Here is a 57,671-nt window from a genome sequence, read left to right as displayed (position 1 = left end):
TCATTACAATATACTGAGTAGGCTCCTGGATCTGCCTTTAGACGTTGAGTTGTCAAAGTCGCCAGCAAATTATCTTTGGCGATAGAATCAGAATCATTGAATAAGAAAGAGTTTGATAAATTCGAACCCCCAAGACCTGATGAATGATTCAGCAGCATTCGTACGGTGATTTGCTTATAACGTGAATCTTCCATCGTAAAATTATTCAGATACGATACGACAGGTGCATCCAATTCTACCTTTCCTTGATCAACGAGCTTCATAATAGAAGCGGTCGTATACATTTTACTCGTCGAGCCAATTCCATACATCGTTGTAGTGCTTGGTGCTGTCTTGCTCTCCACATGGCTGTATCCAGCTGTGCCGCTCATAACGATATTATCGCCATCGATAAGAGCATATTGGAGACTTGTCGTTCCTATCTTTTCCGTTAAGAATGCTGCCTTCTCTGCCGCGACCTTCTGAGTGTTCACATATGTTTGCGTTTTGCTGCTATCCGCTGCTAATGCATTCGTAGGAAGATAAACTACTAAAAGTAAAGATACCATCAACAGGGATATTATTTTCTTCTTCATACATTCCCTCCCGCTATGAATTTTCCATTCCTTTAAAGGGTAAATTATCCATATGAGAATGTAAAGGACGTTTATATCATTATCTAATCCATTAATTCTACTTTGTCTCCGATTCTGATTTCCCCTGTCTTAACTACAGAAGCGTACACTCCGAAGTGTAGTTCAAACTCTTGGTTTAGTTTTTTCAATAATTTAGGGTCTCTTTCCTGACTATCCGGGTCCATCGTGATAACCATACATCTCTCACAAAAACTATCTACCTGTAGCTGAACATCTCCTATGGAGAGCTGCCGCCCGATCCAATCCCCTTCGAAAAGAGATTCATCGCGTAGAGCTATAACAAAGTTCCCACGAAACCGGCGCTGATCTAAGGTATGTCCCCACGCAGCCTCTAGCTTCTTCAAACTAGCATCCGTAATGAGTAAAATACTGGCGCCATCCACCGATAACAATTGCGGGTGCTCTGGCTGTGGATGTGAAGCTTTTATACTAGACATGGTAATTCGCGTTTTAGTTTGGCTTTGGATTTCTTCCAATAAATGCTCATCCCACCCAAAGGTTCGTCCATCCGAAGACCTTACATGAATTTCTCCATTGATAAATTGCGCTTGGTAGGTCAGCATTTTAGGATTATTTCTAGCCGTAAAATACCGCCACCAGCCCTCTTTTGACTCATCATAAAAGGCACAGAAGCGATCCCCTAACATTCCATACGGTTCTATTACACAGGTTTCCAATCGTTCACCTGCAAATGACTTGACTGGATAGCGATTAATTTCTCTGATTTCACCAACGATTGATTGCACGGCACAACACCTCCACTTTCTAAAAATACAACATATCCTTTAATTCTAACTGAAATCGTTTGACTCTTGCACCCTTATTTTCACAACAACACATAGCTATTTCGAACGATTCTCGATCATATAAAAATTTATATATTTTATTTGATTATATGTTTTATACTATGACTATTACATATAGTGGAAAGAATATGAGAGGTGAATAGCAGTGCGGTCCAATGAATTCCAAAGTTTTGATTTTGCTTTTACACATGCTGTAATTGGAATGGCTCTAGTTTCGTTAGATGGAACGTTCCTAAAATGGAATTCAGCCCTAAGTACCCTATTGGGATATGATCATAACGAGTTAATAACACCTTCACCATCCGTCCGAACCCTTCTAAGTCAGATCCATGAAATTGCTGAGCTTGGAAGGTCTCTTTCCTCTATGAACATCCATCCGCATCGATTCCAACAGGACTACTACCTACCAACCGGACAGCTGTTATCAATAGAGATCTCCATATCTATCGTTTCGGATGCTAATGGTGCATCCCTATATTATTTTACTCAATTTGAGAACAAGACCTTGATCAGGCAAATAGAAAATCAGCTGCAAGAAGCGGAAAGCAGTCTACTAGAAAAAGATAAATCATTCCTGCAACTCCTTGAGGGATTACCTCTGACCGTTGTTATTACAGTAAAAGGGATTATTCAGTATGTGAATTCAGCGGGCTTACAGTTAATCCATGCGGAGAGCCTGAATCAATTGGTGGGTACATCCACTACTAATATTGTAGACCTTTCCAATCATGCTATCCTCCAAGAACGAAGGGAAAGATATTACAGTGGTGACACGATTGGCTCTGTTTGCTACTTAATTAATTGCTTAAATGGTCAGCAGAAATTTGTGGATGGATTCACATTACCGATTATCTTCAATGGAAACAAGGCATTTATCGGAATATTTAAAGATGTCTCTCAGCAAATGCTGGAAGAAGAACGGCTAATCCAATCCGAGAAATTATCTACCGCAGGGCAATTAGCAGCTGGAATCGCTCATGAAATCAGAAATCCGCTTACCGCCATTAACGGCTTTATGAAGCTGCTTCGCTCTTCCGAGCGCATGAATGATAAATATTTTTTCATTATTGAGTCAGAATTGAAACGCATCGAATTTATCGTCAACGAGCTGCTGGTCTTATCCAAGCCACAAACGACGCATGTCAGTAAACCAGTGGATTTATTATCTTTACTAGAACAAGTCACCACACTAATGAATGGACAAGCTGCACTGAAAAACCTTCAGATCCTCCCTGTCTGTACAGATCACTCCATATGGGTCCATGGTGAGGCTTATCAGCTGAAACAGGTATTTATTAATTTACTTAAAAATGCGATGGAAGCAATGAATAGTGGAGGAAACATATATATTCATGTGCTTACAAATGAAAGCGAAGCCCGAATCAGCGTGCAAGATGAAGGTTGCGGGATGACAGAGGAACAGATTAAAGCACTTGGTAAACCATTTTATACGACAAAAGAAACAGGAACAGGCCTTGGATTTATGATCACGCAGAATATTGTACATAATCATGGCGGAGCGATCACTATAGAAAGTGTTCCTGAGCAAGGCACTACATTTACGGTAACCATTCCAAAAATTTTAGAGCCAGAGGAAGCTGTCATATAACATAAGAAGTTCCGGAATCGCAACATCGTGCAAGAATGCACCTGATTTTCACATTATAATGCTTATACATAACTGGAAAAGAAGGTGCAGCAGTGACTCGTGAAGTTCGGACCATCGTCTTCGATAGCGACTTGAATTTTGAGGCGTATCGCTTTGAAGGGATCATGCAGAAATTCCCTAACCATTTTCATGACTATTACGTTATAGGTTTTATTGAACAAGGCAAAAGACTTATGATTTGTAACAATGAAGAACATATCCTTAACAGCGGAGATGTTATCATCTTTAATCCGCAGGATACCCACACCTGTGAACCGATGGACGGAAACTCCTTTGATTACCGCGCCTTCAATATTCAGCCTGAGATAATGCGTAAGTATGTGCTTGAAATTACCGGCATGGACTACTTGCCTCGGTTCACACATAATGCGCTTTACCAAAGTGAACTGGCAACCTCATTACACGATCTACATCAAATGATATTAGAGGATCAAACTGATTTTCAAAAAGAAGAATTGTTTCTGTTTCTCCTGGAGCAGCTTCTGAGGGAATATTCCGATGCAGAGCCCTTCTATTCTTCACAAGACCTTACCTCTGAAATCAAAACCATTTGCGAATACATAGAGACTCATTATGCGCAGAATATTACCCTCAATCAATTAAGTGAATTGACAAGCTTAAGCAAATATCATTTTCTGCGTTTATTTACCAGACAAAAAGGGATATCTCCTTATCGATACTTGGAAACCATTCGGATTAATCAGGCCAAGCGACTTTTAGAACAAGGAGTACTCCCCATAGAAGTGGCCTCACTAACCGGATTCAGCGATCAGAGCCATTTCACAAATTTTTTCAAAAAATTGATTGGCTTAACCCCTAAGCAATATATGCGTATATTTATTCAGCTGCCGGGACAAACGCGATCAACGGATCGCATGATATGATGGATCAACGCAAGACCCATACGGGACATCTGCTGGCACTAATTACAATTATCATCTGGGGAACGACCTTTATCTCTTCAAAAATACTATTAACGGATTTTACGCCTGTTGAAATTCTGTTCTTCCGCTTTCTTTTGGGTTACTTTGTATTGTTACTGATCTATTCACGTCCAGTGCGAACGAAATCCATTAAGCAAGAATTACTATTTATTTCAGCAGGATTATGTGGAATTACTTTATATTTTCTTCTAGAGAACATTGCCCTAGTCTACACCCTTGCTTCCAATGTAGGCGTGATTGTCTCAATTGCTCCATTCTTCACAGCTGTGATTGCTCACTTCTTTTTGGAGGAAGAGAAATTTCATCGTCAGTTTATATTAGGATTTGTAATTGCGCTGTCTGGAATTATTTTAATCGGGCTAAATGGAAGTTTTCTTCTAAAACTGAACCCGATCGGAGACCTATTGGCTTTCATAGCCCCTATGGTTTGGGCCATTTACTCTGTATTAATGCGAAAAATAAGCGATTTACAGGCTCATACGATTGGGGCTACCCGTAAAGTATTTTTTTATGGAATCTTATTTATGCTGCCAGCTTTATTTATCTTTGATTTTCATTTGGATCTAAGTAGATTCAAAGAAATCCAAAATATTACTAACATCCTCTTTTTAGGACTGGGAGCCTCTGCTTTATGTTTTGTCACCTGGAATCGGGCTGTAGGAATCTTAGGAGCCGTAAAAACAAGTGTGTACATATATATTGTGCCTGTAGTTACGGTGGCAGCCTCTGCCCTTATCCTGAATGAAAAGATCACCTGGGCAACTTTGCTGGGAACCTTCTTGACGCTAACCGGCTCATATATTTCTGAACGCAAACCGAAATAATCATTCATCTCCTAGGATTAAAATACGAAGCTATTCCAATATATGGTGTGGATCTAAAAACCAATTAGGGACAATTTCCCTAATTCATCCTAAACGCGAAAAAAGGGGCGTACCGGAGTAGCTTAATGCTACTTCGGTACGCCCCTTTCATTATGGACGCTGGTAAACGCTGCTGATCAAAACAGCGAAACAGGAATGAACTTTCTTCCACCCTTGACTAGGGTGGATTCTAACATATCCCCTTTGACACCTCCGAAATAGAGCTGCCAGTACACACCAAAGCGAACGCTAACGTCATTCTTCACTAGCTCCGGTGGTGTTACAATCAGCCACTGAAATTTTAGAGCCTTAGAAATTTCAAATACGGGATCAAGCACGTTATTAGAAACCATTTCTCCAAAAGGATTGTCATATAAAAAGACCGTCCACCCTTTGTTCTCACGATTTACACGTTTATGCGTCATGATCATCATGGCTACCAGCAGCTGTACAGATTGGCGTTGTCCACCACTGCCGACAGCCTCATCCAGTGCACCCCGATTGATGATCTCCCAGTCGGAATAATGATAATCTTCCGGAGCGGCGTAGAGGAAGTAATTTTCCGTTACTGGTTTATATACCTGAAGAATCGGGAAGCGATTCTGAAGCGCCGCATAGACGATTCGTCCGTCATTTATAACCTCTTTGATTACCAGCGCTGGTACTTGTTCAATCTTTGGATATTTTGAGAGTAGTTCATTGATACACCGATTGAAATAGTCGCTCACCATCGGCTCTACCTCATCACTTGATCTCGGTATACTGATATTCTTATAATTCAGGCGTACCAGCGGGAAAGCATAATTATTCTCGTTATGAATAATCATCCGACGTTCCATTCGCTTCATAATATCAATGATTTGTACTACACGATAAGAAGCCCGGGCGACCCACATCTTGCGGGACAGATCCATATCCTCCTTATCACTTTGAATGCTCTCAATCTGATCGCGTGAGCTACGTAACATCGAATCTAGGACTTGCTGAGCAATAGCGAAGTTATCCCAATGAACCGTATTTAAACGATCTAGAATCTTGGTCTCCAGTTCAGAATTCCGTTCGTTTTTGGCAAGTTTTCCGGTTAATGAATTTTTCTCTTCCTTCACCTTTCTGGAGACCTCGTCCCGTCTAACTCGGCTATCCTTAATACGAAGAAGCCAGTCAGCAACCAGTGACTCACAGCCTTCTCTTACGCTCAGCATTAATTCTTCTGGCACAGTCCGTAGATTGACCCGATCCTCAATATGTGCATTCATGATCTTGATTTGATTGGATAACGTCTGAATAAGCGTATCCATTCGTTCCAAAGATCGTTTACACTGGTTAAGCATGAGCTCATTCTCTTGGAAACGCTCTTGAATGTCCGCCTCTTTTTGCTCGAGTAGCTCATTCCAAATTTCCACGGCACGCTCATGTTTCTCTTTGATTCCTTTTTCTACCTTACGCAATTCCTTCTGCAAATTCTCCAATTCGGTTTGGCAGCGGATGAAAGAGTCGTGAACCATCTGATAGTCTTCTTCCAGTGAAGCAGTTTCCGACTTTTGACGGTTTCTTGCAGCCATAATGGATTCAGTAGATTCAGCAGGCTCTGTTACCTTCCGCCAATTCTCATCCACTTGATTCAGGCTGGCTTCAAGCTCCGTTAGATTCTCGCTCGCCGCTTTAATCTGGGCGGCTCTTGTTCGAATTTCAAGCTCATTCTCCGTCAGAGATTGCTGCAGACTTTCAACCGTACTGAGCTGCTGCAACAGAAGGTTCTGCTCTACAGGATCTATTGGTGTGGGGTCCATATCATCCGAAAGCTGATGATATGTCGGAAATACAATTTCAGGGAACCAATGTTGCAGTCTAGGAAACAGAGCATACTTGGCATCTCCCATCCATTTCTCACGCTCTCCGCCAAGGCTTACCATTTGCGCTTCAAGATGCTCAAGTTGCTGGTCCTTACTCGCAAGCTCTTTGCTCACTAGACTCTTACGATCTGTATACTTTTTCTTCTCCTTTTGATCCTGCTCATGTTTCTTCGAACGTTCAATCCAACCTTGCAACGCTGCTGCTCTCTGCTCATGCTCTGCACTAAGCGCTTTATTCTCGATAAGTTCCCGACCGATCCGAGCAAGCGTGCTCTCGTTCTCATTAATCTCGTTGCTCAGACTGATAATGCTCTGCTGAAGTTCACTTTGCAGTTTCATAAGAGTATTGCGTTTGGCTGTAATCGTCACAGTGTTCTCTGTTTGATATAACCGCTCATATTCCTGACGCACAGATTTCAACTTCGATAAATAAGCCTCCGCGTCCTGAAGCACTTGTTCTTGCTCCTTAAGCTTCGCCTGAATACCGCTCTTAAAGTTTAAGAACCGATCTGGCTCCAGTACCATTTGTGGGCCTTGGTTAGCTAGAAGCTTAAAAGATACTGGATCTGAAGCTACCATCTCTTCACGGATAAAGATTGGCACCGCTGATTTCAGCAGCGTGTCCTTCAGCAAATCCGGTTTGATTTTATCAGCTTCGCGCCGGGTAACAATCAGACTATAAGGAAGGAGTGGATAGCGCTCTAGTTCTTCCTCACGTTCAAGGTATGGACGATCATTTAAATAGGAACTGCCCGGTGTGGATTGAATCTTGAGCGAATCGAGTGTATCCTTGACCGCGAGAATATCTGAATTCGGCAGCCAGTAGGATTGGTTCTGAAGTTCCACGTCCATAAGCTGATTGTAGTACTCTCGTCTGGAACGTTTTGTCTGTTGCTCCACTTCATCCATTTTTCGGATAAATCGTAGTTGAATCGTATCCTGCTCTTCAAAAAGGCCAGTAGCTCCCAAACGATTATGTTCATCAAACATTTCCAGTAGAACAACAATCTGTGACCATAATTGTGATTCTTTATAGGTCTGCGAATCAAGCAGTGCCCCAAGCTCGTCTGCCTCTCGTTCATAAGAGCGATGCTTCTCGCTGAGTTCTGCGTGATTCTTATGCAGTGCCAGCTTTCGGTTCTCTGCCTCTTTATGCTGTTCCTCTAGCACTTCCATATCCAGAATTATCGTTTTGGCAGCTGAAATCGCACGTTGAAGCGCTGCCACCGGAGCATGTGCAGCGTCCTGACCATGCTGAGCTGCGAATGTTCCGAGTTCTTCTGTATATTGACGGATAGATAGCGTCAATTCATTAATTTGGATATCCAGGCCTGCTAACTCCAACAGAAAGCTCTCCCGCTCCTTGCGCAGACCCTTTTCTTCAGTCGCCAGTGCCCGCTCAGCGTTTCCAAATCCTCTGATCGTTTGTTGCCAGAGGCTTGACACCACATCCCATTGTTTACGAAGCTTTTCTTTAGCCGTCTGAATGACCTCTTGACGTTCTTTCATCTCCAGAGATCCTTCGATTGCTTGAATTTCTTTCTGCCATTGCTCAATTTGTCGTGTGTGGAGCATACGTTTAGCTACGAAATGAGCCACTTCAAGCTTTTTCTCCTGAGCCTTGGAATCGTCCAGCCGTCCACGTGCACGTCTCTGATCATCACTAAGCTTTTTGAACTCATCTTGTTTCAGTTCCATTTCTTCCTTGCTGCGCAAATACTTTAGATTGTCCGTCTCAAATCGCAATTGCTTCGCATCCTGATAACGCCCCGCCAGTTCATTACCAACCTTACTTCGCTCTTCTTCCGCATTTCTCTGTTCTTCATGAATAACCGTAAAGATCTGACGCCCACGAAGTTCCGTTTCTTGAACAACACTCTCTGCCTCTACTCCTAGCTTCACCAGCTCGTATAAAGGTGCAGCCATGCCAAGAAACTCTGTATAGACCTGTTCCCGCTGTTCAAGCATCGGTAGACGCTGAGCTACTGTCGCCGTGTCAATAAACATCCGCTGCAGCGTATTGTCTTCTTCTTTGGGTCCCTCATTTAGACTGGAACCTATCTCAGGGATAATTAGCTTTTCGAATAAGTTATGGTTGGTAAAGGCATCATTCTTTTTAAAATAACCTTTAATACCGCCCTCTTCCCCATTGATCCGCCGCATATTGCGCCACTCGGCGATATGGATATCCCGGGTAGCCAGGAAATCATAATATCTTTTTAAATCCGAGCTATGGCTACCAAAAGGTACAATTTCCCCTCGCCGATCTCGTATAAATTGCTGGATCGTTTCAAAACTCGTAGGTTCAGCAGTTTCTTCATCGAAGAGTGGCAACGTCGAAAGGGTGAGTTCAGATGCATCGCCATAATCAGTAAGTGCGTATAGAAGGTAATCCACTTTAATATCCTGCTGATCCAGTGAGTTATGTGCCGTCATAGCAATACCAGTCGTCATATATTCATTACGCTCATTGTTGTCCAGATGCCATTCGATAGCTACATGAAAGGTGTAAGGTTTAAGTTGTTTTTTATGATTATGAAAAAATGCTTCCACCTGGTTCTCACTATCTTTTCCCCATGGCGTTTTGGGCATTAATAACTGAAATATGGATTGCAGCAGTACGCCCTTCCCGCCACCATTCATAAGCGTAATAAGCGTATTGCTTGGCCCCTCTTCGTTACAGAGATCCAGAATCATATCATCATATTTCTTGAGCATTTTCTCGTATTTAAGTCCTGTAATCCGTATGCGTTCAATCCGCGGCATTAATAGCACCGTCTTTCTCAGCTAAAGTTCGTCCGATGAGTTTCTTCAATTCCTGATACCGGTCAACATCATGATATAAATACCGCATTCTCTCATAAAGCTCTTCCCGTGGGAATATCCGCTTCTCTGACTCCGAGATGAACACGAGCTTCTCCTCTTCGAGGAGCTTCATGCCTTCATGAATCAGCCCAATTCGTGAGCCTGCGCCTCTTGTCAGAAGATCGCTCTCTTCCTGACTCTTAGTTTGCATATAGAGGTTAGTCCACACCTTCGACATCGCTTGGATATCCAAGCGCCACTGCTGACTAAACCGACCTTCATCATCCATCTGCATCCATGCTTGGAAAAGTGAAGACACCTGATCTGATATCTGTATATAGGACATACTGTCCTGCCCGGACTTAAAGTGAGTCTCGTCCTGATCCATCTCGGCCAGAAACACAAGGATGATGATATTAATGATATGTAAATGAGTTTTACGCTCAATTCGTGAGTATTTATTCTTCAACTGGGTAAAGTTGGTGGCGAACACTGACCCGAGTGGATTGACCAACAAATGGAGACGGTGTCCCGAATTCATCACTCGGCAGCCTGCCTCCTTGGCAACATATTGAAGCGCATCATATGTTCCTGCATCCTGCAGGCATTCCGCTGCCGCAGGATCATCGAGAGGGATTACTTTTTTACGAAGTAATTCAAAAAATAGCCGTGAAGCTTGCTGTACCTGTTCTAATGTATAACTCATGCTAGTAACCTCTCACCTCTCCACGATCGTAATAGTATATGGGCTCATGTCTAGACCAGACCAGCGTACCCTTAGGGCTGATTCTTGCGCAATGCTCGTCCGCAATAGCTTGCCGCGCAGGCTCTCCAATTGAGGATCATCCGCAAGTACATAACGGATTAGCAACTGGCATTCATCGGATCCGTTGCTGTTCTCAGGAGCCTGCTCTTGCACAGTAATCTCTGAATGAAAAAACTGCACCCACAGATCGACAGCATCTGGTGTGCGTGCCCATCTTGTTAATTCCTCCTCGGTAAAAGCTTCTGCAGTAAACGTAAAGCTTCCCCGCTCGGCTAGCGCACTGAACACAGGCTTCCACAGTTCAACGACTTCCGCCCATGGAATACCTTTAGGAATATATTGAGCATTCTCAGCATAGAGCTCATCTTCAAGTTCATCTATTACTATATCCGGGATAAAACCAACCTCTTGCTCCTCCCAAGCCCAAGGAAGTGGATAGACAAAATCCTGATTCGGAGCAAACAATCCGCCGAGCAGCAGTTCAAAGCTGTCACCGCTTGGCAGCCCCTCTTCTTTAACCCATTCCTCCCATACATGCGTACGGAAATTAAAGCCTGCGGCTCCCCAGAATAGTTCAGGAAAGTTCAATCTTAAGTTGGTCTCCACCTCGAAAATATTCAAGACTATCTCAGCCAGCTCATCGTGTACACGCCTTGAGAGCTCGACTCGTTCAGAAAGAATGCGGATCTCATTAAAGTCGATCACATCTTTCTCGTCATTGGCTAGCCGAGCCAGAGAACGATGAATATTATCAAAATGCTTGCGTTCCTCATCGAATTGCTGATGAATTTCTTCAAGTCGCTGATGCCGGGCCACTCCGAATTCACTAAAAATATGCTTCGGGTTACGGCGCAATGCATTCCGGTATTCCTGCTGCTCATGAGTCATCTTTCGAACCCGGGAGATAAGCTCATTCACATCCTGAAGCGCCCGAGTTACACGTCCATGCTTAATATGCATCTGAATCTCGAGCAGCTTGATGCTTATCTGGAACTCTTCGATAATCTCATGACTCATAAAAATAAGCTCCATGGCATATTCGGAGAGACGATAGATTGTTCTGCCGCTCTCTTCCCAGCTACTGCGGGTCGCATCCTCATCCACCATGAAATACTTATATTTCTGCACAGACATTTGCCGAGCCGCATCATCATAATAATAGGATTCAAAGTCCCCACCATTTCCGCTCCAGAGCAGGCCGTCTACTAAACGTTCTACGGATTCGGTAGTCCCGAGATTCGCAATATTGAACCGTTCCAATGCAGTCCAAGCCAACGCTATTATATCTTCCTTGGATCTTCTCTCATTGGATTCTAGCTCCAAATAATAGACTTGCAACAAGATGCTTAAAGACACCATTTCTTTGTATGGTTGGATTTCGCCAAGGTTCATCCCAGCCCCCAGATTCCATAGGGGATTCAATCGTTTATTTCGTTCGCCAAAATCCGACCAATTCATCTTTCTGCCATCCTCACCATCACTTCATAATTTAAAATTTCCTGCGGAACCCTTAGGTCCTCCTCCAGTAATCGTTCCGTAAATGCATTCAGTTCCATGTTTCTAGAGAGCTCTTGCAATACGTTGTGCAGATGATCCGGGTTACAGATCTGTGGAAGCTTATATGTATATGGCTCCTCTGTCAGCTTCATCATCTGTTCATAAATTGGAATCGCCAGTTGGAGATTTAAATCCGGATAACTGACTTTCAATTTACCGTAAATATCCCAACCTGCCTTGTCCATATCTCCTACATATAATAGGGTGGTTTGAAGTGGATCAATATTCAATTCCTCTAGAAAGAGCAAGCTACTATCAATCTTCCAGCCTTCACCATAAATCAGCATGTCCGGAGATAAACCACAAATCATCATATCACTAAACATTAATCGTTTGGCTGAGTGGAAAAATGATTTATTCTCAACAATAAGAATATTTCGTACGGTTACTGCTGGCTTGACGTAATAAATAAACGGTTCCCTCGCATATACACATTTCAGGCTTTCTAGTGTTAGTTTCACTCTAGTAAGAAATTGTTTTCCTTCAGGATCAGAGAGCCATTTCTCTTGACCAAACAATTCCAGTGACCTTTCTTCTATAGTAATCATCTCGCGATCCTTCACCGTACGCAAAAAATTAGAAACCCGTTCTATCCGGCTCCAAAGCTCTTGCGTCTGAGTTTCAGGACGAATCAAGTAATAATGAAGATCTAGCAAATCTTGTACCCTTAACACAGCTGAAGGATCCCACCTCGCTTGAGCCGAGGCACTCTTAGATAACCAATAAGATGTAGGTATAGAGGGTTGTTTATAGCTCATCGGACTAGATTTTATCGGTTCTAGGTAACCCTCAGCCACAAGCTCGGTTATAGCGACCGCTAGAACACGAAACCCTCCGCCTAACAATTCATATTCTGCCGTTGTTTCATAAGCAGTTCTAATGATTTCTTTTTCCAGCTTATCAAGTTCTACTTTACTTCTCCCTGTACGGACAGCGCCAAACTTTTTCTCTAACGCATTCATAAGAATCGATCTCAAACGATCACCCTCACCAAATAAAAATAAAACCCGTATACATCCGTATAGGGTTCTGAAGTACGCGAATATATGTTTCTATTATATCAATTCATCGAAGGTTATGCTATTTATTGTTAAACAAAATAATAGATTCTATCCACGCATTTCTACTCTGCAGGATCTGGAGTACATGCCATGCAATACTGCTCTAATGTACTGTTGGGTAAGGGGATAACCTTAACCGTGCGGAATTGATAATGCTCATAGATGGGAAGATTACTTAGCGTCTGTGTCTCTAACGTGCATAGTGCATTCTTCTCACAGCATTCGGCAAGCAGCGGCTTCAAGATCTTCGATACATAGCCTTGTCCACGGTAACGTTCTTGCACTACAAGCATATCCAAATGCATATACTTCTGATCTCCAAACATCGATAACCATAAGGAGCTCATACTGCGCAAAGTGGCTAACCCTCGAATAAATCCTCGCACACCAATGATACGGCAAATCGGTAAACACTTGAGAATCGCCAGCCCAATTTGTTTCATATAGTTGACGTTCGAAATCAATGTCCCGCTCTGACGCTCCGAATGGAACACCAAGGCGACAGCTTCATAATTTGTTGACGTCGTTAGTAAATCCGAATAAGGATACAACATCTCAATATAACGATGAAAAAAAATGTTTAATACGCGGAGTCTGGTTGTTTCATCAGGCAAAATATGCTTATACAGTGGATCATCCTTTGCGAAGGCTTCTGCCAGAACGCTGGCGGCTTTCGGAATGTCCTGCCGATGAATTTTAATTAATGAACTACAAATAGTTCCACCTCATTTAGTTTACTTTCGCGATAGGCTCGGTTAGTGAACAAGCCATTCAAGAATATTATAACTGGTTCAGTCAAGCCCTCATTTAAGGCAATGAACTTCGATATGGCACGATGGTTCTATTGTCATTTCTTCATTGAATGAGATATGATTAAAAAGATTACAAAAATACTGGGAGGAAAAATGGAAGATATTATACTGTGGCTTAAATACTTGTTTCTAGGGTTTGTTCAAGGGGCAACTGAGCCAATCCCCGTTTCCTCGAGCGGCCATTTAATCATCGCGCAGAAATTGCTGGGCTTAAAACAGAATGGGCTATCCTTTGAAATCCTGACAAATACGGCTTCTCTAATTGCGATTTGCTTTATTTTCCGCAAAGATATCGGAAGATTGATCACTGGATTCGTTCAATTTATTCTGACCCGCAAAGAGGAATATAAGTCAGATTTTATGTTCTCTTTGTACATTATCATTGGCACCATGCCTGCGGTTATCGTAGCCTTGTTCTTTAAGGACCAAATTGAGGAGATCTTCTCGTCAGTACACACCGTGTCCATCGCCTTGCTGGTAACCGGGGTTGCTTTATGGTTAATTCGTAATCTTCGCGGTCGTAAACAAGATGGGGATTTAAAAACGAAGGATGCAGTCATAGTCGGACTAGCCCAAGCTGTAGCTCTTATTCCTGGGATAAGTCGCTCAGGCGCAACGGTCATCTCTTCCATTGCTGTGGGAATGAAGCAAGAAACTGCTTTACGCTTTTCTTTTATGCTGTATATTCCAATCAGTCTGGGCGGACTTGTTATGGGGGCATCTGATATTGCCAGTGACCCGAACCGAGCGCAACTAGCAATTCCATACTTAATTGCATTTATCACTACACTAATCGTTACGTATTTTTCTATGCGCTGGTTTATGGGGATTATGGCTAAAGGTAATTTGAAGTACTTCTCTTACTACTGCTTCTTGGCTGGGATACTACTCCTTATCTTCATGTAAGTACATGATTTCAAACAAAAACCCTCATGACAATCTCTGGGATTACAGAGAGCATGAGGGTTTTTCATCCTATTTTAAGAGGGATATTACTTCACCACTCGACCGAATCTTGCCGATTCTAGGGAAAATCGTTTTACACACATAGTCATGCTCTTCTTTCGTAGAAGCAGTCATTGCATCTTCCACAAAAACTTGGTTGTAACCAAGCTGATAAGCTTCTCTAGCTGTCGTATCCACACCTATGGATGTAGAAATACCACACAAGACAATTGTATCTATACCACGACGCCGTAGCTGTAAATCAAGATCCGTTCCGAAGAATGCCCCCCACTGACGTTTAGATATCACATGTGCGTTTTTGAAGTCAGATAATTCAGGTACCAAGGTATCCCAACCTTCTGGAATGGCTCCTGCATTCATCTTCAGATCTGTTTGAGGTCTTAACATATCCTGTCCATCTAACGAGGATACTCTTACAAGTACTACAAACGCCCCCTTTTCCGTGAAGGCTTGAACTAAACTGCTGCCCTTCTGAACCACCTGCTCACCTGTATGTGGAGCCTTATTAGGCATGTTAACAATTCCATTTTGCAAGTCGATTACAACCAGCGCCGTTTTCTTTGCATCAATACATTCAGTTTCTGATCTCTTTAAGTCTTCCATTGTCTTCTCTCCCATTTAATCTTAGTTTTTTATACACTTTAAAATAAACCCAGCCTGCATTTATCAATAGCAAAACACTCGTAATAAAGAATACATCTCGGATCCCAAACCAGGCTGCCACTTGCCCACCTAGAACCGAACCCGCAAATGTGCCAAGATAACCTGCCGACATGTTAAATCCAAACACTCTTCCTGTAAGCGCATCTGGTGTTATTTTCTTAACGAGGATATTCACAGAAGGTATTAACCCACCTGCCGCTAATCCTAGTAGAAAACGCAGACCCATTAACTGCCAAGGATTCTGAACAAACGCTTGTGGGATAAACAGAAGTCCTGCCGCTATAAGCGCAACTAGTATAACTTTTTGAGCACCTATTCGGTCAGACAACTTGCCAAGCCTTGGAGCAGCAATGATGTTAGCCAGCCCTGAAGCTGAGAAGGTCATCCCTGCAAGCAGAGCCACATGACTAGCACTCTTGGAGAGCTGAGTAACATATACCGTAATAATTGGTTCTACAGAGTATAAAGCAACAGTTAGAATAAAGAAGGTTACAAACAAGGTTAGCGTTAGGCTCTTCTCTGGAACACTGCTCCAGACCTCCTTGATACTTAGCGTCTTTTTATCTTCACGATGAAAAGATTCCTTCACGAACAAAGCGGTAGTAATGAAGGCAACCAGCATCAGTCCACCCGTAACAAAAAATGAACTTTGTAAACCCATGCTTTCTGCAATGAAACCACCAATCGTTGGGCCAAGCAAGGCTCCAGCAATACTGGCTGTTGAAAGAGTTCCTAAAGCATATCCTGCATGTTCCTTATCCGTCTGAGTCGCGATTAATGTAGTACAAGCTGTACTATAACCCGTTATTGTGCCCTGTAATAATCTTAGTGCAATTAATACATACACATTAGGCGCAAAACCCATACAGCTGATCACAATCGCCATCCCAAGACTTGCCCGCAAAAGCATTGGTTTCCGTCCGAACCTGTCTGCCGCCAGTCCCCAAATGGGTGAAAATATGGCTGAAACGATAAAGGTAATCCCAAAAGCAATGCCAGAAAACTGAGCAACGGAATCGGCATTATCCACGCCAAGATGCTTAATGTAAAGTGGCAATACTGGCGCAATCTGGCTCATACCTACACCCGTTACAAACATACCAAACCAGCAAACGATCAAATTCCTTTTCCACATGGACATAAAAAAAGCCTTCTTTCTGCTAACAATAACAACCTCATATTAACAGTCAGATTGGCTCTATACCATGCATTATTCTAAACTCCATGGACATTTTTGCTCTGAAATTCCGAAGGGCTGATGCCTGTCATTCTTTTGAAAATTCTGCTGAAATAAAATTCATCCGTAAATCCAAGGGTTTGCGCAACCGCTTTGATTTTTATGTCCCCTTCAAGAATCAGCTCTTTCGCTTTATCAATTTTCATTTTATTAAAAAACTCAATGATCGAATAACCTGTAATCTCTTTGAATGCTCTCGATAAATAAGCAGGTGAAAGCTGTACCAAATCTGACAATTCGCTCAAGCTAACTTTCTCATTGATCTTTTGATGCATATAATTAATAATTTTTTCCACCTTTAATGAAGTGGAGTAATTTTGACTTTGTTTTTGTGTATTTTGAGCAATTGCAATGATAAGCTGCTGTAACAAAGTCTTCGCTACAAATTCATACCCTGGCAGCTTAGTATTCCAGCTCTGAATCATTTGTCCGAAGATATCTTCCACTTGATAATAATCCTTCAACTCGGATACAGCTTGCAAATGGAGTGAATCCACATCACCACTAATTCCCCAGTTCTCCTCGTTCATGCTCACCTTCGCATAGTTGAAATGAACGGACAGAAAGCATAAGGGATCTTCAGCATCTATCTCTATTGAATGCTTAACATCTGGAGAAATATAGAATAACATACCAGCTTTAAACGAATGTCGTTTTCGCTCCATCATAAAGCTGCCCTTCCCTCCAGTCACTAAGAGAAGTTCATGATGCTGAAGGGTTCTAACGAGCTTGCTCCAATTTCTCTTGGGGTCGTTGAAGTATCTGTAATTACAATATAGTATGTGGAAAAATAGATTATTTATATTCATAAAATCCTCCAGCAAGCTCAGTTCTGCGACATAACCCAACCCATTATTCAACGGATAAAAAAACACTAACAAGAGAGTTAGTGTCCTTTATTCGTTATTGTATTCTTTAATTCTGAAAATCGCAAAAATAGTTTAATCCGGATTAGGGTCTCTGTATGAATAGTTGTGTCCAATAATGTTGATATTGACTAGTCGCAGTTCCCCCTACATAACCAACCCCAATATCCGTAAAGCGAGGATCCAAAATATTAGCCCTATGACCAGTACTATTCATCCACGTTCTCATTACTGCTTCAGGTGTTGCTTGGCCCGCCGCGATATTTTCTGCATAAGCACGCCACTCCACTCCAAATCGATCTAGCATTTGAGAGGGGGTACCATAAGTTGGAGAGGTATGACTAAAATAGTTATTATCCCTCATATCTCTTGATTTCAAAACCGCAAGATCAGTTAGCCGCGTATTTAGAGTTAAGGCAGCGATTCCTCTACTCGTACGTTCTTCGTTGACTAATCTAAAAACTTGCAATTCAAATGCGTTAGCTTGTCTAATATGAATCCTTGACTTCCCTACTCTTTTCGTTCCGGAACTACGTTTCGTTTTTATTCCTTTACTCAAAGAACTTTTGACTCTTCTTATTGAAGATATTCTTTGCTTCATGATTTTCCCTCCTACACTGTATTTACAACAATATATTGTGGAAGAGGTCTTCACGCTTGTACCAAAGTCTATAATTCTACTATAAATTTTGTTAATCCTATGTACTTGATTTCTCTTTGCCTTGACATGTATGTGTTACTTTATGTTAATATAAACAAATCATAAACGTTGATATATCATCTATTTTTCTAATTAGGAGAGATCATATGGATTCCAAAGACCCGCTAGGGTTAGTTATTCGAGATTTACACTTAGAATTAGCCAATTATTTAACAAAATTGCTTGCACCCGTTCGGCTTGCGCCTGAACAACATTTACTTATGGCTTTGTTGCTTGAGAAAGAAGGTCTATCTCAGAACGAGATTGCTAATAAACTTGGGAAGGATAAAGCCAGTGTTGCCCGAATGATCGCTAGCTTAGAGAACAAGGGATACATTCATAAAGTACCAAGTACGCAAGACCGTCGTTCGGTAAATGTTTTTGTCACAGACGAAGGCAGGAAATTAGAGACTGTAATCAATGAGGTGACGATCAAATTAAACGAAATTATAGCGACAGGATTCTCTCCTGCGGAGTACTCAGCGCTAACAACTTTGTTAACTCGTGTGCAGAATAATGTAAGAGAGGCATAAATGTATATCCTCTGCCCTATAGTTGACATATCATCTATTCTTCAAAAATAATACGAATCCATTTCTGAAAAGAGGTTTATCCCTATCATGGAATCAACAGCAGCTGTTCAAGTTAAACGTCCCGCCCTAATGGCCTTCTCCCTTATGCTAGGAGCATTCGTCGGACTATTTAGTGAAACTGCCTTAAATATGGCTTTTACCAACTTAATGGATGAATTTTCAATCAACGCCTCAACGGTTCAATGGCTAACCACAGGATATTTACTTGTATTAGGTATCCTCGTTCCGATATCCGCCCTATTAATGCAATGGTTTACCACTAGACAATTATTCACAGCATCCTTGTTATTATCTATCATTGGTACTTTAATTGCTGCCCTCTCCCCCAATTTCACCTCCTTATTAATTGCGCGTTTAGTGCAAGCCTTGGGAACTGGTTTATTGCTGCCCCTAATGACGAACATTATTCTAATAATTTTCCCTGCACATAAACGTGGAACTGTCATGGGGATGATGGGACTTGTTATTATGTGCGCACCGGCCATCGGGCCAACTTTGTCTGGTTTGATCGTGGATCATTTGGGCTGGGAGTTTATCTTTTGGACAAGTTTACCTTTATTATTATTTACATTTGGATTCGGATTAACATTTATCAAAAATGTAGCCAAAATCTCTAAACCTAAAATAGATATTTTATCCATTCTACTTTCTACTTTCGGATTTGGTGGCATCGTATTTGGATTTAGCAACATCGCTGATCATGCTTTAAGTGAAATCATTGTCTATCTGCCTCTTATCGTTGGTGTCATCAGCTTAATTCTGTTTGTATTAAGACAGTTTAAGTTGGAAACGCCGATGCTAAATTTACGAGTGTTTAAATATCCTATGTTTACAATAGGTCTGATAATGGTCTTTTTAGGAATGATGATCATTTTATCCTCTGCCATTTTATTACCGTTATATTTAAAAGGAGGTTTATTGTTATCAGCTACAGCTGCAGGAATTCTACTCCTTCCAGGGAGTGTGATTAACGGAGCTATGGCTCCAGTTACGGGTAGAATATTTGATAAATTCGGTCCAAAATTATTGCTGCCGCTTGGATTCTCCATCGCAACCATTGCAGGTTTTCTATTTACATGCAATTCTACTGAAACCAGTAACCTGACCTTTATTTTAATACACTGCGCTATGTTTATCGGATTAGCTATGGTCATTATGCCCGCTCAAACCAATGGCTTAAATCAGTTACCCGTGAAATACTATCCGGATGGGGCTGCTGTTATGAACACACTTCAACAAATCGCAGGTGCTCTTGGTACAACGTTCGCCGTTACACTAATGTCTAGCGGACAAACACGATTCGCGAATACACATCCAACTGCTGCACAGCCTGAAATTTTAACCGCAGGAATTACACATGCATACTTATTTATCGCAGCAATTGCAGTTATCGGATTACTTTTATCGTTATTTGTGAAGCGTATTAGAGTTTATTAATTTTAATCAAAAAAAGACAGTGGACACGAGCTGTCCGCTGTCTAAATTTTAATCCATATATTTTTCATAAAATACTAAAGTTAATTTATTGTTTATTCGCTTTGTTTCTTCTGTTCTTTTATATCCTACCTTTTCATATAAATAGCAGTTCCTCTGCTCTTGCTCAATACTATCCAGCTCCCATTTTTTCGCGTCATTATATCTCTGTTCAATGATTGCAAAAACCTGCTGGGCGATCCCCATCCCCTGGTATTCTGGCATAATAAATATAGGGCTGACACGGTAAGTATTGTTTTCCTTTTTAACGATTCGGACACCGCCCACAACAATATCAGAATTCTTAATCATAAAATAATCTGTAAAAGACTGATTAATTCGATCTATCATTTTTTCTACGGACTCATTGGCAGGGCTGGTTTCATAATCCTTATATTTCTCCAGTAATGGCATAAAGGCTTTGACTTGCATTTGATGAATAAATTCCGCATCACTTACGTCTGCTTTACATAAAGAAATCCCCATAAAGATGTACCTCCATTAAAATATATTACTATTAACAAGGTTTATGGTTTGTTATTAGGTATGATATAGAGTGATCCGTCTTCCTTGTATTCAGCATAAGCAATGTCCTCAACGCATTGATAGCCATGCTCCCTGATCCATTCCTGGATCTGTATCTTATTCATCGGTCTGCCACGCATCGAATCTTCCAGCAGCCTACCTTTATCAATAACTGTAATGGAAAAAGAGGAAGACTGCTCCGATTGCTCCTCTTCAGACTTGCGCATAATCGACAGTGAGCCATTCGTTTCGAGCAGAGCATACTTCACTTCACTTAGAGAAAAAATATTTTGCTGCCGCAGCATAAACAGCAGTTGGGTAAACTCAATATCGTATTTCTCCATCAAATCCTGATTCACTTTGCCATCGTCAATAAGCAACACCGTCCGGCCTTCCGCCATGTTCCCGAACTTCACAAAATGGGTCGTTGCCTTTTCAAACAAATAAGACAAAGCGGTCCAGATGAAAAGCGCAAACAGCAGATGCCAGATCTTCACCTCATTATCATATATCGTATTCCCTACAATCTCACTTAAAATCAATGATGACAGGAAATCGAGAGGCGTCAATTGACTAAGCGTCTTGCGGCCAGTAATAAAGGTAATGATCCACAAACCAAAGAAACTAATGATCAGTTTGATACCTATAGTTACAAATATCTCCATTGCTGCACCTCCAGCTGGGACTTCGCACAGGGTCGTTACCCTTATGACACGAAATCCATTCATGAAAGGTATTACACACTCCTAGTGGGGGATAAACAGCAAACGAGACGCTCTGCAACTTGCCCTTATGTTGGAATGGTGATAAGGAACGTTGTGCCTTTGCCTTTTTCACTATCAACTTCAACAATGCCTTTCACTTTATCAATGGTACTGTAGACCATAAGCATTCCCAGTCCTGTCCCTTCGGCTTTGGTCGAATAATACGGTTTACCGAGACGCGATATTTCTTCCTTTGTCATTCCAATGCCAGTATCGCGAATACTGATAATAATATTTTGTTTTTTTTCCGAAATATCGATGAACAGCGTACCACCGTCCTTTTCCTTCATGGCTTCGATTCCGTTTTTATATAGATTAATAAGACATTGCTGTATTTGGTTCCGATCATAATTTTTGAATAGTGAATTATTAAAATTAAATTTGACCTCTACTTTGTGCATAGTGGCATAAGGCATGATGATATTTTTAGTATATTCTGCCTCCTCCTGCATGTTGGAATAAACCATATTATCGGATTGCGGCTTAGCAAATGAAAGATAGTCACTCACGATTTTTTCAGCCCTCTGTAATTCTAATAGAGATAACTCTACGTACTGTTTCTCCTCCCTTGTGATCGTCTTAGATTTATTCAACAGCTGCAAAAAACCGCTGGTCACTGTAAGCGGGTTTCTGATTTCATGTGATACACTTGCCGCTAGCTCGCTCACGACATTTAATCTTTCAGATTGCATAATTCGGTCGCGATTCTTAATATTAGTAATAATCTTTTCTATTAAGATCATATTGATACACATCACCCCGACATGCGTCGTAAAGGCATTTAAGGTGAGAAACCAATATTCCCTATTTAAACTCCCCTGTGTAAAACCTAATATAATTAGGTAAAATCCCATTGTCAGAAAAGAAATTATTGTTGCCGCGATGATGCGACTTTTCGAATCTAGTTTTAAGAACCTTTTACTATATAGAGGAACTAGGATTAGGATTGAAGTGGCGAAAAGAAAGGATTGTAACGTACCCTCTCCCCCCACATAGAATCGATAGATATTTAAAAGGATATATAGCGGTAGAACGTTCTTGTATCCACCAAAAAGAGCCACAATGATAAACGGGATATATCTCAAATCAAAAATAAAGCCCATATCGAGTTTAAAAGGTTTGGCTATACAGAGACACATGGTCACTGCCGACAGTAGAACTAGAATCTTACTATTATAAGCAAAAGCACGATTTTCAAAGAAAAGTAGAAAAATTAAGATTGGAAACAATAAAAACAAGAAATTCAAAAGCAAAGTCTCAAACAAGGGATAACTTCCTTTCAGCCTAGTGTTGCTTAAAATACAGCGTACTGGAAAAATACGCTAAAATAATATTATAAGTAAAGTTCCCCTTATTAACTATGTATTTCTCAACCATTTTTAAAATAATAAAAAAAAGCACCTGACGGCGTCCTTGGAGGTAAAGTTACAAGCTGAGTACATCCGTAATTCCATACTCGTATCCGTGTGAGGTTCCGCTTACCAACCGTATAGCCTTTATTTCGATGAAATAAGCACATATATTAGGGACGGGCCATATTGCACTTATTCCCTAATAACAAGCCCATTCCGGGTGAATCAGGGCGAATAACGGCGCTGGCTCGTTTACGTTACCGGCGGCACATTGTATTTGGTTTTTCGCATACATTTGGCTCGTTTACGTTACCGGCGGCACATTGTATTCGGTTTTTCGCATACATTTAGCTCGTTACGTTACCGGCGGCACATTGTATTCGGTTTTTCGCATACATTTGGCTCGTTTACGTTACCGGCGGCACATTGTATTCGATTTTTCGCATACATTTAGATCGTTTACGTTACCGGCGGCACATTGTATTCGGTTTTTCGCATACATTTGTCCGTAAGCTCGACTAAAACATGCATTTCGGAGGATATAAGATCCACTCGGTCCGTTCTACATCCCAAAGAGGCGTGTGCTAATAAAAAACAGGGCTCCCCATGGCCAACAGTTGAATATAGGACCATCCATTGAATTTGTTTCACATTTCTCCGCAGTCTCAAAATTTTACAAATTCTATTATTTCAAAAAACATCCAATGGATGCTTTAATGATGCGATGATATTCTTACTCGTAATTCATTTAACGAATCGAATTATGATTATTTTGTCTTTTGTAAACCTCTTATTACGATTGATACAAGCAATATTCCTAAACATCCCCCTGTAATAGGCGAAACCACAAGAATACCAATTATATTCCTGCTCGAACTAAAAAGTAACTTCATACTAGTTACTGCTATCGCTACAACAACTACTGATGTCCAGAAAATATTTTTTTGTATTGTTGTAACTGTTGGTATCATTGTTACCGTTTCTCGATGTCGATACAACGACCTAACTATGATCCAAGTTACCATGAGTAATCCGAATATAGAAAACGAATGCTGCAATATTTTATAAAGAGTGAAATTATAAATCACTATATCCCTTAATGGGGGAAATTGTTCTACAAAGTAACCATTGAAATGTGTAAAACCATCGATGAACACGTGAGTAAAGAAACCAATAATCACAGATATGATGAACACTACCCAGCCCTTAGAGGTCAATCTCCACTTGCTCAAGGTATTGTACGCTCGTTGATCTATATTATAGTTCGAAGGAAGATGCAATATTAATATCTCCTTAACTATAAAATGGAAAATTAGTGCAAAAACCACACATAGGGGAATTGCCTGTAAAAATAATCCTGTTATAGAATGCCCTATACTTTGATGGGGCTCAAGCATAATAAAATATTCAAAATCAGGTGACATACTTCCTAGAATCAAGCCGGTAGCACTAAAGTATTTTGGGTTCACATATTTAAAAGGAAGTGCAAAAATAGGATGAGCAAAAGTGAAAGGCATAACAATCTCCTAGTGTTTATAATATTTTTTTAGCAACAAAGGTTATACAATCTGTTGTCAGTTTTACGGGGTGGCCTTTTCTATCAATTTCATATTCTATTTGTTTTACAAATCGTTGTTTAACTTCCCATCCAGTGTACTGCTGAACTAATAAATCAATCATTCTTTCTGTAGGTATATTCACTTCAAACATCGGGTCTAGTTCTTGTCCATTTTCAAGGTGTACCTCTTGTATGTTCGATCCGATAATAATGCAATTGATTCCATTTCTTTTAGTTCCAATAATCATTTCGTTAAGTTTACTTTCCAGAGCTTTTTCCGAACTTATATGTTCCAAGGCAGATACAGCTAAGATAATGTCATATTCCTCTTGATCGATAATGAAATATTCAATGTCAGATAGTCTTGTTACAATAAATGGTTCGACTCCAAATTTTCGACTATAACCTTCCAATTTTTCTATGGCCGACTCCAATAAATCAACACAAACTACCTTCCCATTTCTATTTTTCATGGATTCCGCTATGGGGATACTATTCCTACCAATCCCAGCTCCTAAATCTAATACACTTAAGTATTCTTGATCTCTGTATTCTTCTAATAGATCGATTACCGTTTTTACGGGTCTATGTAGCCAGGAACCTGGCTCGAACAAATTATAACTATCGTAACACAAGTCATGATATCTCTTCTCTTCAGTTCTTATATTCGCTACTCTGTCCATTTCACACCTCGAGCTTTCCTTATTACATATTTTCAACTAAGCATTGTACTGCGTTCAAATAAAACCTAAAATACTACATATATAGTTTTTTTTAATATTACACACTATGAACCCCCTATGATAATGAAGGAGATGGTTAACGTAGAGCCTACTCATCTACCACATCATAGCTATATCCACGCGACGGAGCTAGCTATTCAATACATGAAGGAGCATCTTGATGAAGAAGTAACTTCAGAGCAACTCGCTCATCTAGTCGGTTATAGCGCCTATCACTTCACTAGAATATTTAAGAAGGTAACAGGAATTTCACCACGCCAATACTTGTCCGCCTTGCGGATAGAATCTGGTAAACAAGCGCTGCTGAAACAACCTTCGTTGCTAACGAAGATTATGCTCTCGATAGGCTTCCGAAGTGCCGGCTCCTTCCATCATCGGTTCAAGCAATTCGTCGGCCTATCACCTAAGAAGTTTGCAGCCACTTCGTCTGAGTTATTCTCCCATATGAATCAATATGAACACACACCCTTAACAGCTGATACATTGCCATCCTCACCACAAATGTGCATTCACTGTCAACTAGAGACACCACCGGATTTTCGCGGTCTATTATTTGTAGGTTTATTTCCACGCCCCATTCCCGATCAGAAACCCATCGTCGGTACTGCGCTCAATATGCGCAATCGCGAATGCATATTTACTGATATCTCACCTGGTACGTATTACATACTTGCAGCAGGTATTCCATGGAGTCGTAATCCTGTTGACTATTTTAAGTTAGATACATGTTTGCGAGGGAAATTTGATGAACCTGTTGAAGTGAATATTACAACGAAGTTGCACGTACACATCCTCTTAAGAGATCCTCTCCCGCATGATCCACCAATCTTCGTTAATTTGCCGCTGTTATTGTTTGAGAAATTTAACCGAGAGCGAGCAAACTAGAAGACTTTACAAGCTGATTAATCACATATACTTAATCAAATTGACAGTAATCTTCCTGATAAGAGGTGACCAGATGAGTCTAGTATCACAAATCGTCGTTAACAGTAATCTAGAATTGGTATGGAAGGCATGGACTGAAGCGGATCGTCTATCGGAATGGTTTGCACCAGAAGTATTAGTCGAATTGAAGGAAGGCGGGAAATACGAACTTTACTTCGATCCTAGCAACAAGCGATCGATGAGTACTGCTGGCTGTATAATACTTCGGATAGAAGCACCTCATACACTCGTCTTTGAATGGAAAGGTCCTGATCCGTTCGCTGAAGTCATGAATAAGTCCGCAAATCTAACACAGATTGATGTGAAATTGAAAGCTCTTTCCGATGGTACACTTGTTACGATATGTCATTCGGGATGGACAGAATCTGAACCGTCACGAACCGCTAGAAGCTGGCATGAGCAGGCTTGGGCACAGATGCTTTCAAGTCTTAAGAGCAAGTTAGAGGCAGGTCAAGGAATATTGTGCTGTCAATAAATGATCCTATCCCTTGTTTGTGCACGTATTCTAACCTATTGGAGGAATAATTGTATGCCTAATATCAGTGTTATTTCTATTAACATAGCAGATATGACTGTTGCCATTGATTTCTATTGTAATAAATTAGGATTCGAAATCTCCACCCAATATGATGATTGCCTTATTAGCTTGAAGCACGAACCTATCCCGATTGTACTCTGTCAAGTGGAGCTCAATACTCAAGTTCAGTATCCAAGAGAATCACAAGTTGTAATTGGACTCCAAGTCGAGGACCTAGTCGCTTCTATTCAGCAATATAAGCTGCTTGGTATCAAAGTGCTATACGATGAACCTCGCGAGTGTCCTCCAGGCATCTATAGCGCCATTGTAGATCCGTTTGGCAATGTAATTGAACTGTTGGAATATAGATAATTAGTATAAACCGTTACTAGCATTTTCGAGTAGCAGTTTCTCTCATTGCTATGAGACATCGATCAATACATGGGAGCCAGTTCCATCTCCGATACGTGAATTGTGATTTGATACTGCTTCAAAGTAACGATGATTTCACAAAACGGTTCGAAATCTCCAAGTAAAAAGCAAATCAAAGTCGTAATACGGTTGTTAGCTCTTCTTCAATAATTTCGCCGCTGTCACGGAAACCGAAGCTTTCATAGAGCCTTTTAGCGGACAAGTTATCAGCCTTATAAGAAATCCAGCAATATTGTGCGGGGCCTGCCGGTAAAGTGCGGATAAATTCTAAAATTCTTGTCATGGCTTCTCGGCCGTAGCCCTGATTCTGGTATCGTTTATCAATCATTAGTCGCAAGATACAATAGCTATCATTTACAAAGGATGGCACTTCATATCCAGTAATACCATAAGTCATCATCACAAAACCAACCGGCTCTTCATCCTCGTAAATCGCAAACGGAAATGGATGACCACCATTAGTTACAAGGACATAACACGAAGCCATGCTTGATAAATTGGACGCTACGAAGCGACGTTGATCGTCTGAAACCTCCAAATTGAAAATGGCACGTCGGTTTTCTAGTGTAATCTTTCTGAGAGTAATCATGCTGGGCTTCTCCCTTCATATCTGAATTATTGAGTTTGGATATTATATCATAAATTTCCATGTTTTGTAGCGATAGTCTGCCCACTAGCTAAAAAAGGCTACCGTTCAATCGGTAGCCAGGATGAAATACTTATGTCTTTTATTTTCCTAGAAATCCACCTTCAGACTTTATTACTTGCCCCGTAATCCACTGCGAATCATCACTCGCTAAGAAACTAATGCCTCTAGCTGCATCTTCTGGCAAACCGATCCTTCCCATTGGAAACATAGGTAAAAAATGAGTTTTCATCTCATCCGTTATCCACCCGGAATCCGTAGGACCCGGATCAAAACCATTGACTGTGATATGAAGCGGAGCTAAACCAACAGAAAGAGGTTCAATTAATCCAATTAATGCACCCTTTGTCAATATATAAGCCAGATTATCAGGGTCAGGCCCTTTAGAAACCATAAAAATAATTCTACCTGGAGTCCCCTTTGAATGATTCTTTTCGAATCTTCTGGCAAATTCAGTACTGAGTAAAACCGTGCCACGATTGTTCACTACATAGTGTTGATCTAACGAAGTGATGCTCAGGTTCTGATAATTCGTGGGCACGCAATAAGCTGCATTGTTAATCAAAATGGAAGCATTTCCTAAAGTTTGTTCTACCTGATCCATAATCTTTATTGAGATTTCAGGATTGGAAAAATCTGCTTCCATGTGACTCGCCCTGACTCCCAAGCTTTTCAGTTCTGCACAAAGTTGCTCCGGCCATTCCTTTTCTCCACCATTCCCTTCCGTTTCATCAAAAGGATGCCAATGCGTAAAGAAAATATCTGCCCCCTGGCTTGCAAGTGAACGGCATATGGCTGTTCCGATTCCTGTGGATCTGCTTGCTCCAGTAACGATTGCTATTTTATTTTTCAATGAGTTCATCTATACCATCTCCGATCATAAATTAGAAGGATAGATAGGTAGAGATCCATAGACATAAGCAGATTCAGCATCACTAATCTATAAGGGAGATAGTGTACCGTCTTATTAATTATGTGAATTAGTGTAGGAACAGTTACTGTTCTATCCTTTAACAATAGTAGCTGAAATTCTGCTTCAAACATAGATAAACTTTCCAAAACTATTAATGAATTTACATCGCTTGTAAGTCAGCCCTTCAGCTTCGTTCCTCTACAAGTTCTAACGCCCTGTTCTTCTGATCAAACTTACTGTTATTTGAGGAGACCTGCGCTCTTGTTGACGCATCCGGCTCGATATACAACTTGGCGCTGTTCACTGCTAACGCTGCATCCGTAAAAGCTCCGGCAATAAGATAAAGCTTGCTGCCGTAATTTGCCGTATCTCCAGCCACGAACACTCCCGGAAGATTGGTTGCCAGCTTCTCGTCCGCATTAAAATTCCAATCCTCTCTCACTAACCCCCAATCTACAATAGGGCCTAAATCCCCGCGTAGCCCATGATTAATTAGGACGGCATCCACCGCAAGACGCTCCTGTTCTGTTTCATCCGTCCATTCCCCGTCCGCATTTAATGGAGCGATTGAAACAGCATCAAGGCGATTGCCATTCCCATATAAATCCTTAATGGCATATGGCGTAAGAACTTGAACGCTCGATGCCTTCATCCGCCTCACATTCCGTTCCATACCACTGAATCGTTCCCGCCTGTGCACGAGCGTAACCGATGAAGCGATTCCTACTAGTTCATTAGCCCAATCGACAGCTGAATCACCGCCTCCGGAGATTAGCACTCTTTTACCGCGAAAGCTTGCCACATCCGTAACGTTATAATGGAGATTATCCTTTTCGTAATTTTCCGCTCCGGGCAGGTTAAGCTTAGCAAGCTTTAGCGCACCATGGCCTATGGCCAAAATCAGCGTCCGGCTCCAATGCTGCTCTCCGGTCGCAGATGTTATACGCATCGTGCCATCAACCAATCTCTCCAACCCGGTAATTTGTTGACCCAGTACAATGGTCGGATCAAAAGTTTGAGCTTGCTGGATCATGTGCTTTGTCAGCTGCGCTGCGCGAACGGGGGCCATGCCGCCGACATCCCAGACGATCTTCTCCGGATACATTAATGTCCTTCCTCCGAGTTCCTCTCTCGCCTCAATCAGTTTCGTCTTCATGTCGCGCATTCCACTGTAAAAGGCAGCATACAACCCCGCCGGTCCTCCACCGATTATAGTTACGTCAAAAAGCTCCAATTTCCGACCCATTCTTTGCCTCCCTCTGTTCTCATCCTCTTGAAAGAAGATCTAAATCTTCTTGCGCTTAAACAGCAGATACATGAAAAAAGGAGCTCCAATGCCTGCTGTGAACACGCCTGCCGGAACATCTAGCGGTTGAAAAAGCATTCTTCCTGCCAAATCCGCCAACAGTAAAATGATTGCACCTATTAACGCGGATACCGGGATGATCAGCTTGTAAGAATTTCCAACAAGCATTCTGGAGATATGCGGTGCCATCAATCCGATGAACGATATCGTCCCGGCTACGCCAACTGCAGCACCGGCAAGTGCAACGCTATAAAATAAGAGAATCATCCGGCTTAGCTGAAGCCTGCTTCCAAGCCCGCGAGCGACATCCTCACCTAAGGATTGCACATTTAATTCCTTCGCGAGCAGTAGCGATAAAGGAATGAATACCGCTACCCACGGCCACAGCACTTCAATATAACTCCAATTGGTGCCGTAGATGCTTCCCGTCATCCAATTCAGCACTTGTGCGGCCAAATAAGCCGGCCCGCTAATTAGCAGAAACGTAGTGAGCGCGCCCATTGCGGTAGAAATGCCAATGCCAATCAGCACCAGCCGAAACGGCGACACACCTTTTTTCCAAGCAAATACATAATTAATAGTTGTCGCAACCAACGCGCCGCCGATGGCAATGAACGGTACCCAGTGGATACTGTAGCCGGTCACGAAAGTCATGAAGGCGACTACAGCTACCGATGCCCCTCCGGTTACACCCAGCAGATCGGGCGAAGCGAGAGGATTACGGATGACGCCCTGTAATAGCGCACCCGCTACTGCCAATGCTGCGCCAATGAGTATAGCGGCTACTATTCGAGGCAAACGGAACTGCATAATGATCAGGTTACTGGCTTCTGCGTTTCGCCCCGTAAGAGAAGCAAGTACCTCTTTTAATGGTACGCTAACTCCCCCAACGGATAAACTAAGGAGCGACAAGGCGGCAACGATACAAGTTAAACCGAAAAACAACAAGAACGAATGCTTCGCTATACGCGCTTTAAGCATGCTGTTTCCTCCTAGCCACATGGATCAGAAAGGGAACGCCGATAATCGCCGTTGCGACACCAACCGGAACTTCTCTGGATTCCAGAATAAAGCGCGATGCTAAATCCGCAGTCACCAAAAGAATCGCCCCAACTAATGCGGTATAAGGAAGCAGCCATCTAAAATCATGCCCAACGATGTATCTGCATAAGTGAGGGACAATAAGTCCTATGAAAGCAATCGGACCAGCTGCTGCTACCGAGCTTCCCGCCAATAGTACAATTGCCGTAGCCGACAGCACGCGGACCAGCGTTAGACGCTGTCCCAAGCTCTTCGCGCTATCGTCTCCAATCGCCATAATATTTAACGAGCCCGAGAGTAATAGTGAGATCGTCATTCCTATTGCCATATAAGGCAGAACCATCAATAAATGCTCCAGATTTCTTCCTTCTACAGAGCCGATCATCCAGAATAGGGCAGATTCCAACGATTGCTTATTAATTAGAATAATGCCGGATGTAATAGAGGAAGCGAAAGCTGCCATACAAGCGCCGGCCAAGGTCAGCTTTACCGGCTCGAAACCGCCTCCTTGCAATCCAAGCGTATAGACGACCACCGATGTTGCAACCGCACCTGCAAAAGCAAGCCAGACCATACCGCTCATCGTTAACGAGGAACCGAATACGAGTAGCCCGATGACAATAAATAGCACAGCGCCCGCATTTACACCGAAGACAGAGGGCGAAGCCAGCGGATTTCTTGTCAGAACCTGCATAATCGCCCCGGCTACTGCTAAACTAGCCCCCACCAGTGCCGCAATCAGGGTTCGGGGAACACGAACCTTCGTCAGAATAAGATGTTCGTTCGAACCGTTGAATTGACTGTAAGCCAGCCATAGATCTTTTAAGCTGAATTGATGAAGACCGTACAATACACTGCATAACATACTAATTAGAAGCAGAATCGCGCCGACAACTAGGCCGGCGAGCTTTCGCTTGCTTAGGAAAGAACCATTCACGTCTGCACCGAGCCTCCTATTCATTGGCAGTCTTAACAACTAAACTGCCGGAATCGTCAACAAGCTGACGCGAATACAGCGCCAGCTTGTTGATTCGATCCGCCTTTATTATTTCACATCAAAGTATTTAACGAGTTCGTCCAGCAACAGATTGGCTGCTTCATATCCGCCTGCTGAGTTCCAGATCGCTTCATCGACTTGAATCACCTTGTTGTTCTTTGAAACGCTCAAATTTTGGAACAACGGATCTTTTTTCCATTCCTCCACGACCTTCGATGCATCGTCCTTGCCCGGAGTCTCCGACACGAAATAGAAGAGCACATCGCCGTCCATGCTAGGGATCGTCTCTTTGGTCATCACTTCGATAAAGGAGTCTTTATCCTGCGACTCAGGCCGTGCAATTCCTAATTGGCTCAAGAGCACGCCGGAGAACGTTTGCTTCTGATAAATACGCACTTGTTTCGCGGAGAAGCGCACCACCGACACTTTCGTGTCTGCTTTGCTACCGAGCTTCGCCTTGACTTCCGCAACTCGTTTATCGAAGTCCGCCATCGCCTGCGCTCCTTCTTCCTGCTTGTTTAAAGCTTCGGAGTAGAGCTTGAAATTAATCTTCCAATCTCCTGCCAGGTCATCGGAGAATATCGTCGGAGCTATCTGCTTTAATTGATCGTAGATTTTCTCTTGTCTGACCTTATTACCGATAATCAGATCCGGCTTGAGGCTCGCGATCAATTCAATATTCGGCTGAAGCTCGTCTCCCACAACCGTAACGCCTTCCATGTCTTTCTTGATATGGTCGTACCAAGGGTCACCAATCCAAGACTGAACGGCTCCGACCGGTTTGATGCCCAGTGCCAAAAGTGCCTCTGTTCCTTCATTGGTCAATATGACAACACGTTCAGGGGCGCCGGTAAGCGTTTCTTCCCCCATCGCATGCTTAATCACTCTTCTGTCATTACTTACATCCGTCGACGGACTCGCAGCTGGACTTGCGGAAGTTGCAACATTATTAGTAGAAGTGCTGTTGCTTGTCGGTGTGACATTCGTTCCCCCTGTCGAGCATGCACTCAAAAAGAGAACGAAACAAAATAATAAGGTTGCTGCCATTGTTGTTCTTGACTTACGATACATCGGTATTTCCCCTTCTCTTTTATATTGATAATGATTCTCAAACTCATTACCAATATAACGTTGCTGCCTTCTAGCAACAATGGGAGATCTGAACACGAAGGATGGATTATTTCGACGCTGCTCCTGTTGCAACGCTGCTTCTTTAAAGCTGGTGGGAGAAACACCCTCGTATTTCTTGAAGATACGGCTGAAATAATAGCTGTCGGTATAGCCTACACTCTCGGCAATTTCCTTCAGCGTGAAATCTGTGGATAGAAGCAACTGCTTCGCTTTGCTCATCCGCAATTGAATCAAATAATCGATCGGGCTCGTTCTCACTTGCTTCTTAAAGGCGTGCAGTAGCTGTCTGGAGCTGCAACTAAGGTGTTCAAGCAGCGTCTCAAGCGTTATCGGCTCCCGATAGCGTTCATGAATATAACGAACCGCTTGGGCCACCAAGTCTGGCTTAACGGCTATGATATTCTGGCGTTCCATCTGCTCTAGAATTTCATAAACCATTTGATAAAATATCGCTTTAACTTGAAGCTTATTGAGTAGATCTGAACGATGCCACTCCTTGCTCATGGAGGTGACATGATGGAAAACGGAAATCGGATAATGGGGCTTAAATACATATTGCATTTGAAACGGATTGTGCTTATCCATCAGCTTGATCGTTTCTTGACGGGATGGTAGTGCTAGTACCGCTTTATACAAAATAATATAGTATTCCAGCAGCTCATCTGCCGTAATATCAAGGTAGAGACCCTTGCCCCCATGGAGCAAGGAAAACCGGCTGACGCGGTGTGCTATGCCGTCCAGATGGAGATGTGCGCTACCTCTAGTCACATATAAGAAGACGCTTGAGGGCATTCTGTACGCATGCAGCTCCTCGCCTTGTTCCATTCTTGTATGTCGTATATCTATGATCTTGATGAATGCCTGATTCCATAGCAAAGCTTGATCATTCAATGTCACCGTCTTGCGCTCCCCCTTCTCTATCACTCCATGTTGAGAGATTTATATCCCCATCATATATGATAATGATTATCATTTACAATGATATTCGCAGAACTATTTTCCAGCAGTGTTACTGACAATGGAACGTAAAAAAGACGAGCAACCGTTGATGGTTTGCTCGTCTTTTCTATCAAATTTAATAAATATTTTATTTCCTCCCCATAGCTGATGTGTGTTGAAGGATTTTCGACACACATTCATCTAAGGAAAACTTGTCTGTCTCTACGATCACATCCGGGCTAACGGGCTCCTCATATGGAGAATCAATACCCGTAAAATGCTTGATTTGTCCGGCTCTTGCTTGTTTATATAGACCTTTCGGATCTCTCTCCTCACATACTTCCAAAGGACATTGAACATAAACTTCCTTGTAGGAATCCCCTATGAGAGAACGGACCTTATCGCGTGTAGAGCGGTAGGGAGAGATCGAGGCAACGATCACATTCAGGTTCGCATCAAGCAGAATCTTACCAATCTCACCAATTCTTCTACCAACTTCCAGTCGATCTTCTTCGCTAAATTGAAGATCCTGATTAATACCTCTTCTCAATGTATCACCGTCCAGAATGTAGCAATTCTCAATGTGATTTTTCAGTTCCTCTGCAAGCGTAGATTTACCTGAACCCGATAGTCCAGTTAGCCAGATCATTTGATTCATAGATACGTACCTCTTCCTGCTTGATTCTATTGTTAAAATACTTTGTATGGTTATTCTAGCTTAAACACAATTTCAGTACCTGTCCCATCCTTCTTTAAGGGTGGACTAAATTCCCTGAACTCTAATTTAATACCGGAGTTATCATCTGGGAGAGGCGGAGATACTACGTAGTTATAGGCTGCATGTCCTGATGAACTTCCACCATTCGTCATTCGACAATCATACGATTTATCTATATATAACTCAAAGTGGTTAGGTTTATTAGCATATAATTCAGAGGTAATATCCCAATCTATACTAAGCGTGATAACACTTGCATTACTGTATTGTCGTATAGAGGTCAGTGTATAGAAGAACTCATCTGCCTCAATAGATTGTAGAACAGCAATATGTTTTTTAAAATCCGTTGGCTCGACCATCGGCTTAAAATGTTCTTCATTAAATAATGTCCCAAATACCGATTTCAAAAAATCCTCGTAAAGTTCAAACTTGCCCGCCCAATCAGAAATATACTCAAATGGTGGAAATCCTGGATTATTATCCGAGCGTTCCTTACGTTGTTTTATCAATGCACAAATCTGCTCATCGATCTCAATAATTTGTTGATCATAATGCTCAGTGGGGCGTATATATGGCATTCGTTTCATCGTAGACCTCCTCATTGCAATTCTTTTCATTCATATGCTCATTAGACTAGCGTTACTTCAACAAACTATTTTATACATTTAAACACGAGAAAAAGTGGGATTCTCATCCTTCTCTTATACTCGCCTTCACTATTAAAAAATTGAGGATTTGGTTTACATTCTCTGATATCCTCTATTTTAAATCCGACTTCTTTCAGTGACTGAAAATACTCTTCAAAAGTTCTGTGGTACTTAACTACACTTTCTCCAATCCAAGGCTCCATTCTCTTACCCATTTCAAAATAGTTATCGACGATCCAGTCCGACTTTCTTTCTGAAGTTGTTGCACTTTTCATGGATGATGTTAGAACCGGATGCTGTACACTAAAAATAAACTGACCATTAGGGATAAGCGCACTACGGATACTATCAAAGATTGGTTCTAGGTCTTGTAAATAATGAATAGCTAACCGAGAGATTACCAAATCATAGTTCTCTTTTGGGTAATTCCAACTCTCCATAGTAGCATGGTGAATCTCACTTTTAGATGTATTTAACAGTTCTTTTGCCGCTTTGACCATATTACTTGAACCTTCCACACCTTCGTAAAAGTTACATCCCTGCTCAAGCAACTCATATCCGAACTTAGCATCCCCGCATCCTAAATCGAGCACCTTTTTCCCAAGTACATCGCCCATAAGATCATATATAACCGGCTTTTCAATAATGTTATTTGGGCTATCCGCTCTGTTTCTTCTCAATAAAAAGTTATAGAAAAAATCTTCATTGTCATACACCGATGACCCTTTGTAATCCAACAGAATACCTCCTTGCTGTAAGAAAATTCTTTTGGGTAATTTTAGCATTTAAAACAACCTTATACTACCGATAATTTCATTTACCTCTTAAACCTATCATTAAAAAAAACACCCCAAAGAGTCTCTCTGAGGTGTCCAATTCTTAGTGTTTGATTGGCAACGTATAGTATCCAAAAGCAAGATCAAGTAATGCACTCGCTTCTTGGCGAAGCAAAGGCTTTTTAGAACGAAAATCGACAGACCCGTCATCATTCACTTTTGTATCAGGATCTACAATGCCTTGTGACACTAATGCTATGATCGAATCAGTGGCCCATGAGTCTGTGTCATCTTTAAGCGTAATTTTTGAAGCTTGCTTAGCTTGTTTTAGATTTTGAATCATAACGGCTGCTACTTGTCTTGTGATGACAGCATTACGATCAAAACCAGGGATTCCTTTTTTCGTTAATTCTTTATTCCCCTCAATTAAATGAGGAAAGCCGTACCATCCATGGGCAAGAATTAGAGCATCCATAAACTCACCTTGCGTAATCGTTCCCTGTGGTTTGAAATTGTTGCCAGATTTAGCACTTATCACATCAAGCGAATACAGGTTGTCGATGTAAGATTTATAAGCGCTCTCCTCGGATACATCAGCGAATGCTGGCTTCGTGTGAACCTTACGAGCATCTGAAACAAAGTCTGGGCTATTAGGATTCGTATAATAAAAGTATTCGATCTGATCTTTATGATCTTTTTTAAAGGCCAATTTGTTACCTAATTCATCTTCGAACAATAGCGGATTAATCATTCGTAACGTATGTGTACCGCTTGTTCCAGTCTCCATAATCAGATTGCCATCTGCATAGGTGAAGTTCGATTTCAAGAAATAGAATCTGGTGTTCAAATAAGTTCCAGTATATTTAGTAGCTTCTGATGCAGGTAATGGGAGATACGTTGGCGCCTCTGGTGCTTTCTTTTCAGGAAAATAGTGATCCATCAAGGCTTCATAAATGTCTAAGCTCATCATTGTGTCATTGTTATAGGACATGTAGAAAGCGGTATTCTCCTCTGGCAATAATACAATCAGTGATTGATGACCAGGCATATTTCCACCTTTGAGAACCACATGATAGCCATTCATCAGATCATTACGATACCCTTCAAATCCTCCAACCGTCGTCATCGGAAGTGATTCATTCGCAAATACAGAGTACGTTTGCATCATCTTCGTGGTTTCTTTACTAATGATTTGCTTCCCATTCACGCTACCTTGTTGTTGAAAAAGAGTTAAATATTTAGCCATATCTTCTCCTGTGGAAAGGATGCTGCCCTGTGGCCCATCGGTAGGCGCATGCCCAAAGGTTGGATGAGGTTTACCATCTGGTCCATAATGCGTGGCCATTCTAGCTAAAAGCTCTGGGGTAAATCGAGCACTAGTAGAGTTCATTCCTAACGGTTTGAACACATGGTTCTCCATATACTTATAAAACGGGGTACCACTTACGTTCTCAATCGCATAACCCGCAAGTAAAAAGGCAAAATTATCATAGGTATACGCTTCACCCGGCGTCCGAACGACAGTCGGCATATGCTCCGTCATAAACTTTTTCATGGGGATGTCCTGTTCTACATATTCCGGTGCAACAAAGTTAGCTTTATCCGGGTAATCAAAGCCCGTTGTGTAAGATAACATATTTCTTAAGGTTAACGGAGTTTCCGTTTCATTTGGTACTTTCATTCCGCCAAGATACGCATTGATATCGTGATCAAGATTCATCTTTCCTTGTTCCACTAGCTGCAAAGCTGCTAGAGCGGTAAATGTCTTCGACACGGATGCGATCTGAAAGACGGTATTCTTATCGACAAGGGTTTTCTTTTCTTTGTCCGCATATCCGTACCCTTTATTCACGAGCACCTTTCCGTCTTTAACCACTACAAAATTGGATCCGTTCACATTGTATTCCTTCATTTTCTGCGCAAATATAGGGTCCGCGAAAGCCTCGATTTCTTTTCCATTAAAAGATCCTTTCGAACTGGTTGCGTTAGTGGAGACTGGTGCTGAACATGCTGTAAATACAGCTGTTGATAATAATAGTGCGATGACGCTAAGCTTGCGTGTCTTTTTCTTCATAATCCATTCTCCTCTATAGGGTTAGTTGTAAATAGTAAACCTGTTCTGAGTATCACAAACGGATTGTCATTCTAGCTAGAAACGTTCTGTCACCAATTAGCTTCGTTACATGTCATATGACATAACGATTTAATCAAAAAAAAGACACCAACAAGGAGTCAGTGTCTTTCATTTCGTATATTAATTTAGAGGAGCTTAGAGCCATCTCGAAAAACTTTTATGAGATACATTGATCTGATTTCGTTCGGCCCAAGCCTTTAACTGTTTCATCACTTCATCTTCATCTTTTTGTGACAGAAAATTAAAACATAATTTATAAGGAACAAATTTATTCACTTTAGGTCTAATCCCAACTACAGGACTAAAATATCCTTTTATATAAATATCATTAATCCGATCTGCTTCTATTCTTAGATCTTCTATTAATATAGATTCCGGTTGAATCTGAATTTCAACAACCCTTCTGATGGTAAATATTCTGTAGACTAACACAATTTCGACAATCAGACAAAAAATAGCCTGACCATAAAGTAAACAAGAAAGCACTAAATCGTCGCTAGCTGTATAGCGATGGTTCAGGTTATAAATTTGAAATAATTGAATACCCAATAGCACACTGATGCTTATCAGCAGTGGTATTAACGACGGACGCCTTACTCTATAAACCCCTATATGATCCATGTGCCCCTCCTTTTCTCACGTCCATATAGATTACCATATGTTATAAAAAATGGATATTACACTTTTCTTCACTTCACAGGAATCTCAATCACTTTATTGTATGCCTTCAAATAGTGTATTCCTTCTATTAGTAGTGACTCAGGCTCTGCTTGTGTATCAAATAATAAAGTTCGTTCTTTCATTAGTTTACCGTCCACTTGCTTTGTCTCTTTTTGATTGATCGTTGTTTTTAAAGGTGTACTCTCGTTGTTCGTCTCTATAGACACACCATCCAGCATTACATCATCGTCAGAAGCGATTGTTATTTCGATGCCTTGGGAGGTTTTGGAGACATCTTTTAACCATAATTCTTTATCACCCAACATCAATGGCTTATCACTAGGGGAAGTCAGGGAATACTTTGCGTCCAGCTTTTGATATCCAGGAAACTCTTTAACGACTAGCTGCATGAAATGTAGCTCCTTAGGCAATGTGTCGAAGCGAATATCAAATGTTCTTCCACCTAATGAGGTTTGATTACCACTACCCAGGATCTCAACAGGTGTTCCATCGACAATTAATTGTATCCCATGTAATCCAAGCTTCACTCGATCAAAATTATCGACATCCAGCTTCCCTTTTACTACAGTCATCGTTGGTGTAGCTGTGATTGATTTGAAGGTAATCGTACCTTTGTCGACTTTAATCTTTTTATTGATCGATTGTTTAATCTGAGTTTCCATGGCCTCATTAGGGTTATAAGGGAACGTAACTGTTCCTTCGCTCATCTGGCCGTTCTCTACTAGCTGCTGCCAAAAGTGTAACGTTAGTTTTTTTGAAAATGGATTTACGCTGTCAAACGACATCTGACCTTTAATCTCCTTATGACCTTCATTGATTAATGATGTACCACTTACTACGTTAGAATCGGTTAAAAAACCACTTATTTTTGAGGGTCTAAAAGTGTCTACAGACATATCCTCTAGTCCATTTGGGTTAGTTAAGGTGTAATACATAATGAATTGATTGGCGTCCGCCATAATTCCGTTAATGGTAAGAGTTGTTCCGTCTAGTAACGTAGTTTTCTTGTTGATGTTTTGTCCCAACCCTTTTTCATTTAGCTGTTGTAAAGTTGTGCCATTAAGCAATTCATCAAAGCCAAAAAGCTGTTTTCCAAAATAAGCAAAAGCATTGTAGTTTTGTCCAGAGATCACTGTCACCAATAAAACAACCGCCGCAACCTTCCAAATCGGTGCTATTCTTTTCGTTCTTTTTGCGGGAGCCGAATTCAAAGCCTTTCTTAATCTCATTTCTAATTCTTCAGGTGCGGTAATGGACGCTATGCGTGTCTTTTCATCAGCTAATTGTTGCTCGACATTATTGTTCATCAACATCACCTCTGTACTGATTTTTGAGCGTTTGTAATCCATGGTAAATTCTTGATTTAACCGTTCCTATCGAAACCTTTGTGATGTCAGCTATTGTTTGATAATCGAGATCATGAAAATACTTTAATTGAATCGCTTCTCTCTGATGTTCATTTACTTGTAACAACAAGGTCTCCATATCCATTTGCTGCTCACTTCTGCGATAAGGATCATTACTACTCACTACTTGGCCTATTTCCCTATCGTCAACCTTACTCCAATCCTCTAACAGCACCAGCTTGCCGCGCTTATGAAGGAGTCGTTTACAGCCATTCACCAAAATCGTCTTACTCCAGCTATAAAATGCTTCCTCTTTCTTTAGTTGACCGATCTTTTCATAAAGTGTGACGATCATTTCGTCCATGGCATCCATGGCATCATGCGCATTCCCCATATAGCTGAACGCTAGCCTATAATAAACGTCTTTTTCAGACATGATTAAGTGGAGCAATGCTTCTTTATTCCCCTTTTTGGCTTTTTTCACCCAACGAGCAACATCCATGCCTTCACCTCTCTCCCCTATAAGAGTTAGGAGTAACTTAAAAAGTTCATTTCCCATAAAATAATTTTTATATACTATGTATGGTTTCATTCACCTAAATGTAATATTAAGGAAAATAAGTCTCTTCTATACCCCAATCTAGTTGATTTTAAACACTTCAAGTAATAGAATGAACTAATCTAAAAGAAAAGGATGGGCATAAGAGATGCCGTTTAAAGAACCTCGTACACTCAGTAAAAGATCCCTATTTTTTTTCTCTCTCATTATGCTAGTTAAAAGTTATTTTGCTTGGTATTTTCTCTTTGAAGACGGGCCTACGTGGACCACATGGCTTAAAGAAATCCCTTTTGTGCTTCTAGTCTTTTGCTTGATTGAATGGTTCGCAACGAAACGAAAAATTGCCATCTACATGCTGGTCAATGTGTTGATCACTACGCTATTTTTCTCACTCATTGTATATCATAATCATTTTGGCATCATTGCTACTTCGCAAGTATTAGATCAGGTCAAACAAGTAGGAGCCGTTAAGAAAAGTATTTTCTCGGTCCTTCGTCCGCAATATATGCTTATTTTCGTGGATATCATTGTCATTGGTTTGATCATGTTTAGAAAACAAAAGGCACTTAACTGGAAAAAAGCTATGTCGCGTAAAAGTAACCGGAAAGCGGTTGCGATCTTGTTCTGTATTTCCATCGTCATTTGTGCAATGAATATTTTTCCAAACCGAGCCAGTATGAACGAAACTGTTAAAGCCGAGCAAATGGGCATTCTCAATTATGAAGCTTACTCTCTATTAGCCAATCAAGAAGAAGAACAAATCGACGTCGCCAAGATTACACAAGCTGCGATTAACGAGACCAAAGGAATTCAAGCAACCTCAAATCCGGTTCAATTTGGAGCCGCCAAAGGAAAGAACCTGGTCATTCTTCAGATGGAGTCTTTCCAGAACTTCTTAATCAACCTTAAGATTGATGGAGTAGAAATTACGCCGAATATGAATAAGCTTGCGGCTAGCAGTTATTACTTTCCGCGTTTCTACCAGCAGGTTGGACAAGGAAATACTTCTGACGCCGAATTCATTGTAAATACTTCTTTCTATGTTCCACCCGATGGTCCAGCCACTCAAATGTATGCGCCAAAAGAGCTTCCAAGCTTACCTAAGCTGCTTCAAGCGCAAGGTTATGATACGGCAACATTCCATACCAATGAAGTCGACTTTTGGAACCGTGGCGAGCTTTATACTGCCTTAGGATTTAATCGATATTACGATAAGGAATATTATGGTGAAGAGGACACGGTATTTTACGGAGCTTCTGATGAGGTGTTGTATGAGAAAACAGCTGCAGAGCTAGCAAGGATGGATCAGAAGGATCAGCCTTTCTACTCCCATGTTATTTCGATGTCAGCACATAATCCGTTCTCGATCCCTGAGGATAAATACAAAATGGCCCTTCCAGAACGATTCGAAGGAACATTAGTCGGAGATTATATTCGTGCTCAAAATTATGCTGACTATGCACTGGGACTTTTTATTGATGAGCTCAAACAAAATGGGGTATGGGATAACAGCTTGATTGCATTGTACGGAGATCACCGCGGACTTCCTATCTTCTCACTAAAAGAGGACGATCACGTCTTATTACAGGAAATCCTTGGTCATGAATATACGGAACGCGAATTAATTAATATTCCATTGATCCTATCAGCGACAGGGATTACAACGCCAAGTGTAAAAGAACAGTTGGGCGGTCAAGTGGATATTTTGCCTACTGTATCTAATTTATTGGGTGTTTCTCTTGCGGATCATATTCATTTCGGACAAGATTTATTGAATCAATCGACTTATAACCTACTTCCTCAGCGCTATTATTTGCCTACAGGATCGTTCGTAAATAATGAAGAGCTCTTCCTATCTGGCAGTGGCTTCGAGGATGGTCAGCATTATACCTTATCTGGCGATGGTAACCACACGCAACAAACGACCGAGGATGAGTTCGATCGTGCTTTAGAGCTTCTCCATCTATCAGATAGTTATGTAACACAGTTACCGGATAGAGTAATTGAGGAAAAATAAGCTTATATATATCAAAAACACTGCACTCACCAAATCGGCGAATGCAGTGTTTTTCTATAGTCATTTACTTATTCTTTTACGACCAGTTTTAGAGGTGCGGCAATCAGTTTCTCAACCGTCTTGCCATCTAATACGTCTTTCGCTGCTTGAATCGCTAACTGCCCAATTAATGCAGGCTGCTGAGCAACGGTTCCTGTGAGTTTACCCGCCTCAATGGATTTAAGTGCATCTTCATTTCCATCAAAACCGATGACAGGAATATTCTTACCTGAACTCTGAATCGCTTCTATAGCACCAAGAGCCATTTCATCATTATGAGCGAAAACCGCTTGTACATCTGGATTTCCTTGGAGAAGGTTCTCCATAACGGTCAACCCTTTCGTACGGTCAAAATCAGCAGTTTGCTTCGCAATCACCTCAAGCTGCGTGTCGGCAATTTCATGGAATCCTTTCCCGCGTTCACGGGTAGCTGATGCTCCCGGTGATCCTTCTAGTTCTATAACCTTTGCACCTTTTCCAAGTTGCTCTACAATATATTCAGCTGCCATTGATCCACCTTTTGCATTATCAGAGGCAACAAGGGCTTTAATGTCTCCCTTATCTGCAGAACGGTCCAAAGTAACGACTGGAATATCTAGACTGTTAGCTGTCTGAACAACCGTCGAGATCGCTGAAGAGTCTACTGGATTGATTAACAGCGCATTTACACCTTTTTGCATTAAATCTTCAACGTCATTACTTTGCTTGGCTGAATCATTCTGCGCATCGATAACGAGAACCTCCATACCAAGCTTCTTAGCTTCTGCCAAAACTCCATCTTTAACAGATACAAAGAACGGATTGTTCAAGGTAGATATGGATAATCCAATCTTCATATTCCCTGGGCCCCCGCCGCTGTTCGGCTTTGCCCACTCTGGAGGCTCTAAGGAACAGCCCGTCATAAGAATCAAGAGTAAGGAAGTAAAAATTAATGTGAGCTTTTTCATGTGGAATCCCCCTTATACGGCTTTCTTACGGTCTATGAGTACAGCAATCGCAATAACGATCCCTTTAACTACCATTTGGTAAAATGATGATACGCCGAGCAAGTTCAAGCCATTGTTCAGAATCCCGATAATAAGAGCACCAATTAATGTGCCTACGATACGTCCACGGCCACCTGTTAAGCTCGTCCCCCCTAATACTACTGCCGCGATCGCATCCAACTCATAGGATGTACCTGCTGTTGGTTGCGCTGAGTTCAATCTAGAGGTCAAGATGGCACCAGCCAATGCTGATAACATACCCGTTAAGGAATAGATCATTATTTTGATGCGGTCTACTTTGATCCCTGAAATAATGGAAGCTTTCTCATTCCCCCCAATAGCATACGTTTTACGGCCAAATGGCGTTTTATGCAGTACAATCCACAACACAGCGAATACGATAATCATCGTGATAGCAGGTACAGGTATTCCTAGTAAATATCCACGGCCAAACAATTGGAACGTCATGCTGTCACCAAGACCTGTGATCGGATTACCGTCCGTGTATACAAGCGTTAATCCGCGGAAAATAGTCATGGTCGCCAGTGTAGCAATAAAAGGCGCCATTCTGCCTTTCGTAATCATCAGTCCGTTGACCATCCCCATCAGTCCACCCGCTAAACAACCCACAACAATAGCTAAGATTGGATCCCAGCCTGACAACATCAAGTTGGCTGTGAAGGCACTGGATAAAGCTAGAATAGACCCTACTGATAAATCGATACCACCCGTTAGAATAACAAAGGTCATCCCAAAAGCGATAAGCGCATTAATTGCGACTTGTCTAAGCAAGTTCAGTATATTAAGGGGTTCCATAAAGCTTGGATTCAGCACGGTTACGATAATAATTAGAATGATTAGCCCTAGTAATGGCCCTAATTTCTGCGTGATTTGCCCAATTTGGAAACCTTTCTTTACACTCTCATCTTTGATAGTAGTCATTACTATTGCCCCCCTGTAGCTAACGTCATGATTTTTTCTTGCGTAGCTTCTTGTTGTGAAAGTTCTCCACTGATTTCCCCTTCATGAACAACTACGATGCGGTCACTCATCCCTAAGACTTCAGGAAGTTCTGAGGATACCATAATAATGGCGACACCTCGTTCAGTTAATTCGTTCATAAGCTGATAAATTTCCCGTTTTGCCCCAACATCGACGCCGCGTGTAGGCTCATCAAGGATAAGAACACTGAGGCCAATACCAATCCATTTGGCGATAACTACTTTTTGTTGATTACCCCCAGATAAATTCCGGACCAAAGTGGATGATGATTGTGTCTTAATGTGTAGCCGTTTAATAAGCATGTCCACGAATTCTTGTTCCTTCTTAGCATTAATTACACCCTTAGGGGCAAAGTCGTATAAATTCGTCAGTACCATATTATCTCGAATAGAGAAATCTAGGATTAACCCCTCATCTTTACGGTCTTCTGTAACAAAGCCGATTCCAGCTTGCATAGCGTCATTGGGATTCCGAATGGTAATCTTCTGTCCCTTCACCCAAATCTCACCTTGGTCTAATGATTCTAATCCAAATAAGGTTCTCATCATCTCTGTACGTCCAGATCCCATTAATCCAGAGAATCCTATGATTTCGCCAGCTCGCACAGAGAAATTAGCATTTTTAAATTGCCCTTTCTTTGAAGCATTCTTAACTTCAAGAACCACTTCTCCGGGTTTAGAAGTCCGCTCAGGGAACCGGTCCGTTAATTCACGACCTACCATCTTCCGAACTACATCGTCAAAATTAGTTTCAGGAATGGGCTTCGTGTCTACGGTTTTCCCGTCTCGCATCACGGTGATTCGATCACATATCGTAAAAATTTCTTCCATCCGATGCGAAATATAGACGATAGAGACGCCTTCTTTCTTTAGCGAGGCAATGACTTCAAATAGTTTCTGTATTTCTCTCTCGGTTAATGCAGCGGTAGGTTCGTCCATAACAATAACTTTCGCATGAGTCATAAGCGCTTTAGCGATCTCAATCATCTGTTTTTCACCTACTGAACATTCCCCCGCCTCTTGGTTCAAAGGAATGGTCACAGAGAGCTTAGCAAACTGTTCATTTGCTAACGCTTTCATCTCTTTCCTATTTAACAGGCCAAATTTGGATGTTCGTTCCTTGCCAATAAACAGATTATCCAGAACCGTCATATCTGGCCATACATTCAGCTCCTGATGGATAAATGCGATTCCATATTGTTCTGCCTCTTTGGGATTCGTAAAGTATTTCTCCTGATCATCTATACGAATGGTCCCTTGGTCACGTTGGTGCAGACCGATCAGAATATTCATCAGCGTAGACTTACCTGCACCATTCTCACCCATCAGGGCATGAACTTCACCATCCTTAAGTTCAAAATCCACACCGGTCAATACACGGTTAGCGCCAAAAGACTTATGAATATCTTTCATCGTAATGTGCATACACTTAGAACCCCCTTTTTATCCAAAATAGACCCCAGCTTGTAAAATACAATTTGCATATGGCTTTGCTTCACCCGTGCGAATAATAACCTTAGCCTGCTGGGTCAGCTGCTTAAATTGCTCATGTGAATACGCCTCTATCGGTATTCCCTTAAATTTATTATTCAAGTATTGAGAGGTGACTTTATTATCAGTCTCTAATTCCTCTGCAACGATCACCTTTTCGATGACCATATCCTCTGAAATCATATCAACGATATCTTGGAAGCTAGGGACCCCTAGTTTAACCGCCAAATCAATCTTCGGAATACCCGGTGGAACAGGAAGCCCAACATCTGCGATGACAATCGTATCGGTGTGACCTAAGTCCGCAAGCACTTTAGAAATATGACTATTTAATACTCCGTGTTTTTTCATAATTACAGATTCGCCTCCACCTCTGCTCTTGTTGGCATACCACCTTGAGCACCAAATTTAGTAACGGATAAAGATGCTGCTCGATTGGCAAACTTTACACTATCCAGAATGGAGCTGCCTTCAGCTAAAGCAACTGCAAATGCCGCATTAAAAGTATCTCCAGCTCCGGTCGTATCTATAGCGTTCACTTTGTAAGTAGGAACCAGAATTTCTTGTTCTCCATCGTAAAATCGTACGCCATTGCTTCCTTCTGTTATAAACAGCTTGTTGGGATACTTCCGTAAAGCATCTGTAGTACTCATCCCAGGGAATAAAATCGTACATTCATGTTCGTTCGGTGTCAGATAGGCGGCATTTTCTATAATCGTGTCACTGATGGGACGAGCAGGAGCTGGATTAAGCAGCATAGGTACATTGAATTTATGGCAAAGCTCACTTACATAAGACACCGTTTCTTCGGGTATCTCTTGTTGGATTAGCACCATATCAGACCCTTTTATAGCATCCATTGCTCGCTCAACCAACTCAGGAGTGACTAAATCATTAGCTCCTTTTACAACGATAATGCTGTTATCACCTTCTGCTAAAATGATGTGAGCTGTCCCGCTTTCGATATGTGTAACCGGTTCCACATTGGTTGTAAGAACCCGATTTCTCTTAAGATTCTCCATGATCTCCGTACCATAGAAATCTTCACCTACACAACCAACCATCATAACTTCTGCCCCTAAACGCGAAGCAGCTACGGCCTGATTCGCTCCCTTGCCTCCTGGAACGGTAGCGAAGCTCTCTCCAAGAACAGTTTCTCCTGCGTGAGGTCGCTTAGATGAGGTTACCACCAAATCCATTGAACAACTTCCAATTACACAAATCTTAGCCATGTCCATCAACCTTTCTTATGTTGTCATCTATTCTTTTCTTCTTGTTGTTTCCCGCTCCACAAAGCTAACGGGTAATTGAATGATTTTATCTTCTACTTTATCTTGCTCAATTAACTTAATAAGTAAACCAGCTGCTTCACGGCCCATGTCATGTGCAGGCTGACGGATAGTGGATAACGAAGGCGACAACAGGCTGCTGAGTGGGATATCATCGAATCCAATGATTTGGAGATCCTGTGGCACTCTTTTACCTAAGCGATGTGCTTCATGAATAACAGCTGTCGCCACGATATCATTACTGGCAATTACACCATCTGTATCTATATATTTATCAAACAACTCTACAGCCCATTGTTCCGCTTCCGTGTGGGAGAAGGATGAAGTCTGGATCACTTGATAAGTGATTCCCATTTCATCAAGTACTTCAATCGCACCTTGAAATCGATCTTGCGCCGGTTTAATATGCGCCGGTCCTTGCATAACTGTAATTTTGGTGCTTCCCCGTGCAATGATTTCTTGAGCAGCAAGGCGTCCGCCTTTTCTGCCATCTGCATATACGGAGGGACTGTCATTAGAAGTACGGTCAAGAAATACAACCGGAATTTTCAAATTAGAATAAATATCTTTCTCGGGAAAATTGGTTGATGAGATCATGCCAATGACATTATTTTGGATAAAGGTTTGAATATAATCCAATTCCTTTTCCTCATTCTCATCACTATTACCAAAGATTATTCGATAACCATGCTCCTGCATCCGATCTTCTATCCCACGTGCTAATTGCGGGAAGAATGGGTTCGTAATGTCAGGCAATAGAAGTCCTATTAATTTGGATTTCCGTTTATACAATGACCTTGCAACCTCATTAGGGGTATAATTCATTTCTTTGATAGCTGCCTCAACTTTTTTTCGAGTATCGATATTCACATAACCAGATTCATTTAACACCCTAGAAACGGTTGCTACCGACACTCCAGCTATTTTTGCAACATCTTTAATCGTCATCATGATTCATTTCATCCCCCAATGTGTAACCGGTTACATGTATTACATTAATTAGATTATCATAAAACCGTTTTCATTACAAATCTTTTTTCGTTCCAATATATAACAAAAGATATCGATTGAACTCGATATCCTTAGTGAGGCTAATAAACCAGTTCACAATCATGGTGTTCCCAAACATCAAATAAATTACCATCCAGATCTTCAAATACAAAAAACTTACCATACTCACCTTCGTCACTAATGTTTCCGACTTTCACATCTTCACAACTCAAATTGTTATGTAGTGATACGACATCATTAGTAAAGAAAGTGATCACCCATCTTTTCTTATTGCTTACCTCGAACACCGCTCTTGAATCATGATCACTTTGTGTTAAACATAGGATCGGTCTATTCTCCCTAAATAAGCTTAGGTTGCCTTCTCTTCGATCCCTAATATTAAAACCAAAATGTTTCACAAACCAAGCTGCAGATTTCTCCAAGTCTTTAACTGGGATCACATTATATGCAATACCTAAAATTCTTCCAACCTCCATCGAATACCTCCTTGACCTTAGACTTTTGTCTACTAAAGATCTCTAAAGACTTTTATCAGCAAATCGATTTAATAGTTTGATTGTATTAAAATGCATCCCTTCATGGTAAAGCGTGAAATTTATGAATTCTCCGATTGTATTTAAGGTTAATCCACTTCCGGTTGTAAGCGGTGTTGCTTGCTCACTTAAGCGATTGTGCATTGCTTCCTGAATACGTTTGGGTTGCTCCGAAAGCATCTTAATTAACACTTCAAGTGTTGGTGGTTTCTCGCTCCACTCTGCAGGTTTAGTACCTTTTGCAAATAATCGTTCAAAGCTTTCCGGCAATTGCATAAGCTCCCTAGCGGAATGAAAAGCGAACTTCTCTTGCACCAAATAAATATGTCCCAAGTTCCATCTAATGTTGTTATTAAGGCCCTGTGGAATGATATCTAGTAGTTCCTCGGAAAGTTCTTCAACTGCACGAACAGTAACACTACGTACAAATTCAATTTGTTTGAACACGATTTGCTCCATCATAGCCCCTCCTATTTTTTATCCATAGTTTACCATGCACGACAACCGAATCCCAGCAGTTAGTACGAATTGTAAAATATCCCTTTACAAAAGAAAACGAATGGTTTATTTTAACATTAAGTAATTATTAAATATTACTCGTATTATCCCAACATTTAAATTCTATAGCAATAAATATCGGAGGTTATGATGGAAGATAACATGAAAGATACCTTACTATCGAACATAAAATTTGCGTACAACGAAGCTTTGGAATTCATTGTTTCTATGGGAATGATTGCTTGTGAAGAGCAGTTGCTTAAGGCAGCAGAGGATTACAAACTTGAAATGGACCCACAAGTGTTGTCTTATCATAAAGATGCACGAGCACGGTTGTCACCTCACTCCTACCGAGAACTTCAGTTTTTTTTCCAGTACAACTTTTTTCATAAAGCACTCGATTTTGCTTTCTATGAATCCATTTGCACCTGTCCAGAAGCACAAACAGCTGAAGCATGGATAAATCGACTGGAAAAGAGTCCTGCAGAAAAGGTAGTCGCTGAAATGGTATATGGTGTGTATTACGATAAATTAGATGAGTTGCTAGAAGGAAACGATTGGGAAATCGTCAAGAAGGATACCCGCTTAATGGCTGAGCTTGTGGCAAGAACAAAACCACAGCTGGATGTGATTGAAGCGCAGGGGCCATTACTAGAGTGTCTTGCTTATCCCGAAGAAACTAAGCTACGTTATATGCAGCTTTTAAACCAGTTCTACAAGGATGTCTTTTCACTTTGGAAAGAGGAGTTAAAAAGGGAGTCTGAACAAGCCTCTCAGCGTTATGAAGGTTTGTTCCTAGCGAATCCTGAAAGATTCATTCGTGATATCAACAAAAATGAACCTGCAGTTTATGATGTTCCCACTACTTTTCATGTCAGCTTCTTCTCACAAGTTGGCAATCATGTTCTCTTCTTTTACGCAGGAAGTTCCCGTATCGCATGGGTTATATTCGGCATTTTTAATGACCATGTATTCGGACCGGCTGCTGATCGAGAGAAAACCGAACTTTTTTTAAAAGCATTCTCGGATAAACGACGTTTAGACTTCTTGCTGCTCTTAAGGAATCGCCCTCACTATGGACAAGAAATTGCATCAGCACTTGGCATAACGCCCGCGGCAGTAACTTATCATGCCAACTTCCTATTCTTTTTAGACCTTATCGAACTAAAAAGAACCGACCATCGATTATATTACCATCTTCGAATGGATAAATTGAGAGAATTACTTGCCGTCACCACAAAAGTAATGCTCGATGAGGAACCTCCTATCTTTTAAGTGAACCACAGCAATTAAAACCATAGTGGGGAGGGTCTAAATTGAATGGATCTACAAACATAGAAGCAGACTCGATCAAAAAATCCAAAGTAGTTTCTAACACTTTTATGCGTTTACTGAAACTTGGAAAACCCTATTTAGGCTGGTACCTCATATTATGTCTCTTAGCTGCCGTCGTTTCCCTTGCAACAGTTGGGATAGCCGAATCTTTACGACGTATAATCAACGCTGCTACGAATCAGAACATGTCCTTTTTAATGTCTGGTGCTATCTTTGCTCTAATAATCGTTATTGTAGATGCTTTAGCCAGCTTCTTATTGACTTACTTATCAGGTGTGCTTGAATTCAAGTCGACCTCCAAGCTTCAGGTATCACTGCTAGCTAGATTATTAAACGTACAGATGAAAGATTTGGATCGTTATCATTCTGGTGATCTCATTAGTCGTATCAATGATTCTGCCCCAGCTGCTCAGCAAGGTATCAATCAGAAGACCATTGAACTATTCAGTAATCTGATGCAAATTACATTTCTCCTAACTTATCTGCTCTCACTCCAATATGTCTTAACGCTCGGAACTATATTGATTTGCTCGCTTGTTCCACTTGTGATGATTCCCTTCACTTCCCGCCTACGTTCCATGCACGAGCAAAGACAGCAAATTGAAACCGCTCAACAAATGTTTATTCAAGATACGGTACAGGGTGCTGAGGTTGTGCGTGCCTTCTCCCTTGCACCTAAGCTGCATAATCAATTTACACAACGTGTTAGGCAATATTTCAACATTCATTTACCTGTCACACGCTTAGAAGCTGTGGGCTATAATATGCCCTTTGCCGTTATTCTTAGTGGATTGCTATATGTTCTCTCCTACGGCGGATATCTAGTTATCCAAGGGAGATTGGATGTGGGAGCAGTGGCGGCATTTCTGATTTGTTTCGAGCAAATTACAAACCCTGTATCAAAGCTGGCTAATCTATGGACAGAATTACAAGCCTCGCTGGCGCAAGGTAAACGATTGTTTGAAGTCATTGATTTACCAGAAGAAGACGCAAGCCGTGAATGTAATCAGGAAGATTCTCATAAAGAAATGCCGATGAATAACAACCAAGCAATTAGTGGCTTGTACCCTATCACCTTTGAGAATGTAGGTTTTCATTATGGTAATCATCAAGTATTAACTAACGTTAATCTAACCATAGAACCAGGTAAAGTAACTGCGTTTGCCGGTCCTAGTGGCAGTGGAAAAAGCACCCTCCTTCAATTAATACTCGCAACCTATGAACCTAATGAAGGGGTCATCCAATCTGGTAAGTTGCCGTTAAGCAGCATTCCCCCTCGGTCTTGGCGTAATCATTTGGCTTATGTTTCTCAAGAGCCTTATCTGTTCACTGGAACTCTATATGAAAATATTGCATGGGGAAGACCTGACGCAACCTATGAAGAAATTATTAAAGCAGCAAAAAGTGCGGGGATACATGAATTTATTATGAGAACCCCCCTTCAATATCAGACTTCCATTGGGGAACGGGGCCATACCTTATCTGGCGGTGAAAGGCAGCGGCTATCTATTGCCAGAGCGTTTGTCCGAGCGCCTAAGCTTCTCCTTCTTGATGAACCCACAGCTGCACTTGATAGCCATAATGAGGAGATTGTCGGCCAGGCCCTGCAAGAACTCATGCATGATCGTACAACGGTTGTTATCGCACATAGATTATCTACCATCAGAAATGCAGATCACATTTATTATATGGAAGCGGGTTCTATTGTTGAAGCTGGGACTCATCTGGAGTTAATGACTTTACAAGGACGGTATTACAATATGGTTGAGACCTCAATGAAGAAGGCTGATATTTCTGCTCTGGTCAGGGAGGTAGAGATATGAATGAGATGGAATCCAAGAATCTTAAACTGGGGTATGCTCTGCGTAGATTAATCTCTTACGCTAGCCCTTATCGAATTGGATTTATTGTGGCTGTACTCCTGCTCTCTGCTAAACTCGTAATGGACATAGGATTTGCAGCCATTCAGCAAGTATTTATTGATACGATCAACAACGCCAATATGGATGCATTAACACGTATAACTGTAATCTGTGCCATTGCATGTGTCATCATTATCTGCTGTCTTATGGTGCAGCATTACTTCCGTTTTGTTATGCAAAGTCGGATGGCTTGGGATATTCGTGCGAAGCTGTTTGACAAAAGTCACCGACTTCCATTTCGTTACCTTCAGTCCTTGCATTCAGGTGATTTGACTTCGCGTAACACTAAGGATGCAGGGATGGCCATGGGGATGATAAACAGCATCGTATACGATCTAGGCTATAATCTACTTCTCTGTTTCATTTCCTTTCTATATTTGGCTAAAATGGATGTCTGGATCGCCCTGTTAGCTCTTGGATCAGGCCCCCTTGTTTTTCTTTCCGGACGTTTCTTTGATCGCAGATTACGAAAATTATCTACTCAAATATATGCAAAAGAGGCGGAATTGCGAGGAATCTTACAAGAAACGCTTCAAGGAATGAAGGTCGTCAGAGCCTTTTCGCTTGAAGAAACTCTCTTAAATAAATATGCGTTAGAACGTGAGAAGTTAAGAAGAATGCAGCTGCGAAAATCGCTTCTAAATGGTCTCTTATGGCAATCTTCTGCCTTTATCAACAATCTCGTAATGGTGACATGCGCCGCTTTAATTGCGTTATCAGCTCTAAGTGGCGGAACATCAGCAGGTGAAGTACTCGCTTTTATTATTTTGATGGGTAGGGTTCAATGGCCTTTTGTCCATATGTCTCAAACATGGGGAGGTGTCCAGGAGGCTTTAGGTGCAGCTGACCGCGTATTCGCTATACTTGATGCACCTGATGAAGGAGCTACTCATCCTTTGCCAGAATCCAGCTCATCAACATTTGCTTCCGTAGAGGTAGCTGCATTACAAATAGAGGATGTCCACTACAACTATTCGGGTAAACCGGATAATGAAGCCTCCCTATTTACAGGGCTTAATATTCATATACAACATGGAGAAACTATCGCGGTAGTCGGGCCAAGCGGGTCAGGGAAGACGACGCTCGTTCGATTATGTAATGGACTTTATGAGCCTACTTCAGGAAGCATCACGGTTTATGGAAAGTCTGTACATGATCAGCTTGAAGAAGCACGAGCAATGATTACTTATGTTCCCCAAACCCCTTATTTGTTCTCAGGAACTATACGAGATAATATCGCCTTCAGTACTAATACAGCTAGCGAAGAGGATATTCGAGAAGCCGCTCGGCTCGCAGGTGCAGAAGAGTTTATTACGAAGATGCCCCATGGTTATGACACTATTCTAGGTGAACATGGATCGACTTTATCTGGTGGACAAAGACAACGCATAGCCATTGCCAGAGCTTTTCTTCGTGATGCTCCACTCCTTCTTCTAGATGAAGCAACTTCCGCACTCGATAACGAATCTGAGCGAATGATTCAGCAATCGCTTGATTTGTTAATGAAGAATCGAACCACATTGGTTATTGCACACAGACTATCCACCATACGTGAAGCATCTAGAATTATCGTGTTAAATCAGGGTTCGATTGTTGAGGAAGGTACACATGATTCCTTATTAGAAATGAATGGGCTATACTCACAATTATATAACATTCAATTTAAATCTTCTGAAGCAGAAGACATTAGTGCACCTGAGTTGCTTCAATTACATTCCAACCTTTGATCTCAGTTCAATGCATACATCGTAATTCATAAGTTATTTTAATTAAGGTGTATGCGTTGGAACCGAGTATAAATTATCCGCTTCTTTTAATTTTTTCATGACGAGCTTAATAAATGACTGGATATAGCTTTCTTGAAGCTCTTTCTTTCTGTGGCTCATCCATATCGAATGCTTAGAGACTACATTTTCCACTTCGACCTTGGCTAACATACCCTGATCAAGATAAGGCTTTGCTAACAACGCAGATACAAAACTAATCCCATAACCGGCAATCACGGCTTGAATAACCTCATTTACTCCATTAAATTGCAGTTCGATCTTCGGTTGTTGTACCTTTCTTTCTTCACATAATTGTACAATTCTCTCTCTGGCTGCACTACCTTCCTCCCTCATAATAAATGCCTCAGCCATCACTTCCTCAAAGCTAACCTCCTGCTTGGCTAAAGAATGATTTGAAGAAACTACGAACACATACTCGTCCTTGTACAACTCCCGATGTTCGAACACCCCTGTATGATGAGAAGGAAACGCCATATCACTATAAATCGCCACGTCTGCTTCAAAGTTATTTAATTGTTCCATGACTTCATGAGAATTAGCAGTAGAGATCTGAATTTTAACCTCCGGAAAAGATTGTTTGTATAATGATGCCCACCGGGGGATGAGTATGCTTGTGGCCAGGTAATTACCTGCAATCCGAATATGGCCCGCAGGAAATTTATGATAATCCTCAATAATCTGCTGTACCTGTTCACCCATAGCAAATAACTTTTCAAGTGGTTCGATCAGTTTTCTCCCAATCGGTGTTAGCACCATTCTCTTTCCTATGACCTCTAATAATACGATATTATTCTCCCGTTCAAATTTGCGGATCTGCGCTGATATAGCGGGTTGACTAATGTGCAAACGTTCGGAGGCTTTGGTCACACTCCCTGTTATCGCAACATAATAAAACAATTTTAATACATGATAGTTCATCCTGATTTCTTCCTAACTATATAAAATAAATTCATTGTTTAACGGACCTTCGGCTTTCTTACTATAACTATACATTATGGATATTAACTATTATATATTGTTTATTTATAATTATTTATCTTATACTTACAACTATTCAAAAGGGAGGTTTCATTAATGAAGGAGACAGTATTATTTCTAACCCGTCACGGGCAGACCGAATGGAATTTGCAGAAAAGAATGCAAGGACATCAAAATTCAGCGTTAACAACCTTGGGTGAACAGCAAGCGGAATGGTTGAGAGAACGTTTGGAAGGTGAGAATTTAGGAGCCATTTATTCTAGTACTAGTCCAAGAGCATTGCATACTGCGCAGATTTTACGAGGAAATCGGAGTTTACCGATTCAACAGCAAGCTTCATTAATGGAAATTAACATGGGCATTTGGGAAGGAATGAATACAGATCAGATTGAACAAGAATATCCTTTACAGTACACCCATTTTTTCACCAGACCTGATCTTTTTATTCCTCTAGCCCCAGGTGAGACCTATAGTCAGCTTGAACAAAGAGTAACGCCGACTATTGAGCGTATCATTAACGATAATGAAGGACATACGGTACTTATTGTCACGCATCGGATGACCCTGAAAGTCATTATGGCTCATTTTCTCAATAAATCATTGCAGGAATTAGGGGAACTACCGGATATTCTCTCTACAGCATTGTGTAAAGTAACCCTAACTGACAACAATACAACTATCGATCTGTACGGCGATACTTCACATTATCAATGAATCCTTCTCAAAATTAAAAAAGGAAACTCCGATTTAAATGGGGTTCCCTTTTTAGACTTCAATTTTAAATTTCCACACTTTTGATTGTAAAGCTGCGGACCTTCATCCATTTTCCTGAAATAAATTCGTCAATTGTTTTCGTCTTCGGTCTAACACAAAAACGATGCTTGCTCCCTTTATCAAAACCAACTGCTTCAAAAATCAGGCCGTCACCTATTTGCTCCTTAAAGAACACTTGCTTAAGTCCCAATCTATTTAACATTTCAAGCTTTACACTTTCGATATATGTGCGTGAATACTCCTTAGACATATGTGTTCCTCCTAGTAGTGGTAGTAATATTATAAGTTCAATATTAAGAAAATCAACCGAAGATCACATAATCACAAAAAGAAAAAAGCCAACCCATAGTCTATGGATTGGCTTCTACTGTATAAGTTGATTACGAAATTATTTAACTTCTGTTGTTCCAGTCACTTTTCCATCAATAACAGCTGATGTTTTCAGATCTTCGCTCGCGAAGTAGAGGTTACCATCAATAGTGGCGGTTTCAGGCAGAGTAAAGCCTTTCGCTTCTACATAAACATCGCCTTTAATCGTTCCGCCTTCAACTTTCAAATTCTCACTTTGTACTGTAAACTTTGGTACGGTTAGTGTATAAGTAGCAGTGATCTTGTGATCAGCATCTTGCGAATAAAGGGCAATCTTACGGTAGATATCGCCATCTGCGGCTCCTTTATTACGGAATTCTCCAGCTACAACAACCTCATCAGGAATCGTTACATCATTTAGAATCGCAACAATCCAGTTTCCATCTTTGCTAACAGCCTTAGTAAATGCATCTGCTTGATTCACGATCGAAGCTGTAGTGACAGCATCTGTCTGCTCAGCAACCGGAGCTGAAGTTGCCGCCGAATTAGTTGCTTTATCCTCATTTGCTCCACAACCTGCCAATACTGCTACCGAAACCCCAGCCACTAAAATCATTTTAAATAGTCTCATTTTCGATTCCCCCTAATTTTGATTATGAATTAATTATATATTAAAATTCTTAATAATTAAGTGAATAATTTCACAAATTTGTGTCAGTATCTAAAGCGGTTTCACAGCGTACTCTCTTCCCGATTAAGATT

The 57,671-nt window shown here is 41.2% G+C and carries 54 protein-coding genes (1 of these 54 running past the window's edge); 14 read left to right on the top strand and 40 right to left on the bottom strand.

The features are described 5' to 3' along the window. On the bottom strand, positions 1 to 575 hold the start of the coding sequence (locus ACQKMP_RS12190; RefSeq protein ID WP_427469460.1) for a serine hydrolase domain-containing protein. Its footprint begins 1,495 nt before the window's first position; 575 of the gene's 2,070 nt are visible here — the first part of the coding sequence; it begins with the start codon at positions 573 to 575; its stop codon lies beyond the left edge, outside the window. An 83-nt stretch (positions 576 to 658) separates the two neighbouring features. Beyond that, a complete protein-coding gene (locus ACQKMP_RS12185) occupies positions 659 to 1,381 on the bottom strand; it encodes an MOSC domain-containing protein (protein WP_427469459.1) in 723 nt (240 codons plus the stop codon). 205 nt (positions 1,382 to 1,586) lie between these two features. On the opposite strand from ACQKMP_RS12185, the gene ACQKMP_RS12180 reads away from it, so the two are divergent. From ACQKMP_RS12180 to ACQKMP_RS12170, 3 genes are all read left to right on the top strand, one after another. Then, positions 1,587 to 3,050 (top strand): ATP-binding protein, encoded by a 1,464-nt coding sequence (locus ACQKMP_RS12180; RefSeq protein WP_427469458.1) that lies wholly within the window; start codon positions 1,587 to 1,589, stop codon positions 3,048 to 3,050. Between the two features lie 92 nt (positions 3,051 to 3,142). Beyond that, positions 3,143 to 3,994 carry an AraC family ligand binding domain-containing protein gene (locus ACQKMP_RS12175; protein WP_427469456.1) on the top strand — a complete coding sequence of 284 codons (852 nt, stop codon included), beginning with the start codon at positions 3,143 to 3,145 and terminating at the stop codon, positions 3,992 to 3,994. After that, on the top strand, positions 3,991 to 4,878 hold the full coding sequence (locus tag ACQKMP_RS12170; RefSeq protein ID WP_427469455.1) for a DMT family transporter: 888 nt from the start codon (positions 3,991 to 3,993) through the stop codon (positions 4,876 to 4,878). Before ACQKMP_RS12175 ends, ACQKMP_RS12170 begins: the two co-directional genes overlap by 4 nt. Before the next feature lie 176 nt (positions 4,879 to 5,054). On the opposite strand, the gene ACQKMP_RS12165 is transcribed toward ACQKMP_RS12170, so the two are convergent. The 5 genes from ACQKMP_RS12165 to ACQKMP_RS12145 all read right to left on the bottom strand — a co-directional run bounded on the left by ACQKMP_RS12165 (position 5,055) and on the right by ACQKMP_RS12145 (position 13,573). Next, entirely contained in the window at positions 5,055 to 9,536 is a 4,482-nt protein-coding gene (locus ACQKMP_RS12165) for a hypothetical protein (protein WP_427469454.1), read from the bottom strand. Beyond that, positions 9,523 to 10,281: a DUF6063 family protein gene (locus ACQKMP_RS12160; RefSeq protein WP_042189773.1), complete on the bottom strand. Its 759-nt coding sequence runs from the start codon at positions 10,279 to 10,281 to the stop codon at positions 9,523 to 9,525. The genes ACQKMP_RS12165 and ACQKMP_RS12160 overlap by 14 nt, the downstream gene beginning before the upstream one ends. 12 nt (positions 10,282 to 10,293) lie before the next feature. Beyond that, positions 10,294 to 11,799: a hypothetical protein gene (locus ACQKMP_RS12155; RefSeq protein ID WP_379423710.1), complete on the bottom strand. Its 1,506-nt coding sequence runs from the start codon at positions 11,797 to 11,799 to the stop codon at positions 10,294 to 10,296. Beyond that, entirely contained in the window at positions 11,796 to 12,875 is a 1,080-nt protein-coding gene (locus tag ACQKMP_RS12150; protein ID WP_427469453.1) for a Wadjet anti-phage system protein JetD domain-containing protein, read from the bottom strand. The genes ACQKMP_RS12155 and ACQKMP_RS12150 overlap by 4 nt, the downstream gene beginning before the upstream one ends. A 146-nt stretch (positions 12,876 to 13,021) precedes the next feature. Then, positions 13,022 to 13,573 (bottom strand): GNAT family N-acetyltransferase, encoded by a 552-nt coding sequence (locus tag ACQKMP_RS12145; protein WP_427469452.1) that lies wholly within the window; start codon positions 13,571 to 13,573, stop codon positions 13,022 to 13,024. Between the two features lie 291 nt (positions 13,574 to 13,864). Between ACQKMP_RS12145 and ACQKMP_RS12140 the strand changes: the two genes are divergently transcribed. After that, complete coding sequence (locus ACQKMP_RS12140) at positions 13,865 to 14,677, top strand: undecaprenyl-diphosphate phosphatase (RefSeq protein ID WP_339242387.1); 813 nt, start codon at positions 13,865 to 13,867, stop codon at positions 14,675 to 14,677. Positions 14,678 to 14,746: 69 nt separating this feature from the next. Here the strand turns inward: ACQKMP_RS12140 and ACQKMP_RS12135 are convergent, their stop codons facing one another. From ACQKMP_RS12135 to ACQKMP_RS12120, 4 genes are all read right to left on the bottom strand, one after another. Further along, entirely contained in the window at positions 14,747 to 15,340 is a 594-nt protein-coding gene (locus tag ACQKMP_RS12135; protein ID WP_042189790.1) for a hydrolase, read from the bottom strand. Further along, positions 15,312 to 16,541: a multidrug efflux MFS transporter gene (locus ACQKMP_RS12130; RefSeq protein ID WP_339242391.1), complete on the bottom strand. Its 1,230-nt coding sequence runs from the start codon at positions 16,539 to 16,541 to the stop codon at positions 15,312 to 15,314. The genes ACQKMP_RS12135 and ACQKMP_RS12130 overlap by 29 nt, the downstream gene beginning before the upstream one ends. A gap of 74 nt (positions 16,542 to 16,615) precedes the next feature. Next, the gene (locus ACQKMP_RS12125) at positions 16,616 to 17,446 is read right to left on the bottom strand and encodes an AraC family transcriptional regulator (protein WP_042189794.1); all 831 of its coding nucleotides are present in this window, start codon (positions 17,444 to 17,446) and stop codon (positions 16,616 to 16,618) included. 142 nt (positions 17,447 to 17,588) lie between these two features. After that, on the bottom strand, positions 17,589 to 18,104 hold the full coding sequence (locus ACQKMP_RS12120; protein ID WP_427469451.1) for a CAP domain-containing protein: 516 nt from the start codon (positions 18,102 to 18,104) through the stop codon (positions 17,589 to 17,591). A gap of 206 nt (positions 18,105 to 18,310) precedes the next feature. Here ACQKMP_RS12120 and ACQKMP_RS12115 point away from each other — a divergent pair, with 206 nt between their 5' ends. Together ACQKMP_RS12115 and ACQKMP_RS12110 are read left to right on the top strand one after the other, a co-directional pair. Further along, positions 18,311 to 18,736, top strand: a complete 426-nt coding sequence (locus ACQKMP_RS12115; protein ID WP_427469450.1) for a MarR family winged helix-turn-helix transcriptional regulator — start codon at positions 18,311 to 18,313, stop codon at positions 18,734 to 18,736. 87 nt (positions 18,737 to 18,823) lie between these two features. Next, on the top strand, positions 18,824 to 20,233 hold the full coding sequence (locus ACQKMP_RS12110; RefSeq protein WP_427469449.1) for an MDR family MFS transporter: 1,410 nt from the start codon (positions 18,824 to 18,826) through the stop codon (positions 20,231 to 20,233). Positions 20,234 to 20,281: 48 nt separating this feature from the next. Here the strand turns inward: ACQKMP_RS12110 and ACQKMP_RS12105 are convergent, their stop codons facing one another. From ACQKMP_RS12105 to ACQKMP_RS12085, 5 genes are all read right to left on the bottom strand, one after another. Continuing rightward, on the bottom strand, positions 20,282 to 20,755 hold the full coding sequence (locus ACQKMP_RS12105; RefSeq protein WP_427469448.1) for a GNAT family N-acetyltransferase: 474 nt from the start codon (positions 20,753 to 20,755) through the stop codon (positions 20,282 to 20,284). Positions 20,756 to 20,796: 41 nt separating this feature from the next. After that, the gene (locus ACQKMP_RS12100) at positions 20,797 to 21,459 is read right to left on the bottom strand and encodes a DUF421 domain-containing protein (RefSeq protein ID WP_427469446.1); all 663 of its coding nucleotides are present in this window, start codon (positions 21,457 to 21,459) and stop codon (positions 20,797 to 20,799) included. Positions 21,460 to 21,584: 125 nt separating this feature from the next. After that, on the bottom strand, positions 21,585 to 22,823 hold the full coding sequence (locus tag ACQKMP_RS12095; RefSeq protein ID WP_341145854.1) for an ATP-binding protein: 1,239 nt from the start codon (positions 22,821 to 22,823) through the stop codon (positions 21,585 to 21,587). 854 nt (positions 22,824 to 23,677) lie between these two features. Beyond that, positions 23,678 to 24,427: a DUF4184 family protein gene (locus ACQKMP_RS12090; protein ID WP_427469445.1), complete on the bottom strand. Its 750-nt coding sequence runs from the start codon at positions 24,425 to 24,427 to the stop codon at positions 23,678 to 23,680. A gap of 16 nt (positions 24,428 to 24,443) precedes the next feature. Further along, positions 24,444 to 25,151, bottom strand: a complete 708-nt coding sequence (locus ACQKMP_RS12085; protein WP_427469444.1) for a class I SAM-dependent methyltransferase — start codon at positions 25,149 to 25,151, stop codon at positions 24,444 to 24,446. A 123-nt stretch (positions 25,152 to 25,274) separates the two neighbouring features. On the opposite strand from ACQKMP_RS12085, the gene ACQKMP_RS12080 reads away from it, so the two are divergent. From ACQKMP_RS12080 to ACQKMP_RS12070, 3 genes are all read left to right on the top strand, one after another. Then, entirely contained in the window at positions 25,275 to 26,096 is an 822-nt protein-coding gene (locus tag ACQKMP_RS12080; RefSeq protein ID WP_427469443.1) for a helix-turn-helix domain-containing protein, read from the top strand. A 73-nt stretch (positions 26,097 to 26,169) separates the two neighbouring features. After that, positions 26,170 to 26,631, top strand: a complete 462-nt coding sequence (locus ACQKMP_RS12075; RefSeq protein WP_427469442.1) for an SRPBCC family protein — start codon at positions 26,170 to 26,172, stop codon at positions 26,629 to 26,631. Positions 26,632 to 26,685: 54 nt separating this feature from the next. Further along, positions 26,686 to 27,045, top strand: a complete 360-nt coding sequence (locus ACQKMP_RS12070; RefSeq protein WP_042189812.1) for a VOC family protein — start codon at positions 26,686 to 26,688, stop codon at positions 27,043 to 27,045. Positions 27,046 to 27,217: 172 nt separating this feature from the next. Here ACQKMP_RS12070 and ACQKMP_RS12065 read toward each other — a convergent pair whose 3' ends face one another. From ACQKMP_RS12065 to ACQKMP_RS12005, 13 genes are all read right to left on the bottom strand, one after another. Continuing rightward, the gene (locus tag ACQKMP_RS12065; RefSeq protein ID WP_339265942.1) at positions 27,218 to 27,694 is read right to left on the bottom strand and encodes a GNAT family N-acetyltransferase; all 477 of its coding nucleotides are present in this window, start codon (positions 27,692 to 27,694) and stop codon (positions 27,218 to 27,220) included. Positions 27,695 to 27,833: 139 nt separating this feature from the next. Further along, positions 27,834 to 28,613, bottom strand: coding sequence for an SDR family oxidoreductase (locus ACQKMP_RS12060; protein WP_340971289.1), 780 nt, complete (start codon positions 28,611 to 28,613; stop codon positions 27,834 to 27,836). Between the two features lie 235 nt (positions 28,614 to 28,848). Then, on the bottom strand, positions 28,849 to 29,910 hold the full coding sequence (locus tag ACQKMP_RS12055; RefSeq protein WP_427469441.1) for an NAD(P)/FAD-dependent oxidoreductase: 1,062 nt from the start codon (positions 29,908 to 29,910) through the stop codon (positions 28,849 to 28,851). 39 nt (positions 29,911 to 29,949) lie between these two features. Further along, on the bottom strand, positions 29,950 to 30,951 hold the full coding sequence (locus ACQKMP_RS12050; protein ID WP_341124625.1) for an iron ABC transporter permease: 1,002 nt from the start codon (positions 30,949 to 30,951) through the stop codon (positions 29,950 to 29,952). Next, entirely contained in the window at positions 30,944 to 31,972 is a 1,029-nt protein-coding gene (locus tag ACQKMP_RS12045) for a FecCD family ABC transporter permease (protein WP_379423697.1), read from the bottom strand. Before ACQKMP_RS12045 ends, ACQKMP_RS12050 begins: the two co-directional genes overlap by 8 nt. Before the next feature lie 84 nt (positions 31,973 to 32,056). Continuing rightward, positions 32,057 to 34,036, bottom strand: coding sequence for an ABC transporter substrate-binding protein (locus ACQKMP_RS12040; protein WP_427469440.1), 1,980 nt, complete (start codon positions 34,034 to 34,036; stop codon positions 32,057 to 32,059). A gap of 190 nt (positions 34,037 to 34,226) precedes the next feature. Beyond that, positions 34,227 to 34,766, bottom strand: a complete 540-nt coding sequence (gene cysC, locus ACQKMP_RS12035; RefSeq protein WP_262495725.1) for an adenylyl-sulfate kinase — start codon at positions 34,764 to 34,766, stop codon at positions 34,227 to 34,229. 20 nt (positions 34,767 to 34,786) lie between these two features. Next, on the bottom strand, positions 34,787 to 35,383 hold the full coding sequence (locus ACQKMP_RS12030; RefSeq protein ID WP_427469439.1) for a hypothetical protein: 597 nt from the start codon (positions 35,381 to 35,383) through the stop codon (positions 34,787 to 34,789). Positions 35,384 to 35,448: 65 nt separating this feature from the next. After that, entirely contained in the window at positions 35,449 to 36,180 is a 732-nt protein-coding gene (locus tag ACQKMP_RS12025) for a class I SAM-dependent methyltransferase (protein ID WP_427469438.1), read from the bottom strand. Between the two features lie 142 nt (positions 36,181 to 36,322). Next, positions 36,323 to 38,293: a serine hydrolase gene (locus ACQKMP_RS12020; RefSeq protein WP_427469437.1), complete on the bottom strand. Its 1,971-nt coding sequence runs from the start codon at positions 38,291 to 38,293 to the stop codon at positions 36,323 to 36,325. A gap of 195 nt (positions 38,294 to 38,488) precedes the next feature. After that, positions 38,489 to 38,974: a hypothetical protein gene (locus ACQKMP_RS12015; protein WP_042129237.1), complete on the bottom strand. Its 486-nt coding sequence runs from the start codon at positions 38,972 to 38,974 to the stop codon at positions 38,489 to 38,491. Positions 38,975 to 39,042: 68 nt separating this feature from the next. Next, positions 39,043 to 40,341, bottom strand: coding sequence for a DUF4179 domain-containing protein (locus ACQKMP_RS12010; RefSeq protein ID WP_427469436.1), 1,299 nt, complete (start codon positions 40,339 to 40,341; stop codon positions 39,043 to 39,045). Further along, positions 40,331 to 40,882, bottom strand: a complete 552-nt coding sequence (locus ACQKMP_RS12005; protein ID WP_149646933.1) for a sigma-70 family RNA polymerase sigma factor — start codon at positions 40,880 to 40,882, stop codon at positions 40,331 to 40,333. Before ACQKMP_RS12005 ends, ACQKMP_RS12010 begins: the two co-directional genes overlap by 11 nt. 205 nt (positions 40,883 to 41,087) lie before the next feature. Here ACQKMP_RS12005 and ACQKMP_RS12000 point away from each other — a divergent pair, with 205 nt between their 5' ends. Continuing rightward, positions 41,088 to 42,956: an LTA synthase family protein gene (locus ACQKMP_RS12000; protein ID WP_427469435.1), complete on the top strand. Its 1,869-nt coding sequence runs from the start codon at positions 41,088 to 41,090 to the stop codon at positions 42,954 to 42,956. Positions 42,957 to 43,024: 68 nt separating this feature from the next. On the opposite strand, the gene rbsB is transcribed toward ACQKMP_RS12000, so the two are convergent. The 8 genes from rbsB to ACQKMP_RS11960 all read right to left on the bottom strand — a co-directional run bounded on the left by rbsB (position 43,025) and on the right by ACQKMP_RS11960 (position 49,768). Then, positions 43,025 to 43,942, bottom strand: a complete 918-nt coding sequence (gene rbsB, locus ACQKMP_RS11995; RefSeq protein WP_427469434.1) for a ribose ABC transporter substrate-binding protein RbsB — start codon at positions 43,940 to 43,942, stop codon at positions 43,025 to 43,027. 12 nt (positions 43,943 to 43,954) lie between these two features. Further along, positions 43,955 to 44,923 (bottom strand): ABC transporter permease subunit, encoded by a 969-nt coding sequence (locus ACQKMP_RS11990; protein ID WP_042189841.1) that lies wholly within the window; start codon positions 44,921 to 44,923, stop codon positions 43,955 to 43,957. Between the two features lie 2 nt (positions 44,924 to 44,925). Beyond that, on the bottom strand, positions 44,926 to 46,407 hold the full coding sequence (locus tag ACQKMP_RS11985) for a sugar ABC transporter ATP-binding protein (RefSeq protein WP_076286606.1): 1,482 nt from the start codon (positions 46,405 to 46,407) through the stop codon (positions 44,926 to 44,928). Positions 46,408 to 46,425: 18 nt separating this feature from the next. After that, positions 46,426 to 46,824 (bottom strand): D-ribose pyranase, encoded by a 399-nt coding sequence (gene rbsD / locus ACQKMP_RS11980; protein ID WP_042189845.1) that lies wholly within the window; start codon positions 46,822 to 46,824, stop codon positions 46,426 to 46,428. Positions 46,825 to 46,826: 2 nt separating this feature from the next. After that, on the bottom strand, positions 46,827 to 47,705 hold the full coding sequence (gene rbsK / locus ACQKMP_RS11975; RefSeq protein WP_427469433.1) for a ribokinase: 879 nt from the start codon (positions 47,703 to 47,705) through the stop codon (positions 46,827 to 46,829). Between the two features lie 27 nt (positions 47,706 to 47,732). Continuing rightward, positions 47,733 to 48,713 (bottom strand): LacI family DNA-binding transcriptional regulator, encoded by a 981-nt coding sequence (locus ACQKMP_RS11970; protein WP_042189849.1) that lies wholly within the window; start codon positions 48,711 to 48,713, stop codon positions 47,733 to 47,735. Between the two features lie 140 nt (positions 48,714 to 48,853). Further along, positions 48,854 to 49,249: a VOC family protein gene (locus ACQKMP_RS11965; protein ID WP_427469432.1), complete on the bottom strand. Its 396-nt coding sequence runs from the start codon at positions 49,247 to 49,249 to the stop codon at positions 48,854 to 48,856. Between the two features lie 42 nt (positions 49,250 to 49,291). After that, a complete protein-coding gene (locus ACQKMP_RS11960; RefSeq protein ID WP_231573313.1) occupies positions 49,292 to 49,768 on the bottom strand; it encodes a DinB family protein in 477 nt (158 codons plus the stop codon). Between the two features lie 183 nt (positions 49,769 to 49,951). Between ACQKMP_RS11960 and ACQKMP_RS11955 the strand changes: the two genes are divergently transcribed. Genes ACQKMP_RS11955 through ACQKMP_RS11945 form a run of 3 tightly spaced genes read left to right on the top strand, consistent with a single transcriptional unit; the run spans position 49,952 to position 54,788 of the window. After that, entirely contained in the window at positions 49,952 to 51,079 is a 1,128-nt protein-coding gene (locus ACQKMP_RS11955; RefSeq protein ID WP_427469431.1) for a helix-turn-helix domain-containing protein, read from the top strand. Positions 51,080 to 51,120: 41 nt separating this feature from the next. Beyond that, entirely contained in the window at positions 51,121 to 52,962 is a 1,842-nt protein-coding gene (locus ACQKMP_RS11950; protein WP_427469430.1) for an ABC transporter ATP-binding protein, read from the top strand. Further along, positions 52,959 to 54,788, top strand: coding sequence for an ABC transporter ATP-binding protein (locus ACQKMP_RS11945; RefSeq protein WP_339242461.1), 1,830 nt, complete (start codon positions 52,959 to 52,961; stop codon positions 54,786 to 54,788). Before ACQKMP_RS11950 ends, ACQKMP_RS11945 begins: the two co-directional genes overlap by 4 nt. 42 nt (positions 54,789 to 54,830) lie before the next feature. Here ACQKMP_RS11945 and ACQKMP_RS11940 read toward each other — a convergent pair whose 3' ends face one another. Further along, positions 54,831 to 55,766: a LysR family transcriptional regulator gene (locus tag ACQKMP_RS11940; protein ID WP_427469429.1), complete on the bottom strand. Its 936-nt coding sequence runs from the start codon at positions 55,764 to 55,766 to the stop codon at positions 54,831 to 54,833. A gap of 156 nt (positions 55,767 to 55,922) precedes the next feature. On the opposite strand from ACQKMP_RS11940, the gene ACQKMP_RS11935 reads away from it, so the two are divergent. After that, the gene (locus ACQKMP_RS11935; RefSeq protein ID WP_427469428.1) at positions 55,923 to 56,540 is read left to right on the top strand and encodes a histidine phosphatase family protein; all 618 of its coding nucleotides are present in this window, start codon (positions 55,923 to 55,925) and stop codon (positions 56,538 to 56,540) included. Positions 56,541 to 56,604: 64 nt separating this feature from the next. On the opposite strand, the gene ACQKMP_RS11930 is transcribed toward ACQKMP_RS11935, so the two are convergent. Both ACQKMP_RS11930 and ACQKMP_RS11925 read right to left on the bottom strand, forming a co-directional pair. Further along, a complete protein-coding gene (locus ACQKMP_RS11930) occupies positions 56,605 to 56,850 on the bottom strand; it encodes a hypothetical protein (protein ID WP_042189863.1) in 246 nt (81 codons plus the stop codon). A 138-nt stretch (positions 56,851 to 56,988) separates the two neighbouring features. Further along, positions 56,989 to 57,540, bottom strand: coding sequence for a polymer-forming cytoskeletal protein (locus ACQKMP_RS11925; RefSeq protein ID WP_427469427.1), 552 nt, complete (start codon positions 57,538 to 57,540; stop codon positions 56,989 to 56,991). Positions 57,541 to 57,671: the final 131 nt, after the last annotated feature.

Source organism: Paenibacillus sp. NPDC101420, from assembly GCF_050277435.1.
Taxonomy (GTDB): Bacteria; Bacillota; Bacilli; order Paenibacillales; family Paenibacillaceae; genus Paenibacillus_AQ.
The sequence above is the reverse complement of the archived record's forward strand: the minus strand, read 5'-3'. Positions and strand labels throughout refer to the sequence as shown.

Coding starts and splice junctions, on each gene's coding strand:
- ACQKMP_RS12005 (WP_149646933.1), bottom strand. CDS start 40,882: ATGGATGTTGCTCGTTGGGTGAAAAAAGCCAAAAAGGGGAATAAAGAA.
- ACQKMP_RS12065 (WP_339265942.1), bottom strand. CDS start 27,694: ATGATTACTCTCAGAAAGATTACACTAGAAAACCGACGTGCCATTTTC.
- rbsK (WP_427469433.1), bottom strand. CDS start 47,705: ATGGCTAAGATTTGTGTAATTGGAAGTTGTTCAATGGATTTGGTGGTA.
- ACQKMP_RS12045 (WP_379423697.1), bottom strand. CDS start 31,972: ATGAATAGGAGGCTCGGTGCAGACGTGAATGGTTCTTTCCTAAGCAAG.
- ACQKMP_RS12080 (WP_427469443.1), top strand. CDS start 25,275: ATGAAGGAGATGGTTAACGTAGAGCCTACTCATCTACCACATCATAGC.
- ACQKMP_RS12130 (WP_339242391.1), bottom strand. CDS start 16,541: ATGTCCATGTGGAAAAGGAATTTGATCGTTTGCTGGTTTGGTATGTTT.
- ACQKMP_RS11970 (WP_042189849.1), bottom strand. CDS start 48,713: ATGATGACGATTAAAGATGTTGCAAAAATAGCTGGAGTGTCGGTAGCA.
- ACQKMP_RS12135 (WP_042189790.1), bottom strand. CDS start 15,340: ATGGAAGACTTAAAGAGATCAGAAACTGAATGTATTGATGCAAAGAAA.
- ACQKMP_RS12170 (WP_427469455.1), top strand. CDS start 3,991: ATGATGGATCAACGCAAGACCCATACGGGACATCTGCTGGCACTAATT.
- ACQKMP_RS12015 (WP_042129237.1), bottom strand. CDS start 38,974: ATGGATCATATAGGGGTTTATAGAGTAAGGCGTCCGTCGTTAATACCA.
- ACQKMP_RS12155 (WP_379423710.1), bottom strand. CDS start 11,799: ATGAATTGGTCGGATTTTGGCGAACGAAATAAACGATTGAATCCCCTA.
- ACQKMP_RS12010 (WP_427469436.1), bottom strand. CDS start 40,341: ATGAACAATAATGTCGAGCAACAATTAGCTGATGAAAAGACACGCATA.
- ACQKMP_RS12085 (WP_427469444.1), bottom strand. CDS start 25,151: ATGGACAGAGTAGCGAATATAAGAACTGAAGAGAAGAGATATCATGAC.
- ACQKMP_RS12060 (WP_340971289.1), bottom strand. CDS start 28,613: ATGAACTCATTGAAAAATAAAATAGCAATCGTTACTGGAGCAAGCAGA.
- ACQKMP_RS11940 (WP_427469429.1), bottom strand. CDS start 55,766: ATGAACTATCATGTATTAAAATTGTTTTATTATGTTGCGATAACAGGG.
- ACQKMP_RS12140 (WP_339242387.1), top strand. CDS start 13,865: ATGGAAGATATTATACTGTGGCTTAAATACTTGTTTCTAGGGTTTGTT.
- ACQKMP_RS12050 (WP_341124625.1), bottom strand. CDS start 30,951: ATGCTTAAAGCGCGTATAGCGAAGCATTCGTTCTTGTTGTTTTTCGGT.
- ACQKMP_RS11985 (WP_076286606.1), bottom strand. CDS start 46,407: ATGCACATTACGATGAAAGATATTCATAAGTCTTTTGGCGCTAACCGT.
- ACQKMP_RS12020 (WP_427469437.1), bottom strand. CDS start 38,293: ATGAAGAAAAAGACACGCAAGCTTAGCGTCATCGCACTATTATTATCA.
- rbsB (WP_427469434.1), bottom strand. CDS start 43,942: ATGAAAAAGCTCACATTAATTTTTACTTCCTTACTCTTGATTCTTATG.
- ACQKMP_RS12070 (WP_042189812.1), top strand. CDS start 26,686: ATGCCTAATATCAGTGTTATTTCTATTAACATAGCAGATATGACTGTT.
- ACQKMP_RS11925 (WP_427469427.1), bottom strand. CDS start 57,540: ATGAGACTATTTAAAATGATTTTAGTGGCTGGGGTTTCGGTAGCAGTA.
- ACQKMP_RS12165 (WP_427469454.1), bottom strand. CDS start 9,536: ATGCCGCGGATTGAACGCATACGGATTACAGGACTTAAATACGAGAAA.
- ACQKMP_RS12105 (WP_427469448.1), bottom strand. CDS start 20,755: ATGGGGATTTCTTTATGTAAAGCAGACGTAAGTGATGCGGAATTTATT.
- ACQKMP_RS12120 (WP_427469451.1), bottom strand. CDS start 18,104: ATGAAGCAAAGAATATCTTCAATAAGAAGAGTCAAAAGTTCTTTGAGT.
- ACQKMP_RS11955 (WP_427469431.1), top strand. CDS start 49,952: ATGATGGAAGATAACATGAAAGATACCTTACTATCGAACATAAAATTT.
- ACQKMP_RS12110 (WP_427469449.1), top strand. CDS start 18,824: ATGGAATCAACAGCAGCTGTTCAAGTTAAACGTCCCGCCCTAATGGCC.
- ACQKMP_RS11930 (WP_042189863.1), bottom strand. CDS start 56,850: ATGTCTAAGGAGTATTCACGCACATATATCGAAAGTGTAAAGCTTGAA.
- ACQKMP_RS11990 (WP_042189841.1), bottom strand. CDS start 44,923: ATGACTACTATCAAAGATGAGAGTGTAAAGAAAGGTTTCCAAATTGGG.
- ACQKMP_RS12115 (WP_427469450.1), top strand. CDS start 18,311: ATGGATTCCAAAGACCCGCTAGGGTTAGTTATTCGAGATTTACACTTA.
- ACQKMP_RS11965 (WP_427469432.1), bottom strand. CDS start 49,249: ATGGAGGTTGGAAGAATTTTAGGTATTGCATATAATGTGATCCCAGTT.
- ACQKMP_RS12000 (WP_427469435.1), top strand. CDS start 41,088: ATGCCGTTTAAAGAACCTCGTACACTCAGTAAAAGATCCCTATTTTTT.
- ACQKMP_RS11960 (WP_231573313.1), bottom strand. CDS start 49,768: ATGATGGAGCAAATCGTGTTCAAACAAATTGAATTTGTACGTAGTGTT.
- ACQKMP_RS11945 (WP_339242461.1), top strand. CDS start 52,959: ATGAATGAGATGGAATCCAAGAATCTTAAACTGGGGTATGCTCTGCGT.
- ACQKMP_RS12125 (WP_042189794.1), bottom strand. CDS start 17,446: ATGAATATAAATAATCTATTTTTCCACATACTATATTGTAATTACAGA.
- ACQKMP_RS12055 (WP_427469441.1), bottom strand. CDS start 29,910: ATGGGTCGGAAATTGGAGCTTTTTGACGTAACTATAATCGGTGGAGGA.
- ACQKMP_RS12075 (WP_427469442.1), top strand. CDS start 26,170: ATGAGTCTAGTATCACAAATCGTCGTTAACAGTAATCTAGAATTGGTA.
- ACQKMP_RS12160 (WP_042189773.1), bottom strand. CDS start 10,281: ATGAGTTATACATTAGAACAGGTACAGCAAGCTTCACGGCTATTTTTT.
- ACQKMP_RS12090 (WP_427469445.1), bottom strand. CDS start 24,427: ATGCCTTTCACTTTTGCTCATCCTATTTTTGCACTTCCTTTTAAATAT.
- ACQKMP_RS12030 (WP_427469439.1), bottom strand. CDS start 35,383: ATGAAACGAATGCCATATATACGCCCCACTGAGCATTATGATCAACAA.
- ACQKMP_RS11935 (WP_427469428.1), top strand. CDS start 55,923: ATGAAGGAGACAGTATTATTTCTAACCCGTCACGGGCAGACCGAATGG.
- ACQKMP_RS12100 (WP_427469446.1), bottom strand. CDS start 21,459: ATGGAGATATTTGTAACTATAGGTATCAAACTGATCATTAGTTTCTTT.
- rbsD (WP_042189845.1), bottom strand. CDS start 46,824: ATGAAAAAACACGGAGTATTAAATAGTCATATTTCTAAAGTGCTTGCG.